Here is a 56,832-nt window from a genome sequence, read left to right as displayed (position 1 = left end):
CAGGGCCTTTTGTTCCTCGGTGAGTGCGAAGTCCATCTTTCCCCCTCCCTCTCGGTGCCATTCTCCTTCCCGTGATGTGCCCCGCCTGCCGGCGGGGGCAAGCCCATTATCTTTCATCCCCGGGAGCCGCTTCAACTTTCGCCGCACGGGAAGGCCGCTCCGCGAGGCCCCTATCGGCCGGGGAGGCCGCCGCGGAGTTGGTGGACGGTGAATCCCGCGTCGCTCCCGGCGTTTTGGTAGTGGTGGCGGCATTCTCGCCCCAGCGGAACGAGGGGGTGCGGGTCCCCGGCGTGCCGGAACGTGGTGGGTGTTTCCGGGGTCTTGGGGATGTGCGTGGCCGGGACGCTTGTGCGGATGCGCGATGACGTGACTACGAGGGTGGTAACGCATGGGTAGGAGATGGTGCAGCGCGCGAGAGTGGACGGGAGTCCCCCGGGGGAGGCTGGCTTTCCTCGGGGAACGGTGGCGGCGCGGTCGCCCGTTCGGGCCTGGGGGGCGAGCTTCGAAGGCGAGATAGGGAGAGGGGGTCTCGGGGTTCGAGGATATGTTAATCCCGGTCAGGGGATCCGGATACGGTACGAACGGCGGGAAAGCATCCCGGGAAGGGCTTTAATGGTAATATTTCCCAGCAGATGCAGGGCGCGACGGGAAGCGGGATGGTGGACGGGCGCTCCCGTGGCCTCCTGGAGATATTCCAGCAGGTGGCGGACGGGCTGCCGGGTGGGGTAGAGCCAACGCATGAGGGAGAAGGTTAGCTGGCAACCCCCGCAGTAGACGGCCAGCTCGTCGGCCCCGGTGCGCGCGGCCTCGCGCAGCTCCATGACCGCCGCCCGGTACATGTCCTCGGGACGGTAACGGTTGCACCCGGCGGCCATGCCGCAGCACAGTCCCTCCCCGGGGTCCGCGGAAAGCTCCACCAGGTCCAGCCCCATGGCCGTGTAAAGGCGGCGGGCCGAGCCCTGGACCTCCTCCCCCAGTATCCTCCCGTGGCAGGAATCGTGCACCGCCACCCGGCGGCCGAGCTTCTTCTTTATGGACAGCTCGCCGCTTTCCACTTTCTGCCATAGGTACTCGCCCAGGTACATGGTCCGGAAGTCAAACCTCGCCCCGAAGAGGCCGGGGAGGACGTTGCGGAACATGTTCAGGCCCGCGGGGCACACGAAGAGCATGGTGCCGATGGATCGGCCACGGTAATAGGCGGTAAGTTTTTCGGCCGTCTCTTGGACCACGTCGAAGAGGCCCATGCGGAAGTACATCTCCCCGCAGCAGAGGTCGAAGTCGCCGGAGACGACCACCTCCCGGAGGAAGGGAGCGTCGAGCAGGTGGGGAAGGGCCAGGGCGTTGCAGCCGGGGTAGAGGACCAGCTCGCCCTCGGGGGACGTTTCCCGCCACCGCCGCAGAAGCTCCCTTTCGCGGGGACTCATGGTCTGCACCAGGTCCGTGCGGAAGTTGGGACGGGAAGCGGGCATGAGGTAGGCGGCCCTAACGGGCAGGCCCCGCTCGCGGTAGCGGCGGTGCCAGGCGGAGATGATGAGCTCGTAGGGGCGGCATCCCCGGGGGCAAAAGGCGTCGCAGGCGTAACAGCTTATGCACCGGCGGTGCACCACCCGCGTGGGAAGGCCCTCCACCAGGCGCCGCATCTCCTCGCGCGCCTCCGGGAGGGAAAGGCCCAGGTATCGGCAGCGGGCCAGGCATTCCCCGCACAGGTCACAGCTCTCCCGGTCGAAGAAAGGGTAGCCCCGGTTCATTTCTCCTCCCTTCCGGCGCGTGAGGCACGTTACCATCCGCCCCCGTGGACCCGTCCTCCGGCTCCCGGTTTATCCTCCCGCGGGGCCGGAAGCATCAACCTTAAGTATAATGCAGCCTCCTCCCGGTAGGGGCCTTGAAACCGGCCTGGTTTCAGCATTCGGAGCCGTATGCCGGCTTTGCGGGTGGAGGCGGTGGGTTGCCCCGGATCGAGGCGGGGAAGAGAATAGAAACCGCTACCGGTGAGATGTCCCTGGCCCGTTGACCAGGACAGGGATCGGAACGCGGGATGGTGGCCGGGGAGATAAGAGGTCTGTTCCTTTCGGGAATCACTTGCCGACCGTAGGGGATGGACGAGGGAAGGGCGGGGAGGCCCGGTCTTTCTCCCGTCCGGGAGTGGGGCCGGGCGGGATATAGAGAGAAGGAGGTGGCGAGGATGGGTGGCCTGATGGAAAAAGTTACCATGAGGTTGATAAGGAACCGCTGGGGTTACACCCCGGAGGAGCTGGAGAAGGCCAGGCGCACCGGCCTGCTGGATGCCATCAGCGTCAGGGACATGTTCTACTGGATAAAGGCGGAGCCGGTGTACTCGCGCCACTGCATGGGCCAGAACTACGAGGGACGTCCCCTGTATTTCGATGCCATGGGGGGACTGATCAGGAGGAAAAGTCCGGCCACCATATGCGTCCACGGCCTTTCCCAGCTCTCGCCGGTCATCTATTCCTATTATGACCACATGCTGCGGGGCAGGGACCCCAACGACATGGTCTTCCACACCGTGGCCTGTACGGACCCGGGCCTGGAGCAGGGCGGCCTGGGGAGGTGCGTTTTCCGGGTGAGCAGGGAGAGGATGCCCTTCCTGGAGGCGGTGCGCGGCATGCTGCGCCTCCTTCCCTACCTTTTTATCACCGACCGGCGGCAGCGGGGGCGGGACCGGGCGTTCAAGGACTCCGCGGGGGAGCGCGATGCCGCCACCTGCGCCCCCGCACCTTCGTCCGACCTGCCCCTCTCCCCGGAGGAGATGGAGGTCTTCCTTTCCCGCCCCGAGAGGGTCATGCGCCTGCGGGCCATGGAGAGGTTCCGGGACCTCCGGGTGGTGCTCAGGGTGGTGGAGGCGGTGGGCTGCCCCGCCGGCCACGTGTCGGGCGACGAGGTGGTCCTGGATTCCGTGGGACGTGTGCTGCGGCGGGAAACGGGAAAGGACCCCTGCATCATGGCCCTGCACAAGGCCTGGTTCCGGGTCATGCTCCTCCTGGAGAGGATGGCCCAGGGAGTGGAGGAGGAACCAGAGTTCTCGGGAACCCTTTTCGACATCCCCATCTCCTGCTACGGTGACGCCTGGCCGCGGGGAGCCTGTGGTAGGATACTCATGCGGGCGGAGGTGAGAAGTAAGGCGTCGGGCTGAGATGCACCCGGAGGCGCAGTGCTTGCACGGGGGCCGCGGGTCCGGCGGCCCGCGGAGGAGGATCTCGGGTCCGGCGTGATGAGAGAGGGCGGAAAGGAGTCGGCGGATGGCCGACACGGTCATACTCACCGAGGGACTGACCAAGTATTACGGCCGCGCCCGCGGGGTCAGGGACCTGAACCTCGAGGTGAGGCGCGGCGAGGTCTTCGGCTACCTGGGACCCAACGGGGCGGGAAAGACCACCACCATCCGCCTGCTCCTGGACCTCATCCGGCCCAGCGCCGGGAGGGCGGAGGTCCTGGGCATGGACGTACGTTCGCGCTCCGTGGAAATACGGCGGCGGGTGGGTTACCTGCCCGGGGAACCCGTGCTCTACGAGAACCTCACCGGCGAGGAGTTCCTGCGCTTCCTGGGGAACCTGAGGGGCGGGGTGGACCGAGGCTACGTCTCCCTCCTGGCCGAGCGCCTGGAGTGCGACCTGGACCGTCCCATCAGGACCCTCTCCCGGGGTAACCGCCAGAAGCTGGCCATCCTCCAGGCCTTCATCCACCGCCCCGAACTCTTGATCATGGACGAGCCCACCAGCGGCCTGGACCCCCTGATGCAGAACGAGTTCCACCGCCTAGTGCGGGAGACGGCAGGGGAGGGCACCACATATTTCATCTCCTCCCACAACCTCCCGGAGGTGGAGAGGATGTGTGACCGGGTGGGGATGATCCGCGAGGGCACCCTGGTGGCCGTGGACGAGGTGGAGGCGCTGAAGCGGAAGGCGCTGCGCAGGCTGGAGATCCACTTCGCGAACCCGGTATCCCCGCGGGATTTCCGGGATATCCCGGGGGTGCGGGACCTGCGCCTGGAGGACCGCGTACTTACCTGCACGGTGACCGGGAGCGTGGATGCCCTGGTGAAGGCGGTGGCCCGCTTCGAGGTCCTCAACGTGGTAAGTCCCGAGGTGGGCCTGGAGGAGATATTCCTGGAGATGTACCGCGAGGGGGGCGGGGAATCCGGAGGCGCGAGCCATGCTTAGGAACATATACCTGAAGACCCTGCGGGACCAGCGGGTCTCCTTCGCCTGGTGGACGGTGGGGATAGTAGCCCTCTGCGTCTTCCTGGTGGCCTATTATCCCACCATCTCCAGGACTCCGGCGGTGACCGAGTTCCTGGAGGAAGCGCCGGAGTGGATGAAGGCCTTCATCGGGGAGAACGCGGAGGATTACACCTCCCCGGCCGGGTACCTCCAGGGAGAGCTGTTCTTCATGATGGCCCCCATCCTTTTCATCATCTTCGCCGTCTCCCGGGGAAGCGCGGCCGTGGCCGGAGAGGAGGGGAAGGGAACCCTGGACATCCTCCTGGCCAATCCCGTGTCCCGGCGCCGGGTGGTGCTGGAGAAGGCGGCGGCCATGTTCACCGCGGTTCTCTGCCTGGGGCTGGTCCTCTGGGCCTCCCTGGCCCTGGGCGCCGCCGGGGTGGGAATGGATATCAGTGCCGCGCGGCTGGCGGCGGCATGTCTCTCCTGCGTCCTCCTGGCCCTTTTCTTCGGCTCGCTGGCCCTGGCCGTGGGTTGCCTGACCGGCAGGCGCGGGCGGGCGGTGGGCGTCGCCGCCGCCGTGGCGGTGGCCTCCTTCTTCCTCTACTCCCTCTCCAGCCTGGTGGAGGGGCTCAAGCCCTGGAGCAGGGTATCTCCCTTCTATTACTACATCGCGGCCGACCCCCTAAAGAACGGGCTGAACGCCATGCACGTCCTGGTGCTCCTGGCCGCGTCGCTGGCGCTGGAAGCGCTTTCGGTCTACCTGTTCGAGCGGCGCGATATCCTGGTCTGAGGAAGCGGGAGGAACGCTGCCGATTCAAGGGAAGATCATGGCTTGGCCCTGCGGGCTACGAGACCCGGAGGGAGGGTCGGGAACGGTTCACGGCGGCGAGAGATAGGAGTAATATCCGGGTCCGCGGTGAGATTGTGCCCGGCAGGCATGCGGTGCGGGCCCGGGCAAGACCTTGCGGGCAGCAGGCGGAATCGAGGTCGGCGACGGATGGGAGGCAGGGAGCCGGGTCCCACGGGAAAATCGAAGGCTCCCACCTTGGGTCATATATATAGAAAGGCCGCGAGAAGGCCGGGGTGGGGCCGGCCCGGAAAAGGGAACAGGCGACGATGGCGGGATGCGCGGTGGCGGGGGAAGGGGAGAGAGGAGAGGGGAGAGTATCCCTCGTCCTTCCGGGGACGGCGAAGGCGGGGAGAGAAAAGGGGCGACCAACGGTGGCGGATGAATACGACGCGATCATCGTAGGCGCGGGGACGTCGGGCACCTATCTGTCCTGGAAGCTGGCAGAGGCGGGTTTCCGCTGCCTGGTGCTGGAGAGGTAGAGACTGGATTCGCTGGGCAGGTCCATAGGGCCCTTCCACATGGAAAAACCTTCCTTCGAGAGGTTCGCCATCCCCCTCCCGCGGGGAAAGAAGCTGCTGCACCGCCTGGAAACCATTACCATGTGGTCCACGGGGGGCGGACATCGGGTCACCGCCCGCCTGGTAACCCTGGACATGGACAAACCGGCTTTCATGAGGCGCCTGCGGGGTTACGCGGCGGAGGAGGGGGTGGAATTCCGGGAGGAGACGGAATTCCTGGACCTGCTTTGGAAGAGGGGATTCCCGAAGGGAATGAGGGTCCGCAGGGGGGATTCGGAGTACGAACTGCGCGGTCGCCTGGTGGTGGACGCCTCCGGGCTCCGGGGGGCGGTGAGGACGAGGGTTCCCGTAAGTCCCTGATGGGAGGACGACCCCCCGGAAGACCTGGACACCCTGGTGGTGTACATGGAGTCATGGAAAGGGGGACAGACTTCCTCTATTCCGTGCCCGGCATCTTCAGCGAGGAGGGGACCGTGGCTTCAACCTGGAATACGAGCTGAGGTCCGACCTCGCGGAGGTGGCCAGGGGGGCTTCCCACCATGGCCCGGGGGATCGCCTCCGGGAAATTGCGCCCCTCCTCCCTGGCGCGCATGGCCGCCCTGGCCGGCACCGCCGCGGCCCTGCGTAGGTCGTACGGGGACTACCCGGAACACCCCGCCTTCTTCGGCCCCTGGGCGGATAAGGTCCGCCGCCTGTGGGGAAGGGCCGACGGGACCCGGCACGAATACTTCCGGAGCCTGCTCCGGGGAATGGTCTCCCTGGCCCTCCGCCGCACCTCCGGGTGCGGCTTGACTTTTGCAGTAATTTTCTGAAATATAAGAATATTCAGAAAATTCAAACACAGATCGCAGTGGAGAGCGAGGAGGCGTCCATGGCGGCGAGGAAGGCGGAGGAGGCCTGCTGTGCCCCGTCCGGGTCCACCGGTTGCCGGGTGGAGACGCTGGTGAGCGTGGATGAGAGGGGGCAGATGGTCCTTCCCAAGGATTTCCGCGAGCGGGCCGGCATCAAGGCGGGGGACCGCCTGGCCCTGGTGAGCTGGGAGAGGGACGGCCGGATCTGCTGCGTGGTCCTCATGAGGGCCGATGAGCTCGGGGAACTGGTGAGGGAGAAGTTGGGCCCGGTCCTTCGGGGGCTGGCCTGAACGGACGTTTTTCCACCCGGTTCCCGTGGAGGTGGGGGAGTCGATACCACCGTGGACGTTATTGCCTGCAGGTGCGGTAAGAACGCGTTTTACAACTCGATTGGTCGAGGATAACCCGATTGGATAAGGAGGAAGAGATGGAGGAGAGGGACGTGAAGAAGGTGGTCAGGGAGGGATACGGAGCTATCGCCGGAAATGGATCTTCCTGCTGTGGCTCTGCCCAGCTGTGCTGTTGCGGACCCGCACGGGCGGATGAGATCGGCATACGCATTGGATATACCAGGGAAGAGTTAGAATCCGTCCCCGAGGGGGCCAACCTCGGCTTGGGATGCGGAAACCCGGTGGCCCTGGCCTCCCTCCGGGAGGGAGAGACGGTCCTGGACCTCGGTTCCGGCCCCGGCTTGGACTGCTTCCTGGCCGCCCGGCGGGTGGGAGAAAAGGGCAGGGTTATCGGCGTGGACATGACCCCCGAGATGCTGGAGAGGGCACGGGAAAACGCGCGGCGCGGCGGCTACTCCAACGTGGAGTTCCGGCTGGGGGAGATAGAAAACCTCCCGGTGGCTAATAATTCGGTGGACGTGATCATCTCCAACTGCGTGATCAACCTCTCCCCGGACAAGCCCCGGGTCTTCCGGGAGGCATACCGGGTGCTCAAGCCGGGCGGCAGGCTCATGGTCTCGGACATCGTCCTGGAGGAGGAACTCCCGGAGGCAGTGCGGAAGTCGACGGCCGCCTACTTGGGCTGCATCTCCGGCGCCGCCCTCAAGAAGGATTACCTGGAGATGATCGAGCAGGCCGGCTTTCGGAACCTGGAGGTGGTGGCGGAATCGCCCTTCCCCATCGAGCTCATGAGCAACGACCCTACTGCCAAGGCGCTGCTCGCCGAACTCGGGCTGCCCCTGGAGGAGGCAAACCGCCTGTTGCGCGGGGTCAGGAGCCTGGGGCTCCGGGCCAGGAAGCCGAGGTGATCCCCTCCCGGCCCCGGTTCTGACCGGGAAGATGACGCTCGACCACCTTGCGGCGCCATATCCCGCGCGCGGCGGCAAGAGGCCCGGTGCCGCTCTCTTCCCATGTGATCACCCTTTCCCCGGTTTTTCCAGGAGGAACGACTTAGGGAGCCGGCAGGGGCTCACCTTGCCTGGCCGCCAGGGCCCCGCGGCGCCTCGGGGGGCAAGTGAGTGCTTCCGGGGAGGGATGGCCCCGGTCCCGGAACATGGCGAACATCCCTGTGCCCGGCCTGTGTCGAGGGAAATGAAGGGGCGTCCGGGTGAGGGGCCGGGTTGGAACCACCAGTGTCATCCACACCAGGCTTCCGCATCAAGGCGAGCTTCGGGGGATTGGAAGATGCCTTGAACTCACGGGGAGCCCGGGATAAGCATAAAACAGAACAAGGGATCTTGTCTATAATGGATGGTACCAGGAGACGAGGCGTCCCTGCCCTGTCGTTCCAGGGCTCTCCTGGCGGATCGTGGGTAGAGGCAAGCGGGAAATCGGGTGGATCCGTGGGCCGAAGGTTTTCATTTACGGTTTCCGTCCATAAAGGGCGGAGTGACGGCACGAGGCGTCTCGGAGAGGGAGGTAGAGATGAGGATAGAGCCGGTTGTCGACGAGTGGTTAGGTCCCGGGGAGAAGGACGGGGAAATAATTCCTCTGACTCCCGAAGAGAACGCCCTGCATCCCGAAGCAAGGAGCAGCCGCTACTACGGGGAATGGTGGTATTTCGACGCCCGCCTGGATGACGGACACGTGGTGGTTGGTTTCCTCCAGGCCTCGGAACTTATGTCCCGTAAGCCGGGCATAGAACTGCATGTCTATAAGCCGGACGGAGAGAAGCTCTCCGTGGTCAAGAAGTTCCCGCACTCCCAGCTGAAGGCCTCCACCGAGAAGTGTGACGTGCGGGTGGGGGACAACCACTGCTACGCCGAGTTTCCCGAGGGCGGCAACTTGCCCGTGCACTACCTGCACATCGCCGAGGAGGGCATGGAAGCGGACCTCACTTTCCGCAGCCAGGTCCCGGGATGGAAACCCGGAAAGGGTCTCACCAGGTACGGGGACCGCGGTTACTTCGCCTGGGTGGTCCCCGCGCCGCGGGCGGAAGTGGAGGGAACAGTGCGTTACGGGGGCACCACCCTGCGGGCCCGGGGGATAGGCTACCATGACCACAATGTGGTCACCGCGGACATGCGGCGCATCCTCTCCTTCTGGTACTGGGGAAGGCTGTACACCCCGGAACACACCCTGCTCTACGCCTACGTGAAGACGCGGAAACGCTTCGGGGGGAAGGCCTCCAGGCCGCTCATGCTGGCCCGGGGAGGCGAGGTGATTCTCAGCTCCGGGGAGATGCGGCTGAGGGAGGGGCCGCCGGACTTCCATCCTGCAGCCAACCGCACCTATCCCACTTTCCTGGAAATGGAAATCCCCGACCGGGTCTTCCTGCGACTGGACGTGAGGCGCATCATAGACGCCAACGATTTCCTCTCCGAGCTCAACCCGGTGATCATGAACCCGGCCGTCAAGTGGTTGGTGAACCGTTTCATGCGCCCGGGATGGTTCCGCTTCGAGTCGGATTTTACCCTCCGCGTGAACCATGATGGGCGTTCCGTCGAGGAGACGGGTACCACCCTGCACGAGATGGTGGCCCTGCAGTAGGACCGGCTTCCCGGCACCCGGACCTCAGGCGCAGAACCGCAAGGCCAGGTTACGGAGGAAGAACACGCCATCTCGCACGTCCCGGACGGAGATACGCTCGTCCGCGCCGTGGATGCGGGGGAGGTCGGAGAGGCCGATACGCGCGGGGATAATGCCGTAGCAGGGGACCCCGCGGGCGCGGAAGAAGCGCGAATCGGAGAGGCCGGAGAGCATGAAAGGGGAGACCACGGCGTCCGGATAGCACTCGAGGATACTCTCCTCCACCACGCGGTAGATTTCGCCGTCCCAGGGGGAGGGAGGAGATTTTTCCATTTCCAGGTAGTGATGGATTTCCGGGTCCTCTCCATCCAGGGTCTTACGCACGAAATCTTCGAATTCCGAGGCCTCCGTCTCCGGCAGGAGCCGGCAGTCCAGGAAGGCCTCGGCGCGGTCCGGGATGACGTTGATCTTGTTGCCGGCATGGAGCACGTTCAGGCTGGCGGTATCGCGAAGCACGGCGTTGAGGGCCGGTACGGCGTCTAGTTTATTCTCCTCGATGATGTGCAGCAGGGTTTCCGCCTTCCCGTCCTCACGGTAAGGCCTGAGGACCTCCCAGTATTCGGCCAGCCTGGCGAAGAAGGCCTGCATCACCGGGTTGATCCGGAGGGGCCTCTTGTGTTCCAGGAAACGGGCCAGGGAAACGACCAGGAGCTCTAGGGCGCCCTTTCCTGTGGGCATGGAACCGTGGCCGCCCTGGCCATGCTGGAGCAGGCGGAGCCAGAGCCCGTATTTCTCGGCGCAGGCGACCATGAAGAAGGGCTTTCCCGGAACCAGGTCCAGGAGGGCGTAGCCTCCCTCGTTGATCACCAGGTCCGCTTCCAGCTCCCTGGGATACTTTTCCAGGAGGAGCTTCACTCCCGCGTATCCACCCGCTTCCTCGTCGGCGACGGCCAAAAAAACCAGGTCCCTGCGCAACGGAATGTTTTCGCCGGCCACGGCGATGAAGGCCATGAGCTGCATGACTCCCATGCCCTTCATGTCCAGGGCCCCTCTTCCCCACACGAAGCCGTCGCTTATCTCCCCGGAGAAGGGCGCCACCTGCCAACCTTCCGGGTCCGCCGGCACCACGTCGATGTGGTTGAGGAAGACGAGGGGTTTACCCTCCCCGCTTCCCGGCAGGCGGGCGAGAAGCGAGGAACGCCCAGGCGCCGTCTCGTAGACCTGGTATTCCAGTCCGTAGTCGCGCAGGACGCCCGCCAGGAAGGAAGCGCCGGCCGCCTCGTTGCCGGGTGGGTTGGTGGTGTCAACGCGTAGGTAGGCGCTTAGCACCTCTACAGCCTCATCGGCCAGTTTTCCTGCCTCCATGACGGCCCCCTCACGCCTTTCCGAATACTGATCATGGATATATTTTATGCGAAAGAACGTCGTTGGCGCCGGAATCCGGTTTCCCACAGGTAAGGAGATCATTACCCCGCAGGGTGTATCGTTCCGCCGGGGAAGACCGGTCGCATTTATCCAAGCACGGCTTTTACCCGTACGGTTCGGTCGGATAAAGTTCCGGTGGAAAAATCCGATGAAAATATGGCCAGGTTTAGTTTTTCCATGGAATGGAAGAAATACATCACAGGCGACTCTTTAACCGGCGTGGCGGAAGAAGGGTCGCCTTTCCGGCCTCCCGGGAAAGGTATGGAAGTCGGCTGGGATGGAGAAGCGAGAAAGCTGGGAGGACTTACCGGAGAGGCATCTCCTCGAGGAAGGGACAAGGAGGCTCGAAGCGGCTTGAGGAGCGGATAAAGAGGGCCAAGCGGCAAGGTGGACATTCAAGACCTACAAGGAGCGAAGGTAATGGTGAATGGAAGGAGGAAGGACGACGATCGCCCGGGCAAGGGAGCCGATCAGGAAAAGCATGGGAGGACGCAAGGAATATCTCCCGATGGAGGCGGGCCGCATGAGCCTGCGGTAGAGGAAGCGTCGGGCCCGATTCCAGAGGTCGGTTCTGAAGGCATTTCCGCCTTTTCCGGTCCCCCTTCCGGGGGGATGGGCGGAAGAACCTGGAGCTTGCTGGCCCGGATTATGATGGCCGCCGCCTTCGCCGTGCTGGCCCTGGCCGCCTTCTCCTTTCTGGCCGTCCAAGCAGCGCATGCGCCGGTCGAGACGGTTGAACATTACCTACTGACCCTGAACGAAGGCCGACTGGGCGAGGCATGGGAGATGCTTCACGTCACCTCTAGGTTTAAGGAGGAAGGGGATTTCGAGGGATACCTGAGCCTCATGAAGGAGCGGATGGATTCGGTCACGGGCTGGAAGACGCATCTTTCGCACCTGACCGGCTCCAGGGCCTACGTGGACGTGGAACTATTGCGTGACGGCGGGGGCAGTCGGTTCCGCCTGGGGTTGCGCAACGATGGAAAGAGATGGATGATACACGAAACCGGATCGGAAGAGCCTTACGGCGGCCCTTAGGCGGCGGGGAACGCTACCAGGGCCGTGGAGGAGAAGGGGAAGATCGCCTGCCGAGACCTCGTGGTGATCTCATCGGAATATGATCATTACCGCCCTCCTCAGGTCATGCGCCCAACGAAAATCTCCATCACCTTCAGCAGGTTCATGGTAAACCGCACGGGAATCCGTAAAGATGATGGCTGCCTCTGCGTGGTTGACAACAAGTTTACTTGGTATAAACTTAAACCCGGCGTAAAAAGGACCGGGCGCCTCTTAGGAGGAGAGGCGCAGGGAATGAATGGCGCATATTTATAACCCCACCGGGGAAAGAGCCGGGGGAGGAACCGGAAATGCCGGGAGGATCTTCACTCAGGAAAAAATGCCCTTCCTGCGGTGTGCCGCTCTTCATTGGCAGGGAACTGCGGTGGGGAAGCGACGGGGTCATTCACCTGGCCAGGGCACCCCACAACCGCATGGTTCTTTACGAGTCCAACATCATCGACAATCTCTTCCGGGGCATCGAGGAGCTCATCGGCGTTTCCATCGAGCACATCGTCATCGAGAGCCGGCGCCGGGAGGTGAGGAAGTACATCGAGGGGGTATTCCCCGCCTGGATACGGCGGCCCTTGGTGACACTCAACGAGCGCCTCAGCGGGATGCCGGGATTGAAAGGGTTGGCGCGGGCGGTTCGCGGGCCGCTGGGAAAGGCTCTGGCCGGCAGGGTCTTCGAGGTAGGCAGGGTATACGGTTACGGGGACTCCAGGCCGGGTCCCCTGTGGGAGGAGGGTGACGTGCATCCCTGGCGCTCCACCGTAGTCCACAATCCCTATTCGGTGCTCTTTTTCGCCGCGGAGTGCCTGGCTTCCGTGGAGGCCTTCGAGGGCAAGGACCACTGCGTCACCTACCGTGAACTTGAGGAGGGAGTCTATCTTTTCGAGGTCCAGCCCGGAGAACACCCCGTGGCTCTCCGGGAACGCCTGGCGAGAAAGCGCTACCCTTTCAAGCCTGGTGAACTCCACTATGACCTTTGTCCGGGATGCGGCGTGCCTCGTGAAGTTGAGCGCTTGAACTGGGACCTGGACAGGGGAATCATAACCGATACCGATAGCGGGAGGAGGATGGCCCTCTTCGGTCCCCATGCCGTGGATGCCGTCCTGCAGGACCTGGAAGCGGAGCTGGGCGATGAGGTGCCCGCAGCCGCCGTGGAAGCCCAGAGGAGGTACGTGAAATCGCGCGTCGCGGGTGAGAACTGGAGGAAGAGGGGCACCGATTTCATGCACATGGCTGCCCTCAGGGGGCTGGGCTACGTGGCCAGATTCGAAGCGGACACAGAGCACCTCTCGGTGACCCTCCATAACGCCTGTATGCCCTATCTGAACGTGGGCATGGCGCAGGCCCTTTACGAGATCGCCATGGGCAGGGAGAATTCCGAGGTCAGATGGAGCCTGCGCGACGACGGTGACCTAGAGATAGAGGTCACTCTTTAGGGGTATCCTTCAGATATCGGGTTGAGGGATGTCTCCCCGGGCGCGGCCCGCGAGGAGCTGCCGGTCGATCCGCCGGAAGACTTTCCGACATTTACTCAAGGTCGGGCTGCGAGAAGGCGAATAAATCCCTAGAGATGCAAACCCTCTTTCACCCGGAAAGCAAGCTTGAGGGAGTAAAGAAAGGGAAGAGCGTTAAGCAAGGTAAAGCTGGCAAACCGGTCATTAATCAAAACAGGAAGATAAGTAGGTTCGAGATCGCGCTCGGCGTGGAGGATTTTTCCCACGAAAGGGAGTATTCGGAGGATGGAGACCCGAACATGCTTATCAAAGTTATTAAAGCCTGGTGAAGGGGGGCACGGGCGGAATGGCACAACCTATTGAAAGGTGTGAGCAGTGCGGGGTTCCCGCCCTGATGGGAAACGAGCTGCGGTGGGAAAGCGGCGGGGTGATCAGCCTGGCCCAGTCTCCTCACAACCGCATGGTGATCTACGAGTCCAACATCATAGACAACGTCTTCCGGGGAATCGAGGGGATTCTGGGACGGAGCATAGAGCCGATGGTTGTGGAGAGCCGGCGCAGGGAGACCAGGAGGTTCATCGAGAGGAGCTTTCCCTTCGAGATCCGGAACACCCTTCTTCTGGGCGATGCGGGACCCACGGCGAAGGACTCTCCGCTCAGCCGGGCCATGGCCGATTTCGTGGTCCGGATAAGGGAGGACCTGGTGGAAAGGGTCTCCGGCGTGGCCCGCGTTTTCGGGTACGGGGAGGTATCCGTGGACTGGGCGGAGGATGAGCCTTATCCATGGCGCCGGCTGGTGATGAGGTATCCTTATTCCGTTCCCCTCTGGAAGGCGGACATCCTGGGGACCGTCGAAGCCTTCGAGGGCTTGGACATGTGGATAGAGGGGGAGGAGATGGAAGAAGACGTCTTCAGGCTGCACCTCTTTCCCTCCGAACACCCCGTAGAGCTCGGGGGCAAGCTGAGGCGCAGAAAAAGGTACGAGTTCGTAGCCGGGGACGTGGAACACGAAAAGTGCCCTTCCTGCGGTGTTCCCTCCCTCATCTCCGGGTACCATTGGGACCTGGAGAGGGGGATCATCACCGCCTCGGATACCGGAAGGAGGGTGGCCGTCTTCGGCCCCCTGGCCCTGGAGGCGGTGTTCGATGACTTGGCCGAGGAACACGGACCGGCCCTTCGAAGGGCGGTGGTGGAGGCGCACAGGCGCTACATACACGAAAGGGTGGACCGGGAGCTGGTCTCCACCATAACCGGCATGCTCAAGATGCACATGGCCCGCAGGGGCCTGGGTTACCTGGTTTCCCTGGAAGGGGATAGGAAGAAGCTGGAAATGACGCTCCACAACGCCTGCCTGGAGCTTTTCATGGTGGGCATGACCCAGGCTTTCTACGAGATCACCTCCGGAAACGAGAGCACCATCGCCGAGTGGGAACTCAACGAAGAAGGACGGTTATCCATCTCCATAAGGGCAGCCTGATCCCCCTCCCGGTGATGGAACGCGGGGTGGGTTCCTCTCCCCAGCCCTCCGTCATCAGGGTTACCACCAACCAGGTGGGGTGAAAGCGGAGAATTTCTCGCGGATTTGTTGCCGACGCAGTATTTTCAGAACACGTTGAACCGACGGGAAAGGAGAGTGGAAGATTGGAAGCGAGGGAGGGAAGGGGAGCGGCGGGTCTCGAATATCTCCTTATCGCCGGTGCTGCGGCTCTCTGGGGGTCGGTGGGTGTCTTCCTGCGGTGGATAGACCTTCCGGGCAGCGAACATTTCGTGGTCTTCATCCGCTCCATGATCAGCGCGGCCTTCCTGGCGGCGGTGATGGCCTTGAGCGGGAGGACGGGGGATTTTCGGCTCGGCGGGCACCCGGTGCTCCTCCTGACGAGCGGAGCGCTGCTCACCCTGCACTGGGTGCTCTTCCTCAAGGCCTTGAACAACCTGCCCATCGGGGATGCGGAGTTTATAACCTACCTCGCCCCGGTGCTGGTGGCGCTGCTGGCCCCCCTGGTGCTCAGGGAGAGGTTGGAGGGAACGACCCTGCTAGCCCTGGCCCTGGCCCTGGCGGGCATGGGGCTGATCTCGCTCACCAGGTCCAAGGCCGGGACCGGTTCTCCGGCGGCGGGAATAACCTATGCCCTGTGCTCGGCGGTATCTTATGCCCTGCTCCTCTTCATCCTCAAGTACCTTCGCGAGGACACCCCGACCCTCACCGTGACCTTTTACCAGACGGCGGTCAACGCATCCTTGCTCCTGCCTTTCTGCGCTTTCCGCGATTTCACGGTCTCCCCGCGGGGTTGGGCGTCCCTGATCGTGCTGGGCCTAGTGCACACCGGGCTGGCGGGCCTGCTGTACGTGTTCGCGGTGAAGAAGGTGAAGGCTCAACACGTGGGGATCATCGCCTACCTTGAGCCGGCCAGCGCTATGCTCTATGGCCTGCTGTTCCTGGGGGAGAGCATGGGATGGCAGGATTTGGCAGGAGGTCTGCTCATCATCCTGGCCGGGGCCATGGTCATCCGCCGGGCGTGGGTCCCGGAGCGGGGCTAGGCCGGACCTTTGGAAGAAAATATATAAAGCTGTAGGTGCGTTCTTTCCCGGAGCACCGGGTTCCAGGGGGCGAGGTTCGTGCCGTCCCGAAGAGCTGTGTCCCTCCGTCTCAGAACATCTCCTGTTCCACCCAGCGGGTATGGTAGTTCCCGGCCAGGAAGTCCGGGTTGGAGAGCAGGCGCAGGTGGAAGGGGATGAGGGTGGAGACCCCCTCTATCTCGAACTCCCGCAGGGCCTGCTCCAGGATGCGCAGGGCCTCCTCCCGGTCCCGGCCGTGTACGATGAGCTTGGCCAGCAGGGAATCGTAGTTGGGGGACACGTGATAACCCTGGTAGCAGTGGGTGTCCACGCGCACGTGGGGTCCGCCCGGTGGCGTCCACTTCTCGATTATCCCGGGGGTGGGAAGGAAGTCGCGGTGATAATCTTCGGCGTTGATGCGGCACTCGATGGCGTGGCCGTTCACCCGGATGTCCTCCTGGTTCAGGGACATGGGCTCTCCCATGGCGTTGCGTATCTGTTCCACCACCAGGTCCACGCCGGTTATCAGTTCGGTGACCGGGTGCTCTACCTGGATGCGCGCGTTGAACTCCATGAAGTAGAAGTTCCCCTCCTCGTCCAAGAGGAACTCCATAGTCCCCGCGGAGTCGTAGCCGATGGCCGCGGCGCCCCGCACCGCCGCCTCGCCCATCCTCTTTCGCAGCTCGGAATTCACGGCGGGGGAAGGCGCTTCCTCCACCAGCTTCTGGTTCCTCCTCTGGATAGAGCATTCCCTCTCGTTCAGGTGGATGACCTTGCCGTGCCTGTCGCCCAGGACCTGTATCTCCACGTGGCGGGCCCGGCGCAGGAACTTTTCCAAGTAAATCTCCTCGGATCCGAAAGCATGCCTGGCCTCCGCCTTGACCAGGGGTAAGGCCTTTACCAGTTCCTGACGGTCGTGGACCACGCGCATACCCTTACCCCCTCCCCCCAGGGAGGCCTTGATCAGGATGGGGTAACCCAGTTCGTCGGCCACCTTGAGGGCTGTGGACTCGTCCAGGTCGGACGAGGTGAGGCCGGGCAGCACCGGAACTCCCGCTTCGGCCATGGTCTCCCGGGCCTTGGCCTTGTGGCCCATCAGGGCCAGGGCCTGCGGGGAGGGCCCGATGAAGACCAGGTCGTTTTCCTGGCAGGCTCGGGCGAATTCCTCGTTTTCCGCCAGGAAGCCATATCCCGGGTGGACGGCGTCAGCGCCGCTGATCTCCGCAGCACCGATGATGTTCCGGATGTTCAGGTAGGATTCTCCGCTGGCGGCCGGACCGACGCACACCTTCCGGTCCACGTATTTCAGGTGTACGGCGTCGGAATCGGCTTTGGAGTAGATCCCTACCGTCTCCAGGCCCAGGAGCCTGCAGGCCCGGAGAATACGCAGAGCTATCTCGCCGCGGTTGGCGATGAGCACTCGCTTGAACAAGTTTCTACCCTCCCGAGGGCTCGATTTCCATGAGCACTTCGTCGTATTCCACGCCCTTGCCGTGCTCGGCCAGGATGCGCTTCACCCGGCCGTCCACTGGGGAGGGTATCTCGTTGAAGAGCTTCATGACCTCTATGAGGCAGAGGGTCTGGCCCTCCTTGACCTCGTCGCCCTCCTCCACGAAGGGCGGCGCGCCGGGAGAGGGGGTGCGGTAGAAGGTACCCACCATGGGGGACCTCACCTGTACCAACCCCAGCTCCTCCCTTTCCAGTTGCGCCACCTGCGCCCGCCGGGAAGGGGCCGGGGCCGCCTCCGCCGCCGCGACCTGCCCCCCCAAGCTTATGGTCACTGTCAGGTTTTGCAGGGCCCTGCTCACCCCCTCGCTGACCACGTCCGCCAGCTTCGCCGAAAGCTCCTCCAGGTAGGTCCCGTCCAGCATGGCCCTTTCCCGCCTCTCCATGGCCTTCTGCGGGGGCTCCTCCTCCTCCTCGTCGATGACCGGGTTCTTCCTCCACTGGAAGAACTTGAGGGCCACGTCCGGGAATATGGCGTAGGAGATATAGTCCTCCTCCTTCTCCACCAGGGAGGGGTCGAGCTCCCTCTTGGCCTTCGGTAGCTCAGGCTCCAGGAGGTCCGCCGGCCGGCAGGTGATGGGCTTCTCGCCCTTCAGCGCCTTCTCCATGAGCTCCTCGCTTATGGGCCCGGCAGGTTTTCCGTAATAGCCCTTCACGTAGTTGACGATCTCGCGCGGGATTATCTTGTATCTTTCCCCTAGGAGCACGTTGAAGACGGCCTGGGTTCCCACCAGCTGGCTGGTAGGGGTTACCAGGGGAGGGTAGCCCATGTCCTTTCTTACCCTGGGAATCTCTTCCAGGACCTCCTCCATGCGGTCCAGGGCGTTCTGCTGCTCCAGCTGGGCGATGAGGTTGGTGGCCATGCCGCCGGGTATCTGGTGGGAGATAACTGTGATGTCGATGAGGGGCTGCTCGGCACCCATCAGCTTGCGCTTCTTGGACACCACCTCGAAGTATTCCGACACGTCGCGGATGGCCTCGAAGTCCAAATCCAGCTCGTACTCCGTGTCCTTGAGGGAAGCCACCAGGGTCTCTATGGCCGGCTGGCTGGTATAGAGGGCAAGCGGCGCCGCGGCGCAGTCCACGATGTCCGCGCCCGCTTCGATGGCCTTCAGGTAAGAAGTGGAGGCCATTCCCGTGGAGGCGTGGGAATGGAGCTGGACGGGCACTTCCACCGCTTCCTTGAGGCGCCTGACCAGTTCGTAGGCCACGTAAGGGGCGAGGATGCCGGACATGTCCTTGATGCATATGGAGTCGGCCCCCATCTCCACCAGGGTCTTGGCCGTCTCCACGTAACCCTCGATGGTGTGGACCGGGCTTATGGTGTAGCAGATGGTGCCTTGGGCGTGGGCGCCCTCGCGCTTGGTGACCTCTATGGATTTCTGCATGTTCCGCACGTCGTTGAGGGCGTCGAAGATGCGGATGATGTCGATCCCCCCGGCTACCGCCCGCTTGATGAATTCCTCCACCAGGTCGTCGGCAAAGTTACGGTAGGCCACCAGGTTCTGGCCGCGCAGGAGCATCTGGAGCTTGGTTCGCTTGAATTTCTCCCGGATGCGGTACAGGCGGTCCCAGGGGTCCTCGTTGAGGTAACGCATGCAGACGTCGAAGGTGGCCCCGCCCCAGACCTCCACGGAATGGTAACCTACCTCGTCGATGCGCTCGGCGATGGGTAGTATGTCGGTGAGGCGCATACGGGTGGCCCACAGGGACTGATGGGCGTCCCGGAGGGTGGTGTCGGTTACCATCACCAGCCTTTTCTTTTTATCCATTTTCACCCCTTCACCGGATTCGGGCCTTCGAAACCATTGTAATCTTTCCCGCGCCTTATTTTCATGAAGCACGGCTTTCCCGGCGGTAAAGCCCTTCGCTTTCCCGGAAGACCCACGCTACACCGTGTAAATTCACCGGGTAAATCCGGATGCCTTCCGCGGCCCTCAGGTGCCGGACCTTTTTCCCGGGATGAGGTGGGCGACCGCCGCCGCCGCCGCGGCCTTGGCCACGTCGACGAGAATGAAGGGTTTTACCCCCAGCGCAAAGGCCAGTGAAGCTTTCTTGCCGTGCATGGCAAGCCAGGTCGCGAGCCAGGAGGCCCCGCAGGCGTAGATGATGGCTATACCGGCCAGAGACGCGGCGATGACCGGGATGCGGGCGGGTGTTCCACGGAGCCGGATACGGCTCGGGAGGTTTCGCGAGACCCACCCCGCGCAGCCAGCCGCCAGCACGAAGCCCCACAGGTATCCTCCGGTGGGCCCGAAGAGCACCAGGGGACCGGCATGGGGAGGAGCGGCGAAGAAGGGAGCCCCGCAGGCTCCCATCACCAGGTAGGTCATCTGGCTGGCCATCCCCCAGAACGGCCCCAGCACCAACCCGGAAAGGAGGACGAAGAAAACCTGCATGGTTACCGGGACAGGACTTAAGGGAATCCTGATGATGGCGCCCATGCCGGTGAGGGCGGCGAAGAGCACGGCATTGGCCACCCACTCCCATTCAAGAGCGGCCGTTTTTGGTGTAAACTTTCCCGCTTGAGCTGTTTTCATGGGTTTCTCTCCTTTGGAAGTTTGTTATATTTGTATAGGAAAACATGCGCATTGTCAATAGGTTACGCGGAATTTAAGTTTAGTAAAGGTGAACTTTATGAAAAATCGGTTTCGAGGGTCGCCCCGGCTCTCGAAACGAAGCGGGAAGCGCACCCCGGCAGCGTGAAGCGTGGCGGAGCAGCCGCCCTTCCAGCCCGCAACCGTGCTGATTGCGGGAAGGTCGGGCCACTACCCAGCGGAGGTCTCGTCGCCTTGGGCAGTGATATCCATTGGGACGTGCGTCGTTACGAGAGCCTGGACTCCACCAACCTGGAGGCCAGGAGGCTCCTGGCCCGGGGGGCATCGGAAGGGCTGGTGGTGACCGCGGTCCACCAGACGGCGGGACGCGGGAGGATGGACCGGAGTTGGCTGGACCGACCCGGAAAGAGCCTTCTGGTGAGCCTGGCACTCCGGGACGTGGAGCCCTTCCGTGCCGCGGCGCTGGCGGCGCTCTCGGCCCGGGCGGCGGTGAGGAGGCTGGGAGGTGCGGGGCCCCTCTGCAAGTGGCCCAACGACCTGGTCTACGGGGACAGAAAGGTGGGGGGCGTGCTCACCGAGTCCTTCCGCCGGGACGGGGACCATTTCCTCATCGTGGGCCTGGGTTTAAACGTCGGGTACCTGCCGGAGGAGTTGAATTTTCCGGCTCGGCTTCCGCCCACCTCCCTGCTGTTGGAGGAAGGCAGGCTCTGGGGCGTCGAGGAACTTCTGCACGCCCTTCTCGGCGAAATGGAAAATCGGCTGCGGGAGGAGGGGAGAAACCTGGTGGAGGAATACCGCGCCAACCTGGCTTACCGCGGGCGGCAGGTAGTGGTGGAAGATTTTGTCATATGCGGCCTGAGGCGCGGAGGTCGGGAGGAAGGGGAGGTGGCGCCGGAAAGGAGGGGCGCGCTACTCGAGGGCCTTCTGGTGGGGGTCGACGAGCTGGGCAACCTGTTGCTCGAGGTGGGGGGGAAGGTCCTCCCGGTGTCCGCGGGCGATCTCGCCCCGCTGCCGGACTGAGAGCACGGTCCGCAACGCCGGATGCGCGGAAACAGGAAAATCACTACCTGCGAACTTGCCAAGCCCGGCAACGAGATTTCTCCCTTGCCCAGGACCCATGTGTCGGTAAGAGGGATTCCGGCCAACGAGCTTCGCGACGGCGGGAGTGGTTTGAACCCGGGTCGGTTTCTCCCTCCGCTATGGCCTGCCACGACTTCGGCATCATGGCGGAGTGGAAGTACTTTCCAGGAAGCGAATCTCCCTCTTTTTCAGGCGGATGTACTCGTCGATGGCTTCCAGGTTGAGGCACTGATTGAGGAAGGACAGGTCCTTAAGCAGCGCCCTGGCTCGAGCGGCGTCTCCGGAAGCGATGGCCGACTCCACCCGACATGATAGCTCCCGCGCCGTGTCCTCGATCTCCTCGCGCATCTCCTGCCGGTCGCAAATCACCGGGTTGCCGCAGCTCGGGCACTCCCGGAAGATGAGCGGGCCGCAGCACATCACGTTGCCGATATGCCGGAATTCCGCGCCCTCGCCTTCATAGCCGCAGCGATCACAGGTAATGAGCATGGCTTTTCTCCTTGTCATTTGCCGTTACACGACCCGGTATGTTCCATTTTTCCTTTCGCGTGGATCAAGCTGGGTCAACCCGTCTCCCCCCTTGCGTTCGCGGACCGATTCTTGCTTACCGCCGCCGGAGCTGAACTTGTGCATTACATCCAGGCCGGGAGGCTCTTGCGGCGGCGGACGTTACTACGCAAGAACATACCGGTCAATACCTTGCGGGATGGCGCAAGGCAGCGTTGTTACCCTCTTCCACCCGCCAACTATCGTGTCACCAACGCATGCGTCGAGGTTCCCGGGAGCGGGCCACGGGTTGCAAGACCCCCGCCGTTCGTTGCGCGCCCTCAGCGGGCCTCGAAGTTCTCGCACTCGGCGTCGTCGGCGTTATGGGGCTTGGCCGTGTAGTACTCGCTCTTTCCGTCCGATTCGCGCCGCACGCAGTCTCCCCTGCTGGGGTCTTCTTCCAGGGGGAAGAACCACTTGCAATCTCCACAGCTCATGGTCGCACCTCCTGCTCCATTGCAGCGTTCAACCAAGTGTCGATCTCCATCGCGAATTCCCGAACGCTCTCATCGTTCCACGCTCGCCCGTTCCGCCTTGCCGGTGCCCGGCCTCCGCCTTGGCCAACGACCCTCCATGATTTCAACCTCCCACGGTGACCGTGAGACGCCGGGAGGTGAAGATCTTCACAATTCCGCACAGCTTTTCCTCGGGGTATCCCTCTCCCCGCGGGAAGGGATATTCCAGTCCGAAGATGCGGTACTTGGCTCCGGCGTAAGGGTGATAAGGCAGGATGTCCACCTCGCATTCCTTCCCATTGCGGCACAACCCGCGAATGAAATCCGCCGTGCGGGCGAGGTTTTCCTCCCCGTCGTTGAAGCCCGGGATGAGGGGGATCCGGAAGCGCAGCTCGCGGGCCTCTTCCGCCAGGCGCCGGGCGTTGGCAAGGATGAGATCGTTGGGAGCCCCACAGTAGGCGCGGTGCGCCGCGGAATCCATGTGCTTGAGGTCCAGGAGCACGTGGTCGGCGACGCGCAGCACCTTTTCCAGCACTTCCCAGGGGGCGAACCCGCACGTATCCAGCGCGGTGTTCATTCCCCTTGCCCTGGCCTCCGCCAGGAGATCATGAGTGAATTCCGGCTGGGCCAGGGGTTCTCCGCCGGAAACCGTGAGCCCTCCGCCGGAATGCTTGTAGAAGGGCTTGTCCTTCTCCACCTCCGCCAATACCTGGTCCACGGTCATCAGCTTTCCCCACACCACAAGGGCCTGTTCCGGGCAGGCCTCGGCGCAGCGAAAGCAGTCGATGCAGCGTTCACGGCGGATACGGGGCAGGCAGGGGCCTTCCATCTCGATGGCCCCGGAGGGGCACACCTCCAGGCATTTACCGCACCCGGTGCAGTTGTTGCGATAGGGGAGGACCTCTGGGAATCGGCGGTGGCCTTCAGGGTTGTGGCACCAGCGGCAGTTGAGTAGGCATCCCTTGAGGAAGACGGTGGTACGTATCCCCGGCCCGTCGCTCAGGGAATAGAACTGGATGTCGTTGACGTAGCCCGAGGTTTCGCCGCTTCCCATCTTACCGCCTCATCCTCCGATGGTGGTCGCCAGCCCGCGTTCCTTGAGGATGTCCTGCAGGTCGCTTATCTCGCTCGCGGCCAGGCTTTCCACGTCCCGGTATTCCCATTCCCTTCCCAGCCAGCGATACTTGTCCTGGCACCAGTTGTGAAAGGGGAGTAGGTCCACGCGAACTATGGAGGACCCCAGGTCGGCGAGGAAATCGGCCACCCTCTCCATGTGCTCCGGTGAATCGTTGAAGCCGGGAATCACCGGGACGCGCACGATGACCTCGGCTCCCACCTCCACCAGTCGGCGCAGGTTGGCCAGGATGGGCGAGTTGTTCACCCCGGTGCGCATGACGTGCAGCTTGGCGCTCATGCACTTGATGTCGTAGAGGAAGATGTCCACGTAGGGGCGCAGGGAATCCAGGATTTCCCAGGCGCAGAACCCGCTGGTGTCCAGACAGTTGTGAATCCCTCGTTCCTTGGCTCTGCGCAGGAGCTCGAGGGTGAACTCGGGGAAGGCAGTGGGCTCGCCTCCCGTTACCGTCATGCCTCCTCCCGAGTTCAGGTAGAAGGGCATGTCCCTCTCCACCTCGTCGAGTATCTCCTCCACCGTCTTCGGCTCTCCCACCCTCACCAGGGCGCCGTAGAAGCAGGCCTCCACGCACTCCATGCAGTGGTCGCATAGAGATAGGTCGATCTTGTAATAGTGCTCGTTGTCTTCTTCCCCCGTTACCGGAATAGGCGGCTGTATGGCACCCCTCGGGCAGGCGTCGAAGCATATCCCGCACTGCCGGCAGAGCGAGGGCTTCCAGTAGATCTCCGGGTAAAAATGGATACACTCCGGGTTATGGCACCACGCGCAGTTGAGCTTGCAGCCCTTGAGGAAGACGGTGGTGCGGATTCCCGGCCCGTCGTTTATGGAATAGCGCTGGATGTTGGTGATTAATACCTGCTCGGGCATGAAAGGACTCCTTTTCCGTTTCTCTCGACACGCCGGGGAAGCCGGAAAGCGTCACAGGAAAAAGCGTGAACTCCCACGGGGGAATCAGGCTTTTCCCTTCTGGAGCTCCTTTTCGGCCTTTTCCTCCTGCAGCTCGTTGACCACCACCCAGGCGTAGCATTGCGGACATTCGCGGTATGCTGTCTCCGCGTCCAGGGTGGTGTTGTAGAGGTAACGGAACTCCGACTTCACCCCTTGGTATCCGCAGTTGTCGCACTTGACCACAGTTCACACCTCCCCGTTCTTACAGGTAAATTTTCTACCCCAGATGTCGCTCAGTCCCCAGGGACCGGGAGATGATGATCCATCCCGTTCCAGCTCCAGTTCGTCCACGACCAGGAGTTCACCGCAGGCAGGGCACCGCCTCAGGGAAACGGGTCCCACCTCCACGGCCTGCCCCACGTAGGCGAACTCGGCTAAAGAGCCGGACCTTCCGCACCTGGAACAGGTGACCATCTTCTCCGGTTGCTGCTCCTACTTCTCCTGGATCTGCCTCTGCGGCCGGAACTGGGGATCCCACATGAACTCACTGGTGTCCGTCCGCACGCGGTCGATCTCCCGGAAGTGCGGGCAGTCGGCGGCATCGGTATTGTCGAAGACCGGCTTGTTCTTCTCCCCCATCTTGATGGCCGTGCAGAAACCATCACCGGCCGCGGAGGCCGAATTCTGCCGGAAGTTACTGCAAATGCCGCAGGCCTTCTCCGGCATATCACGGCGCCCCTTGGAGATGGCCCCCTGCAGCCACTGCTGGCGGAGCTGTTCCCAGTCGCTCATCGCTCTACCCCCTTTTCAAGCGACCCCGCTGGTGGTAGCACCGGCGGTTTCAACGCGATCTCCCTCATACGCCCAGTTCCTGCACGTTGCGGGCGATGATGGTGTCCTGGGTCTTCTTGTTCAGGTCCACGAAATGGGCGCTGTAACCGGCGATGCGCACGATGAGCTCGGGATACTTCTCCGGTTCCCTCTGGGCCGCCTTCAGGGTTTCGTTGTCCACCATGTTGAACTGCACGTGGTCGATACCCAGTTCGGCCCAGGTCTTGATGTAGGAGTGCCAGATGTGGAAGCCCTTCTCGCCGGCCAGCTGCTGGGGGGACAGGCGCTGGTTGAGCAGGGTGGCTCGCACGTCCCCGATGTGGTCGATCTTGGCCACCGAGCGCAGGACGGCGGTGGGACCTTTCTTGTCCAGCCCCGCCCCGGGGGAGCACCCGCCGTCGTAGAGGGTGTCGCCAAGCCTCCTCCCGTTGGGCAGCGCCCAAACCTTGGTGGCGTTGGTCACGTAGGCGGCGATGTTCTCCGGCAGCGGAGGCCAGGGATTCCCGGTGGGATCCATTATTTCCCAGGAGTGCCTGGCCACGTCGCGGTGGCAGCGGATGTGGATCTGGTCCACGTAGTCGTCGTCGTTGCCCCACTTGGGAGCGCGCACGAAGTCCATGCGCATCTCCTCGTAGCCCTCCCAGTTGGCCTTGAGAGCCTCGATGAGCTGGGCCATGGTGTACTTCTTCTCGTCGAAAACCAGCTTCTTCACCGCGGCCAGGCTGTCCCCGGTCTCCATCCAGGCGAAGAAGGTAATCCAGGAATTGCCGCGCTCCGAGGGATGGGAGGAGTCCACGCCCAGCTCCACGCAGCGCTCGTAGAGTCCGGAGAGCAGGGGGCGGGGGTCCAGGAACTGGGCCATGAAGCGGCCGCCGTTAGTCAGTTTTACCAGGGTGTCCATCATCCATTTGATCTGCGTGTACCAAGCCTGGTAGAGCTCCTCGAAGGTCTCGAACTTTGTGGCATCCCCGGTATGGGGTCCGAACTGCATCTGGAGCACGTTGTCGTACCCGTCGAATAGGGCATACTCGATGGCCTTGGCGGCGATGATGGTGGCGTTGGCCATGCGGAAGGGCTGGCATCCCAGTTTGGTATCCGGGCAGGGGGACATGCAGGCCTGGTGCACCCAGCGCCGCGCCTCCCGCAACGGATGCCTGTGCCAATGCATGGCGTTGGTGATGAGGATGGGATCGTTGCGCATGGAAGGATATCCCAATCCCTGCCGGATGCACTCGAAGACCTGGCGCAGGGTCTGCATCCTCACGTTGGGATGGTAACGGAAGGCGAAGGTGGGATTGGCCACCCGTACCAGGCGGGCCGCTTCCAGCAGGCAGTCGGTCATGTCGTTACAGGCGTCGGTCCCGTCCTCGTTAACCCCGCCGATTGTCCATACCCAGGTCCCGGTGATGCCCTGCAGGGTGTCGCGGGCCAGCATCAACCAGAACCATCCCACCTCGTAGCAGCGGATGAGGAACTCTCCGGTGAGATCCAGGGCCTCCTCCCGGGTAAGGATCTTGTCCCGGTTGACGTCCTTGTCGTAGAAGGGACCGTGCCAGTAATCGGGGCGGGCCGGCCAGGCGCCCTCGCAGGCCTCGTAGCGGCAGGCAATCTGGATGAAATGGTCGAACTGCAGGGACTCGTGCAGGTGCTCCGGGGGCTTGGCTGGCACTTTCCAGCAGACCTCGGCGATGCGCAGGAGCTCCTCTTTGCGCTGGGGGTCGGTCTCGAAGTGCTCGGCGATGATCCTGGCCAGGCGGCTGTAGCGGCGTGCCCAGCGGATGACCGCCTCCAGCACCACCTTCATGGACTTCCAGACGTCAAGCTTCTCGTAGTAGGGGAGGTCCTCGGGATCGGGCACCTTGTTGTAAATGCGTTCCTCGGCCTCCTTAATACGCTCGTCTATTTCAGCTATGATGCCTTCCAGACCCAAGCGGAACATGTAGTCCCACTGCTTGGTGGCGTAGCCGATGCGGGAGATGGGAAGCCCCCAACCGATAACCCCGGTTAGGAGCTTGACGATCTCCTCCGGTGGGACCAGGTTGAAGACCTTGGCCCCCGCCGTCTGGGGGTTCCAGTAGTCGCAGAGCTCCCGGATGAGCTTCAGGTTCTCATCCACAGGCTCAGGTATGACCGTGCGGTCGTTATACAGGTCCTCGTTGAGCAGAAAGAGGATCTCCGGGTGCCACACGATGGTGTGGGGCCGGGAACCCAGGTAGCCCATGATCTGGGCGTGGTCCTGGATAAAGATGGTGATGTTGTCGAACACGTTGGCCAGAGCCTTGGCATAGCGCATGCGCAGGGAGTCGTGCTCGTTGGCCTTGAAGGCCTCGGTGAAGAGGACGGCCCTCTCCAGGTCCACCTTCACTCCCGGCTGGTAACCGGAGCCCTTGGCCCCCTTTTTCCATACCGCCTTGCGCAGGTAATCCAGGCGTTTCGACCTCTTGTGTTCCGCCCACCACCACCACTGACCGCTCTTTTCGATCTCCTCGATGGTTCGCATCTCAACCGCCGACATCATCTACCCCCTTCTTCTTCCGGTTGCCCCCCGCTTGTGAAAGCAACGTTCTTTCCTTCAAACCGAGAAAATCCCACTGCTTTCCTTTCGGGTTTTCATCCCTCCCTTCCCGACAGCCTCTCCGGCCGGATGTCCGTGCCCGTTGCCCTCGCGAATGGCACGCCTTTCCATTCACGAGCCCCCTATTTGAGACGAAAACCGCGCACCTTCTCTTTCACGCTCCTGCGGAGCTCATCGGCCGATTCGCCTTTCACGGTTCCTCAAACGGGGAAAGCTCACCCCCTCGATGGCTGCTTATCACGTGGGGCGAATCCTGCTGCGGAATAATCGGGCGGTGGTACAGACGTTTTTCCGAATCCTAGTTAGTCAAAATTCAAAAGCGTTTAAGTAAGCAATTTACACTATTACTATAGTAATAAATTATTAATATTTCTTATTATGCCTTAATAACAGCAATCATCTTGAGGCTTATTTTAGTAAAAGTGAACATATTTTTCAAGGGGTTTTTTGAAATCCTTCAACTGCCTTTCCCGGCTCGGCATTCCGCTGCCATGCGCCGTCTCGGGTCATCTCCGTAAGCGACGAGCGGTTAGGGGAACGAGCCTTCCGGGTCTCGTTCAGGTTGCTCCACTGGAGGTCAAGTCCGCGGGAGAAAGGCCCTTATTTACCCCTGAACACCGGGTCCCTCTTCTCGCGGAAGGCGGCGATGCCCTCCCGGGCGTCCTCGCTGGCCAGGGCCCGCGCCATGATGGCATCGGCCTCCCGGCGCTCCTCCTCAGCCAGGGGAAGGGGGTGGGTGAGCATGCGCAGCATGCGCTTGTGCCCGGAGATGGAGAGGGGGGCGTTGGAGGCTATGCGCCGGGCCAGATCCTCGGTGAAGGCCTCCAGCTCCGGGACGGGGACCAGGTAGTCCAGCATGCCCATCTGGTAGGCCTCGTGGGCACCGAAGAGCTCTGCGGTGAGGAAGAGTTTCCGGGTGGCGGCCAGGCCGATGGTGCGCAGGAAGCGGTGCAGGCCCTCGGGGGGATAGACGATGCCCAGGCGCGCGGGGGGCATCCCCATGCGGCAGTCCTCCGCCCCCACCCGGAGGTCGCAGGCCATGCTGGTCTCGCACCCCGCCCCCACGCAGTAGCCGCGGATCATGGCGATGACCGGGAAGGGGCACTCCTCGATGGCCTCCAGGCCGTACTGCAGGGGGCCCTGGGATTGGATGCGCTCCTGGACCTCCGCGGGGAGACCCTCGGGGATGGCGGTGAGGTCCATGCCCGCGGAGAAGGCCCGGTCCCCCGCCCCCCGCAGCACGGCGCAGCGCACCGTTCCCTTCTCGGCCAGGTCCTGGAGGGCCTGGGCCAGGGAGACGAGGAGGGAGACGGAGAGGGCGTTCCGGCGCTCCGGCCGGTTGATGGTGAGGAAGGCCAGGGGCTCCCTCACCTCCACCAGGAGCTCCTCTTCTTGGTTCATGGGGACCTCCCTTCACGTCCCAAGGCCTTTGGCCTTCTCCTTCCAGGACAAGCCGTTGACTTTTTCTCCTTAAACGGGTCATCTCCCTTCCCCGTTGGAGGACGTTCCGCCCGGGGCGGCCGCCTCCACCGGCGCGGTCGCACAGGGCCCGGGCCGAAGGGCGGGGGCCTCCTTACCCTTGGCCAAGGGGAGCGGGATCCCCCCGGAAAACACGGTCCAGGGCCTCCCTCCGGGGCGGGGAGGCTTCCCTCCCGCGGTCTCAATCCCGGCCCCCGCCGTAGAGCCTGCGCAGTTCCTTCTTCAATATCTTGCCGGTGAGGGTGCGGGGGATGGCATCCACGAAGGTGATCTTTTTAGGTATCTTGTAACGGGCCAGCTTCCCCGCACAGAAGGCCTCCATCTCCTCCAGGCTCAGGGGGTCCTCGGGGTCCTCCAGGAGCACCAGGGCGTGGCCCACCTCCCCCCACTTCTCGTCCGGCATGCCGATGACCGCCACGTCCCTCACCTTGGGGTGCTCGGCGAGCACCTTCTCCACCTCCGCGGGGTAGATGTTCTCCCCCCCGGAGATGATCATGTCCTTCTTGCGGTCCACGATATATACGTACCCGTCCTCGTCCACGGTGGCCAGATCCCCGTAGTGGAACCACCCGTCCTTCATGGCCTCGGCGGTCTCCTCGGGGAGGTTCCAGTAGCCGAGCATGACGTAGGGGCCCCGGGTGCATATCTCCCCCACCTCGCCGGATCCCGGTACCACCTCCGTGCCGTCCTCCTTGAGCACCCGGACCTCGGCGTGGAACATGGGGATGCCGGCGCTGCCGATCTTTTCCATGTTGGAGCAGGAGAGGACGATGGAGGTCTCCGTGCACCCGAAGACCTGGATGAGGTGGGGCACCTTCATCCGCTCCAGGATGCGGTCCAAAAGCTCCCGGGAGGCGGGGGCTCCTCCCACCCCCACCCCCTTGAGGGAGCTCAGGTCGTAGCGGGAAAAGTCGGGAACGTCCAGCATCATCTGGAGCATGGTGGGCACGGCCCCGAAGTGGGTGACCCGGTGGCGCTCGATGAGGCGCAGGGCCTCCTCGGGGTTCCAGAACCTCTGGAAGATCGTGGTGCCCCCTATGTAGAAGGTGGGCATGGTGATGATGTTCAGGCCCCCGGAGTGGAACAGGGGTATGGAGACCAGAGATACGGCCTCCATGTCGAAGAGCAGCTCCAGGGTGTCGTTGAAGGTGTTCCAGAAGGTCTTGCGGTGGGGGAGCACGGCCCCCTTGGCCCGCCCGGTGGTTCCCGAGGTGTACATGATCATCTGGGGGTCCTCCATGCCCGGGGGCTCGTGGACCGCGGGCTCCTCCTCCCCGAATTCCGAGAGCCACTCCTCGTAAGGGGAGGCGAACTCCGGCACTGGCTCCCCGGCGGTGGCCAAAACCTCTATCGGTTCGCGGTAGAGTTCCCGCAGCTGTCCCACCGTGCCCGCGAACTCGGGGTGGAAGAAGAAGGCCCGGGGATTGGTGTCGGTGAATATATCGTTCAGCTCCTGGGGCGTGAGGCGGAAGTTGAGGGGGATGAAGATGAACCCCGCCTTGGCGCAGGCGAAGTACACCTCCATGAACTCTATGCTGTTGAAGAAGAGGGCGGCCACCCGCTCGCCCTTCTTGAGGCCCGCCTCCAGTAAGCCGTTGGCCACTTGATTAACACGGTGGTTGAACTCCGTGTAGGTAAGGGAGCGGTCACCGCTGATGAAGGCCGTCTTGTCCCTGGTGAGCGGGAAGAGCGCCCGCTTGGTGGCCCAGTTGCCCACGTTCATCGTTGTCACCCCCGTTCATACCCGTGCTTCACCCTGAGCCCCGGGCCGCGGAACCTTTCTTTCGAGAATGCGAATAAGTGGGCGACGATGGCTGCGGAAAATGGTTCGGCGAAGTCCTCAAGGAAGTTCCTCACACGGTCGCCAAGACGAATTTAGCAGCCGCCCGTTGTCGTCCGTCAGCCCGCGCGAATAATTATGGAGGAAAGTTCACTATATGTAAAGTAGGAAAGTACAACAATCCTAAAATAATTAATGCGCAGATGCGCCGACAGAATTTTTATATCTGGCTTAAATAAAGAAAAAATTTGAAACATGAACCCCTTCTTTACGCCCGTTGGTATCTTTGATATCATCAGGAAAATTGAAGGTTAAGTTCATGGTGCATAATTGTCGTGTCGGCTGGGCTTCGGTTTCATATCGATAACCGTGGTGGCCTCACTCCGGCTGCTGGTCTTTTCCGGAGGGGAGTGGAAAGGATACCATTGGTTGAGCCACGGTTCGAAAGGGCGGGAGTCGGCTTCCTCTACCGTTACGGTGATCCGGGGTTTGACGGGGGCTTCTTCGGGCGAGAGGCGATCTGAAAAGGGGCATGGATGCGTGAGCGGTACCCGGTATACCCTCCCGTGGGCCAGCCCCGGAACCCCGGGGCGTCAACGGGGGTGGAGCCGGGAAGTGGACGGGTTGATACCGGTTAAGGGTATGAAAAACGAACAAGGGGGGTCGAAAATGAACGAGCTCTTGGAAGTGGGGAAGTTCGTCTGTGGCCTGAAGTACGAGGACTTGCCGGGAGAGGTGGTGGAGGCGGCCAAGCTCCCGTTCATCGATTGCCTGGGGGTCACCATAGCCGGCCTGGAGGATGAGAGTTCACGCATCGCCGCCGAGTGGGTGGATTCCATGTGTGCAAAGGGTGAAGCCACCCTCTTCTACGGTTTCAAGAAAAGCGCGGCACCCTGGGCTGCCCTGGCCAACGGGACAGCCGCCCACGCCCTGGATTACGACGACGTCAGTTTCCGCATGATGGGCCATCCTTCCGTGGCCCTGGTCCCGGCCGTGTTGGCCCTGGGGGAGGTTCTGGAGTCCCCGGGAAGGGACTGCCTACTGGCCTACGTGGCCGGCCTGGAGGTAGCAGCCAAGGTCGGAGCGGCCCTGGGCGGGAACTCCTACATGCTGGGCTGGCACCATACCAGTACCCTGGGGGTCCTGGGCGCCGCCGCCTCCTGCGGCAAGCTCCTGCGGCTCGCCGAGGAAAGGATGGTCCATGCCCTAGGCATCTCCTGCTCCCTGGCCACGGGCATCCGGGCTAACTTCGGAACCATGACCAAGCCCCTCCACGCCGGAGTCGCGGCCATGAACGGGATTATGGCCGCCCAGCTGGCCTCCCGGGGGTTCACCGCCAACCCGGATGCTCTCTACGGGGAGAACGGATTCGCCCGGGTCTTCACTTCCGACCTGGAGAAAGCGGGGGAGCTACCCGGGACCCTCGGAGAGCCCTATGAGCTCATCGACCCCGGTCTCTCCTACAAGCCCTATCCCTGCTGCCGCGGCCCCCAGGGCGCTATCGACGCCGCCCTGGCGGCCAGGGAGGAATGGAAGAAGATGGGAAATATCGACGCTTCCGAGGTGGAGAGGGTGGAGTGCCGGGTGCCCTCCTGGTTGCGATCGGTGCTCGTCTACCACGAGCCGAAGACGGGCACGGAGGGAAAGTTTAGCCTGGAGTTCTGCGTGGCCGCCGCCCTGCTTTGGGGCAAGGTGGGAGTGGGGCAGTTCAGGGACCAGGTGGTCACCTCGGAGCCGATAGTGCATGTGATACGCCGCTTCGACTGGCAGGACCTGGAAGGGGAGATCACTAGCCCTTTCGCCTCCGAGGTGGTAGTGCACCTGAAGTCCGGCGGGAAAGCGGTGGGGAAGGCCGAAAGGCCCCTCGGCGAACCCGGCAATCCCATGAGCGAGGAGCAGATCTACGATAAATACCGCGAATGCGTGGGGAGCGTTTTGAGCTACCGGGTCGCCGATTCCACCTTGGAGATGTTGCGGGATCTGGAGAATCTGGAGCACGTGAATAGGCTGGTGCGTGCCTACCAGGGTTGAGGCACTGTCCGACTCACGCCGCCTCTGGTGCAGATAACCGGGGTTGCCTCAGGAAGAGACACCCAACCGGGAGCGGATGAATTCCGCCACCTGGGAGATATAGGTCCCGGAGACGAAGACCTCGGCCACGCCCATCTCCTTGAGCTTGGGGATGTCCTCGGGAGGGATGATGCCTCCCACCAGGACCATCTTGTCCTCCACGCCCTTTTCCCGGAGAAGGGACATGACACGCCGCGCAATGCTCAGGTGAGCCCCGGAGAGGATGGAGAGGCCGATGACGTCCACGTCCTCGTCCACGGCCGCGTTGACGATCTCCTCCGGGGTGCGCCTCAGGCCGGTGTAGATGACCTCGAACCCCTCGTCCTTGAGGCCGTAGGCGATGACCTTGGCTCCCTGGTCGTGCCCGTCAAGACCGGGCTTGGCGATAAGTACCCGGATGACCTTGCCCTCCGTCTTCGATGCCATTTCCTGCCTCCCTTGTCCTTCACCTTTTCGCGCTCCTGACGCTCTGTCCATCACCTAGTCCCATCCCTTTCGGTCTTCCGGATGGCCACCTTCCCCTCAGTCCATGACCGCCTCGCATTCCAGGAGTTCCACCCGCATCCCGGTCTCCCGGGCGATGTCCAGATACACCCGACCGGTCAGGTCCCTCCCCCAGCCGCTGAGGCGGAAGGGCGAGGAGGGTATGACCACCAGGTGGGGCGCAAACCCCTTCCTCTCCCTCCACTCCCGGAGGTGATCGATGAAGTCCTGCACCACCAAAAGATCGCCGAGCATGATGTTTCCCCCGAAGAAGCGGTTCTCCGGCACGCTCAAGTGCAGCTCCACGCCCTCCGGGAGGCTCAGCGGGCGTTCGCGCAGCATCTGTTCGAGGGTGGGGCGGACCAGCCGGGAGGTGAGAAAGAGCACCCGGCGCGCCCCAGAGGAGCGGATGAGGTCCTCCAGGTCCCGCAGGTAGGAGAGGCGCAGACCGCTCCCCATGAACACCACCCCCAGGTGGGTCCCGGTATGAAAATCGAAGGGGTAGCGGCACCGGCTTCTTTCCCCCTCCAGCTCCACCCTCTTACCCCCCCGGTCGACCAGGATGGACATCCTCCCCTTCCCGCTCTCCTGCAAAAGGGTGAGCAGGTCGCGGGCCTGGGGGCGGTTAAACACGTTGATCCCGTTCAGGCGGAGGATGACGTCTCCCGGCTCAAGCCCCCAGGAGGCGGCCGGGGAGTTGGGCACCACCCCTATCACCTCCGCAAGGTTCTTCCGTTCCCGGACGAGGTTTTCCTCGTAGAGGGCGGGGCTCACCACCACCGGGCAGGGGATGTCCTGGCGCAGTTCCCGCACCCGCCGCACCACGGCTCCCCACACCTCGTCGGTATCGAAGAGGGGTCGCGGGGAGAAGAACCGGGAGTAACCCGGCAGGTTGACCTGTACCATGCGGGCCCCGCAACCCGCGGCGTACAGGCAGGTTCTTCCCAGGTCCTCCAGCATCTCCTCCAGGGAGGGCTCCGGCCAGGCCACCACGGTCACGGCGAAGGGGATGCCCGCCTCCGCCAGGCGGGGCAGGGAGGAGATGGCCCTCCCCGGCTCGGGGTCACCCATGAGGAAGGAGCGCCGGGCGGGGTCGGAGCTGTTGAGGGAGAGGTCCAGAAAGAGGGGGGCCAGCTTCGCCAGTTCGCTTATGAGATCGGGACTTAGAGCGCATCCGTTGGTGGAGAGGCGCAAGGGTTCATCGGTGGTCTCGCGGAGGGATCGGAGCAAGGGGAGAATTTGTGGATGAGCGAACGGCTCCCGCGGGCCACCGAAGGTGGGGAAGAGCCCCCGCCGCGCCCGGGGGCGGTAGTGACGAATCCTGGCCTCCAGCCTCCTCCAGTCGTCCCCCGGGTCGAAGGGGGGATGGTAATGCAGGGTGGGCGGGGAACCCCGCAGGTAGCAGAACCGGCAACGGCAAGAGCAGCGGTCGGCGGCGTGAAGGATTACGTCCTGGGCGCTCGGCACCGGGGCGTCCGCCCAGTCGGAGAGGCGGCGCAGGCGGAATCCGTCCACCTCCACCGGCCGACCTCCGGCCTCCAGCTGCACCAGGGAGAGCAGGTTCTCCAGCAGCCGGGCCAAAAACTCCAACCGGGGCTCGTAGAGGGCGGCGTTCTCCCGGTTGAGGAAGGGCGGGAGGCCCTGGATCCCTTCCCGGACCGGTGCCTCTGAGATCTCTTTCCTTGCCAAAAGTCCTTTTACCGCGCCGGGAGGGAATCGCCCCTTCCCCGGGCTGGGGACTGCATCGGAGCCGGCCCCCAGGTCTCCCTTTCCTTCCGGGTGTTCCCCCCGGCATCCGGGGAGGGGAGGACGGGGCGCGGATGGGCCGGCCATCCCGGAATCTTCGAGTTCCTCCGCTCCCTCGCGGGGCGGGACATGGATGGAATGCACCGCCTTATCCGGGCCCAGGAAGCGGAACCCCTCCACCTCCACCTCCCTTCCTTCGCTCCGGAGGCGGAGGATGGAGAGGAGGTCGCGCAGCAGGCCTCGGGTGAACTCCACCAGGGGGGGATCGCCGGTCCGCGGTTCCGCCGGGGGGTGCAGGGGGTAGCGGAAGAGCGCGCCCTCCTCCGCTGGCTTCGCCGTTTCAGGTCCGGGACTTGCCCTCTCGGTTACCGGCAAGGGTTGCCCTTCGTCCATCTCCGCCCCCACCTCCGGATGCCGGTCCGGGGTCCGCACGGCGCCCGGGTCGCGAACTCCGCGCACCCGTCCGCGGGACGCCCGCCCCGCCCGGGCCCTCCGGGCGGAAGGCCGCCCCCCCTTCCGCCGCAATCAGAAGGGGGAGACCGCCTGGTACTCCCCGAAGACTCCCCGCAGCACCTCGCATATCTCCCCCTCGGTCACGTAGGCCTTGACGCACTGGATGAGGTGAGGGATGAGGTTCTCCTCCTCCCTCTTGGCCAGGGCCTCCAGTTCCCGGAGGAGCCGGGCCACCTCCCGGTTGTCCCGGGACCTTTTGATCTCCGAAAGGCGGGCCTTCTGCCTCTCCTCCGCCCGTTCCCTCCTCTCGGGGTCGTAGGGGTTGGGGACCAGCCGGTTGGTGGTCACCTCCAGCTCGTGCTCCCCGGTGAAGCAGTTCACCCCCACCACCAGCCTCTCCCCCCGCTCCATGGCCCGCTGGCGCTCGTAGGCGCTGCGGGATATCTCCCTCTGCATGTAGCCGTTCTCGATGGCCGCCACCGCCCCGCCCATCTTCTCTATCTTCTCCAGCTCCTCCCAGGCGGCGCTCTCGATCTCGTCGGTGAGGGACTCCATGCAGTAGGAGCCGGCGAAGGGATCGGCATACTCGAGGAGCCGCGCCTCGCAGGCGATGATCCTTCCCGCGTCCTGGGCCAGCTGGAGGGCCTCCAGGCTCCACCCCAGGCCTAGGGGCTCGTCGTAGGGAGGGAAGGGGAGGGGCCGGCCGCCGGAGAGGGCGCTGGCCACCGCCCCGATGACCGCCCGGGTGAGGTTGTTCAGAGGGCGCTGTAGGGTGGTGGAGGAGGGCCCGATGTGAGCCCCCAGGGCCTGGCGGATGCGCATGCTCCGCTCGTCCCGGGCCCCGAAACGCTCCTTCAGTATCCTGGCGTACATGCGCCTCGCCGCCCGCTGGAAGGCGATCTCCTTGAGCATCTCCATGGAGCCTCCGAAGGCATTGAAGGTGAAGCGGGGGGCGAATTCGTCCACCTGGAGGCCTGCATCCACCCCCACCCTGAGGTACTCGATGGCGATGGCCATGGAGAAGGCCAGGTCCTGTTCCCGGGTGGCCCCGGCCTCCCGGATGTGGTAGCCGCCGATGCTGGTGATGTTCACGTTGGGCATGTGGCGGGTGATGAACACCAGGCTGTCCCGGAACATGCGCAGGGCGTGCCGCGGGGGAAAGATATAGGTCCCCCGGGCGATGTACTCCTTAAGGATGTCGTTCTGGGGGGTGGCCCGCAACTTTTCCAGGGGTATGCCCCGCTTCTCGGCCAGGGCGGCGTACATGGCGATGATCACGTTGGCCGGGGCGTTGATGGTGAAGTTGGAGGCGATGCGGTCCAGGTCGAGGTCCCCTCGGTAGGGTTCGTAGATGATTTCGAAGTCGGCCAGGGTGTCCACGCACACCCCCACCTTGCCCACCTCCCCCTCGGCCAGGGGATGGTCGGAGTCGTAGCCGCACTGGGTGGGGAGGTCGAAGGCCAGGTTGGGACCTCCCCGTCCCCCCTGCTCGATAAGGCCCCTGTAGTAGTCCCGGGTGTCCTCCGGGGTGCCGTACCCGGAGTAGATGGCGGCGCGGGTCTGGCCACCGGCCCCGGGTATCTCCCCCTTTCCCCCGGCCAGGGAGGCCAGGCGGGCCAGGCCGGCCATGGGCTCGATGGGGAAGGTGCCGGCGGTGAAGGGGTAGGTGCCCGGGAAGCCGACCTTCTCCAAAAAGTCGAAGGGCTCGATGTCCAGGGGAGTGTAGAAGCGGCAGCTGTCCTTGTTCAGGTAGGGGAACCTCTGGAGGGCCTTGGCCAGGGGCCCCTCCTCCCAGGCACGGCGCGCCTCGCTTATCCGGTCCAGGTCCTCGGTCATCTCATCCCCCTTTCCCTGCTCGTGGTGCACGTGGGTCGTAGAACTTTAAAAGCTCGATATGTCTCCTTGGGATTGCCCAGGGAGCAAGGAGCATGGCATCCGGCCGACATAAAGATTATAAATTCCCGCATCCTTGTATCCTGCTCTTACGGTTCATTTCCCAGGGAGCGGCAAATTCCCGTTCCCAACCCGCCCCCCTGACCCTTCTCGCCGTGCGCAGCCGCACCACCGACCAGCTCAGTTCACTTTTACTAAAGTTATTATATATTCGGTGTCCTGGCAAGATGGATGAGGAGAGATAAAATCAACCATGCATCTCTGCCCGAGTTTCCGCGAGAAAAATCTTCTTTAAAGAGCCGAAGCCGCGTATAGAACCGGAAAAGGTATGCGTCCTCTCCGGCCGGTCATATCCGGGCTCATCCGGGCAAACTCACCCCGGCTTCGTGCGTCCCGCCTTTGGATGAAGCGTCCCAAGGCGTTGAAATGCTTAATCCGCGCATAAAGGATTCTTAACATTTATGGACGAAAATCGGGCCATAAGACAGGTAGAGGATCGGACCCGGAAATCGTGCGGCGCCGGCATAGTGATAGCGGGAGGTGCTGGGATGAAGATGATGGTAAGGGTAAGCCGGTTTCCATTCGCGGAATCATGCATAGGTGCAAGTGTGCGGTATTGTAAAGCGGGACAATTCATGTGTCGAAACGCTCTTCGCCCAAATGGCTTGTAATCGCGGTGATTAAGTAATCCGCGCCGCCGGTGCGGAAACGGGCAGGGGGCTCAGGATGCGTAAAGGACTGAGAAAGAGGAGAGATGTCGCTCGGGACGGGTTTCGGAACCCTGGCCTGGAAGCCAAGAGCGCAGGTCTCAAACCTCAGGTCCGCGATTTTTCCCCGGGGGGCGTGCCCCGGGGCCGGATTGCGTTCCGGCCGGCGCTCCTGGCCACTTTGATCCTGGTCGCCCTCCACCTGGGATGCGGAGGGAAAGCGGCCCAGCCGGAAAAGCCCGGGGCAGTGACCGTGGAGCGCATCCGCACCGGATCCTTCCCCCGCTGGTCCTGGAGCCGCGACCTGATCACCTTCACCGACCTCGTGGATGGCCGGTACGAAGTTTTCGTCTGCCGTCCGGACGGAAGCGACGCGGTATGCCTCACGGCGGGAAAGGAAGCCCTGGAGGGATGCGGGCACCGCGGCCAGTCGGCATGGCACCCGAGCGGGGATTACATCATCTTCACCGCGGAGAACGCCGCCTATCCTCGCTTAAAACACGGTGCATCGGCGCGGCCCGGCTGGGGGCGGAACCACAACGTGTGGATCATGACCGCGGACGGTTCCCGCTTCTGGAGGCTGACCGACTACCCCGAGAACTGGGCGGTCATAGAGCCCTCCTTTTCAGGTGATGGGAGCAAGGTCTTCTGGTGCGAGGAATATTCCATGGAAAAATATCCCAACGGGAAGGAGGGGGACCTCCTTCTTCCGGGAGACCGGCCCTCCGGCCCGCCCTATGGTCACCCCGGTGCCTACCATTCCTCCGAGCAGTTCACCTACCGGGTGGGGGAGGAGATGCTGGCCTGGAGGATAGTCTACGCCGATATTGCCTTCGGGCCGGAGGGGCCGGAGCTTTCCAACTTAAGGAAGCTGGAGCCGCCCCCGGGTTACACCCTCAACGAGGCCAACGGGTTCGTGCCCGGAGACCAGGGTTTCATAGGCTGCTACTCCGTGCTCGCCGAGACCAACGGGCGGGCGGTGGCCGGGGAGTTGTTCACCTGCGACCTGGAGGGGAGGCTGGTGGAAAGGCTGACGGACAGCGTCTGGCTGCACGACGAGGACCCCTCTTATTCGCCCGACGGCACCCTCATCGCCTTCAAGGAGACCAAGGGTATCGTGGGCCACGAGGACGAGATATACATCGTGCGGGTCGACGGATCGGGTAAGACCCGGCTTACTCACTTCACCGAGCCCGGTTACCCGGAATATGACCCTGTCTACGTCATGGAGGAAACGGGTCCGTACGAGTATCGTCCCTCCGGCACCCAGATAACCGAGATGTGCTTCGGTCCGGACGGGAAGAGGATCGTCTTCGGGCGTTGCCGCCCGACCGGCGATCCCCTGGATTCCGCCCTGGGCATCCCCTCCTACCTCTATATCCTGACCCTGCACGATGAGTACGCGGGAGGTGGATGATGGCACGTCGAGCGGGCTACCGACTGCGCGCCCTATTATGGGTGGAGTCCCTGCTGATAATGGGCAGCGTGGTGGCCGCCTACCTCCTGCACTGGCGCATCCCGCTTCCCGCCTGGCTGGCGGTGCCCGCCGGGGTGTTGCTGTGGGGCGGCGGCCTCCTGTACACCCTGAGGCGGCGCGGCGAATGGAAGGCGCGGCGGGGGAGGGGGAGGCGGCGGATGTTCCCCGGGGGGTATCCCCTGGTATGGGCCAGGGGGGCGATGCACCTGGGGGTGGCCCTGGGTTTCCGTTCCTGGCCCACCCTGGGCGCCGCGGTCGTCTTCCTGGCGGTCAACCTATTTTTGGCCGCGCGAGCCAGGCGCGTGGTCCTGGAAAGGGTGTGGGAGCTCGCGGAAGGCGGGAAGTTCCCTCGCCGGGTGTGAGGTTCGGTAAAGCCTGTTTTTTCGCCTGTCCCGTGCCCCGCCGGCGGGCTCACCCCGAACGTGCGCCGGGCGCATGGTCCCCTCAAGTAACGAGGATGTACACCCCCGGGATGCCAACCCGGCGCTCCGGGGCATTGTATACTCTACCCTGTCCACCCCGGCTTACAGGGCCGGCGTAGAGGCGGGAGGAAGATTCGGGCCCGGTGGGAGGGCACGATCGGGGAGGATTCAAGTGACGCCGGTGCCCGGGGAATGGGCATGGGCGAAAGACGGCGGACGAAAGAGGACCGAGGGAGGGAGCACGGATGGCGGACCCCGAGCACCTGGAGATACTCAAGCGGGGAGTGGAGGCCTGGAACGAGTGGAGGAGGAACAACGTCTACGTCGTCCCCGACCTTTACGGCGCCGACCTGCGGGGCATGGACCTGCAGTACGTGCACTTCATGCGCACCAACCTGGGAGAGGCCAACCTGGCCGGGTGCAACCTGCGCAAGTCCTACCTGGTGGGTGCCTACCTGCACGGCGCCGACCTCTCGGGGTGTGACCTGGAGGGGGCGGACATGCGCGGCTGTCACCTGAGCGAGGCCAGCCTGCGCGGGGCCCGGCTGGTGGGTGCGGTGCTCAATAAGTCCCTGGCGACGGGGGTGGATTTTTCCGGGGCGGACCTGCGTTCGGCCATGATGCTGGGAACCAACCTGGAGAACTCCGATTTCACCGGCGCGAACATGGAGGACGTGGACCTAACGGACGCCAGGCTCAGGGGCGCCAGGGTGGAGGGAGTAAAGGGTTACCGTTTCCCGGGGCGGTGAATCAGTATACCCAGCCGGGGAAGGTGCACACGTTGGCCGGTTCCCGGGTGCGGTACATCTCGATGCCCCGCCAGGGTTCCCCCAGGATGCCGTCGTGGATGGCCCAGGCCCGGCCGCGCACCGTCTTCTCCATTCCCGGCCTGCGGAAGGGGGTGCTCCCGTCCAGCTTCTGGAATAATTCGCCGCCCGGCTGGAACCCGGCGTGGATCTCCTCCATCCTGCGGCGGCCGCGGATGTAGTTGAAACCGTAGTACTCGAAGAGGATGGCCGTGTTGTAGGTCAGGGGCTCGGCGATGACCATGTCCTGGCCCATGGCGGTGATGAACTTCTCCGCCAGGGAGACGAAGTCCCGCAGCAGGCGCAGGCCGCGCCGTACCTGTCCGGGGGCCAGCCCGGCCTCCATGGCCCGGATCTCCTCCGGGATGTTGCGGCGCACGGTGGCGAACTTGGTGCGCCGCCCCTGTTCGTCCACGTCGGTGTCGAAGCGCGGGCTGCGCGGGTCGTTGATGATGAGGAAGTTTATCTCGATCTTGTAGAGGGGGGTGTCCTCTATCTCCAAGTAGAAGATGTAGTCCCGGTCCCCCGGGTTCTCCCGCACCTCGATGATGGCGAAGGTGGACCGGGTGGGGGCCTTTATCTCCACCACCTTCTCGCCCCGGGGGTTGGTGAGGGTCTCGCGGTCGATGCCGAAGAGGTCGAATATCTTCCCGGGGATGAGCAGCGCGTAGACCCTTTCCCTGGTCGCCTCGTCCAGGAGGTTGAGGTCCTGGATGTTGTGGTGCTGGGCCTTGCCCACCAGGGAATGGAAGGTTTCCAGGAATTCCCTTTCCTCCATGTCGACCATGCTCCCGCCCCCTTCCCTCAGGCGGAAAGCCTTTCATCGATGAACCCGGCGATGCGCATGGCCATGGCCATGATGGTCAGCTGGGGGTTGACCCCCGGCGAGGAGGGAAGGATGCTCCCGTCGCAGATGAAGAGGTTCTCCACGTCCCAGGTCTCCCCGGTGTGGCGCACCACCGACCATGCCGGGTCGTCCCCCATGCGGCAGGTCCCCAGGGGGTGGTAGGCGCTCATGCCGTAGAAGTCCGAGGCTCTCACCCTGGCACGCTCCAGGCGGCGGAGGTCCCCGGGCCCGCTCAGCTCGTAATGCCCGGCGATGGGCGTGAAGACCCGGCGGGCCCCCGCGGCGAACCATATCTCGGCCATGAGCGCCACCGCCGCCTTGGCCTTCTCCACGTCGCGGCCGCGGAGGTTGTAGAGCATGGCGGGTCGATTCCCCGGCCTGCGCAGGTCCACCACCCTTCCCCGCGAGTCGCTTTCCGAGACCATGCCCCCGAAAATGCCCATATTGGGATATTTTTCCATGAGTTCCATGTGGCGTCGGCCGGCGAAGGGCAGGGCCAGGGCATGCACCTCGGGGGGTACCGTGCCGCCCTCCAGCATGATGCCTTCCCCCTGGAACTCGTCCACGTAGCAGGCCTGGGGGATGCCCCGGGGCGGCCCCAGTACCTCGTCAAAGAGGGCCACCGTCTGCACGGCGGGATGGATCTGTAGGTTCCTCCCCACCTGGCCGCTGGAGTTGGCCAGGCCCTGCCGCAGGAGGAGGAAGGGAGTGTAAACGGCGCCGGCGGAGAGCACCACTACCCGGGACTCCACCTCCAGGCGGCGGCCGTTCGGCTTCCCGCTCCCCGGGTCCAGGAAAGAGGCGGCGACGCCGGCGGCGCGCCCGTCGCGGACCAGGATGCGCTCCGCCCGGCAGCGCGTATATATGTCGACCCCGAAGGCCAGGGCATCGGGAATGAAGGAGACGTCCACGCTCTGCTTGGAGCCGGAGGGACACCCGAAGGCGCAGGACCCGAAACCCTCGCATTCCTTGGCGTTGCGGGGAAGCCATCCGCAGGACAGGCCCAGCCTCTCCGCCCCGGCCAGGAAAGTTTGCGCCACCTTTCCCGCCACCTCCGGGTCGGCCCTTTTCACGAAGAGGTACTCTTCCAGGTGGGAGTAAATGAGGTTGAGTTCCTCCTCGGTTATCTCGCGGAGCCCGTGGGTCATCTGCCACCTCTTGAGCACGGGACGGTGCATGCGCAGTGCGGTTCCGGAGTTGACGGTGGTGGTGCCGCCCACCGTCTTCCCCAGGGGGAGGAGGATGAAGGGCATGCCCAGGGTCACGGTCTGTCCGGCGTCCCGGTACATGCGCATGTAGGCCTCGGAAGGCCGGAGGTTGAAGTCCTCGCGGGTGAAATACCCTCCCTCCTCGAGGACCACCACCCGGTGTCCCTCCGAAGCCAGCTCCCGGGCCAGGGGTCCACCTCCGGCACCGCTGCCGACGATGACCACGTCGGCTTCAAGCCGCAGGTCCGTGGAGACCATGTCCGGGGTGATGATCATGGCTCTCCCTCCTTGCGGGGTGGAAGGGTGCCGTCCCTGGTAACCACGCGAAGGTCGGCCTCCTCCCGGAGGGCCTGGGGGTCGAACCCCAGGGGGACGGAGACCTCCGGGCGCCGGTAATAGGACATGTAGAGAGGCATCCCCGCCAGCAGGGCCACCCCCCGTAGGAGGGGATTGCGCGAGGCGAGCAGGCGGTTGAGAAAGTCCTCCCTGGCCTGCGGGTTCAGGCGGGAAAAGGGTTTACCCGTCATGAACGGGCAGAGCAGGTGCAAGGAGTACAGGCAGTACCGGTAAAGATAGGGCAGCTCCGGGGCGCCGGCCCGGAAATATTCCTCCATGAAGGCCGCCTGTCCCTCGGGATCGGGCGGGGGGAGGGAGGACGAATTCCCAAGATAGGCGGAAAGCAGCTCATCCAGGCGCGACTGCGGAAAAAGCTTCATCCTCTTCCTCCTGCCAGAATATGCCATCCAGGTCACTACCCCGATGCGTGCGATCCAGCCGGATATTATCACAAGAAGCGGTTGGCCGTCATTCCTGCTCCGGCTTTCCAAGGCAGGACATGCCGGGGACGTGTAAAGGGAGTTGATTCGCGGTAAGAACTTGGAATAAAAAGAAATCCGGGAACGGCGACGGTCGAAAGGGGGTAAAAATGGCGGGAGCAGGGCCTGACAAGACGAATTTCACCAGGTCCGACCACTATTTCCGGGTGGGGAGGCTGCGCTGCGCGGCCTGGCTTTACCTTCCGGAGGGGGTGGACAGGCCACCGGTGGTGGTCATGGCCCACGGCTTCGGGGCCCAGAGGGATTTCGGGCTTCCCGCCTATGCGGAGAGGTTCGCCTCGGTAGGATTGGCGGTCTTCCTCTTCGATTACCGGAACTTCGGGGCCAGCGAGGGAAGGCCCCGCAACCTGGTGAATCCCTGGCGTCATCTCCGGGACTGGAGACATGCCCTTTCCTACGTGCGTTCCCTGAAGGAGGTGGACGGGTCGAGGGTCGGCCTGTGGGGATCCTCCTACAGCGGAGGCCACGCCTTGGTCACCGCCTCCCGCGATCCGGAGGTGGCGGCGGTAGTCGTGCAGGTTCCCTTCGTTGACGGGGTATCTTCCGCCGCCTATACCGGCTTTAAGCATGCCTGGCAGGCCACGGCGGCCGGACTGAAGGATCTGGGACGAGCGATCACCTTCCGCGAACCCTACTGCGTGCCCATCGTCTCCGACCCGGATACCTTCGGGATCATGAACACCCCGGAGAGCAAGCCCGGCTACTTGGCCCTGGTTCCCGAGGGGAGCGACTGGAAAAACGAGTGCCCGGCGCGGGCGGTGCTCGAGCTGCTTCTGTACAGGCCCACTCGGAGGGCGGGGAGGGTTAGATGCCCCGCCCTGGTCATCCTGGGGGAAAATGATTCCCTCATCAAGCCGAGGGCAGTGGAGAAGGCCGCCTCCCGCATGAAGGAAGTGACCATCGTCCATCTACCGGTGGGGCATTTCGATGTTTACCGTGGAGAATGGTTCGAGAAGGTGGTCTCCAGGCAGGAGGAGTTCTTCCGCCGGCACCTGGGTGCCTGAGATGCACCGTCTTAGACCTTTTAGAATCGAACATCCGGCGGGGCGCTTTGCCGTCTACCTTACCCACAAAACACAAGAACCCGGATGCAGTGGAGCTTTAAACGTTAGGTTTGATCCACAGGCCTAGGTCTTCGCGGGAAGGGCTTAGATCCGGGGAGGCGGTAAACTGACCGAAGGTTTGATGTCCAGAAGGCATGGCGATAATGTTCGTGATGCCGGAACATTATTCTTGGTAAAGCTTTCCTAACTCCTGGGAGGTGATGGAATTGTACAAGCGCGTCCTGGACGAGTTCTATAGGCTCCCGGTGGAAAAAGTGATGAAGAAAACCGGTTATGCCGTTCTACCCAAGGACGTGACCGTGCTCGAGGTTCTCGAGACCCTAATTGATTTCGGGCATATCTGGATCACCGAATACCCCGGTTCGAACCGGGTGGTAGGAGTCATCGCCCGCAAGGACTTCGTGGAGATGGTTCTACCCCCTCAGTTCAATCGCATGGGCACACCCGGGCGGGCAGAGAGCAAAACCCTTTACTACGACGGGGCCGTGATCACCGCCGAGGACATGATGACCCGGAATGTGGTCAAGGTGGAGGTGGGCACGGAGATGAAAGAGGTACTGAAGCAGATGAGCGTCAATTTCGTGCGCCAGGTACCGGTGGTGCGTCGGGATGAGCTGGTGGGAGAAGTTTCCATGCACGACCTCATCCGCAATTTCGTGGAGCTTTACAAGTTCCAAGGGAGGAAGGAAGGGACAGGCGGGGAACCTTGCCCGGAAGAGGCCTGAACGCAGCCCTGCGGTAAACGGCGCAGGGGAGGGTTCGGCAAGGATGATTATCGATCTCCGGGAGAAAAAGGAATCAGGCATCAAGGAACACGACGAGGAAAGATCAAGGGACGCATATGGAGACGGACGTATATCACATCCTGATCAGCATCGCCCTCCTGCTCTTCGCGGCAAAGCTTTTCGGTGAGCTGACTTCCCGCCTACAGTTACCCAGTGTTCTGGGGGAAATAGTTGCGGGAATCCTACTGGGTCCCTCCCTCCTGGGCTGGGTGCAGCCGGACGTCACCATCCAGACCGTATCCACTTTGGGCATCATGCTCCTCCTTTTCATGGCTGGCCTGGAGATCGATCTGACCACCATGCGCAGGATGGGGATGGCTTCCCTGGTGGTTGCCATATTCGGCGTCGCCGTGCCCATGGCGGCAGGGACACTGATTTTCAGAGCGGCGGGGGAAAGCCTCAGGAGCGCCGTTTTCATCGGGGGCATCATGACCGCCACTAGCATAGGGCTAACCTTGAGAAGTCTGATGGACATGGGAAAATTCCGCACCAGGGAGGGGACTACGGTGGTAACGGCGGCGGTGATAGACGACGTGATAGGTATTTTCATACTCACTGTCCTGGTATCGGTGGTCACCGTGGGAGAATTTCCCAGTACCTTACATGTGTTGAGGCTGTTGGGACTGATGACTCTTTTCTTCGCCGCGGTGATCTCGCTTGGTTTCTGGGGATCGAAGTGGCTTACCCGCCTGGTGTCGCGTATGTGGGTGGACGAGGCGATGGTGGCTATAAGTATCTGTTTCGCCATCGCTTTGGGATGGATGGCCTCCAGCGTGAAGGTGGCGGAGATCACGGGAGCCTTTCTGGCCGGCTTGGTGCTCAACCCTACGCGGGAGAAGAAGGCCATCGCGGAAAGGTTGAACACCATCGGATATGGTTTCTTCATCCCCCTTTTTTTCACCTATATAGGCGTGAACATGAAGCTGGGGGCTCTCCGGGAAGCGGGTATCATGTCCATCCTCTTCCTCCTGATTGCCATCCTGGGGAAGATCGTCGGGTGCGGGCTTGGAGCGCGTCCCTGGTTCAGCAACCGCAGCTCTTTGGCCATCGGGGTGGGCATGATACCCAGGGCGGAAGTGGCCCTGATCATGGCCACCATCGGACTGCAGGCCGGTGCAATAGGGAACAAGGTCTTTGCCATGACCGTGCTCATGGTTTTCGTGACCAACCTGCTCACGCCCCTGCTGCTCAAGTTGGCCTTTCGAAGGGTCGGTGAGAGGGAATCCGCGGAGGCGGGGAGAGGACACTGAGAGAAGTCGCGGTCCAGAAGAGCCCGAAGATTCCACATTTATAGGCGCCTTGCCGTGGATGTGTTATGCGGAGATGGAGCCGGGTGGGACAGGCCGGTCACAACTGCTACTCCCGCGGCTTTTGGGACCCCGTTACAGTGAAAAGCGAATCCAGCGATAGCCGGAACCCCGTATCACTCCTCGCGGGGCGGCTTCCGGTCCCCGCCCGGGTGAATGCGGATAGGATCTTTCCCAGGCCGCCCTCGATATTCGCCGGTTTTTTGCCTGCGATTAGGTGAAAACTTAGATCGTGGAAAACCGTAAAACGCTTCCTCCCCGCGCGTGGAATCTGGAAAAGGGGAAAGGACATATGGTTTGTTTCCGAAACCTGGAGTCAAAAGCAGGGCTTCAAAGTAAGAGCGCTCGGGATCGGGATGGCATGGCGTGGGAAAGCGGTGTCGAAAGCGGGAAGAAACGAGTTCCATCGATATTCAGAGGAAAGAGATATTGACGGGAGAAAAAGACCGGGTTAAATTCAATGCGGAATGACATGTCATTCAGAAAGGGGGATGAATGGACCTCACCCTGGTTGAGCGCCGGCGCAGCGAGATAATCGAAGCCGCGCTGGAGGTCTTTTCCGAGAAGGGTTACCACGCGGCAAAAATAGAGGATATCGCGGCCCGTCTGAACATAGGGCATGGCACCTTTTACCGCTACTTCAAGAACAAGCTGGACATCTTCAACCACGTGGTGGAGGATATCATCTCCAGGGCCACGGAGTTCGTGTCCGACATCGACCCGCGGGAACCGAATACCCTGGAAGAGTACCGCGAACAACTGGAAACCATAGGGGATCGACTGTTCGAACTCTTCAAAAGCTACCCGCAGATATCACGCGTCCTTTTCTACGAGGCATTCGGAATAAACGACGAATCCATGCAGAAGAGGATCAGGGACATCTTCGACCTCTTCGGTAAGTTCACCGCCATGTACCTGGAGAACGGGGTACGCAAGGGATACCTGCGCCGTGACCTTCACATAAAGGAGACCGCCCTGGCAGTGAACGCCGCTCTCTTCGAGGCCTGCCGGAGGGTGGTTTCTTCCGAGGATCCAGACCGGGCGGTGAAGGTGTGGAAGGAGACCATCATCACCCTCATGCTGGAGGGGATGAAAGCGCGGCCATGAGGAGGCTTTTACGTGGCCCGGTGACACCGCCGCACGGGGTCCGTTCGGTCCCGGTGGCGGAACATCCCGCCGAGGGCTGACGGGTCGGGGGGGTGAGAGCGAGCAGGCTCGGCGATTTGCGCTGGAAGGGGGGATGACAACCGGGGGATGATTTGGGATGGGAACTCGGTGAGCTCGGGACGGAATGACCGGTCATTCCGAAACCGCTCAGGGTAGTGCGTGGCAGGCTCTTGGGACAGGAGGTGGAGGATGGTACAGGTCGACGTGTTCTGGAGCTACGGGATAGGTTCCAGCTTCGCGCTGGCCGCCTTCCGGCAGCTGAGGAAACTCAAGGTGGAGAACGAGGTCCGCCGCTGGAAGCTGGGATGGAAGGGCGCGCCGGAAGCCGTCGGCGCCGGGGCCCCGGCGGCGGAGACCGTGCCGGCGGGGTTGAGCGAGGAGAACCACCGCGCCTTCCAGGAACTGGTAAGGGAACTCAAGGCCAACGGGCTGCGTCCCGGCCAGGTGACCTTCCGCGACCTGGGGAAGGTGGTGAAGGTAGTGAAGGCCTGGGCGGAGAGGTACAGCGACGCCTTCCACAACGAGTATTTCCTGAAGAACCTGCTGTTCCTCTCCCTGCTCTTCGTCCCCTCGGGCTCCGTGCTCCTGTGGTCCAACCCCAACTGGGAGACCATGCAGGTGGGGAGCTACGAGACCATTCCCCAGTGGCTGGTGGGCATATTCACCACCACCAACGTCACCCAGGGCATCCTGGGCTTCCTGGTCACCTACAACCTGCTCATGAAAGGCAAGTATTACCAGGCCGCCCTGCAGACCGTCCTGGCCTACCTGGGATTCTTCTTCATCCTGGCCAACGGCTGGGACAACCGGGGTTACCAGCGCTTCTTCTCCAAGAACCGCGAGGCCTTCGAGAACTGGAAGTGGAGCAACGTCATCGGGTGGCTGGGCTCGGACGTGGTGGCCATCCTGCTGGTCTACGGCGCCGCCTTCCTGCCCCTCATGTACTACTGGATCACCAAGTGGCTCATGGAGGGCCAGGACATGGAGAAGGGAATGGCGGGGGAGGCGGACATCTTCGAGCGCCTGCCGGAGGCCGCCCGCCTCTTCGCCCTGGAGAACGCGGCCATCTTCGGGGGGACCCTGGGACCCGCGGTGCTGGCCACCATCCTCATCCGCAGGCTGGGATGGACCAGGGGTCTCGCCGCCACGACGGCCGTCATCGCGCTCATGCTCAGCAGGGTGGGAATAGGACCGATCCTGTGCAAGCGCCTCCTGGGAGTGGAGACGCTTCGAGACGTCCCGGTGGAGGAGCTGGTGCGCAAGGCCCTGGAGGAGGAGAAGGCCGCCGCCCCGGCCGGAGTCTGAGCCACCCCCAAGTGAGGGAGGCGAAAGGAGGGCGCCGGGCGCCCTCCTTTCCTTGTGCCGGGCTGGACGGGTTAGAATTTGGCTGGTACCCGGGATGAGCGTCGGGCTCTCGCGGGGGGGAAGATTCTGAGGAAAGGGCGGCGTACAGTGTACGCGTATCCGGATAGCCTGGGGAAATCCAGGCCCTGGTGGTCATGGCTGGTGCTGGTGGCCCTGGCCGTGCCGGTGGCCTGCCTGCTCTTCATCCCCTCGCCCCCCGGCGTGGACAGGAGCCCGGCCTGCCTCGGGAGCGCGGAGGGAGATCGTGCCCTGGCCGCGTTGCCGGAGAAGCGGGTCGGCGGTCCGGTTCCGGGAGAGGAAAGTGAGGGGACCCCCCGCATGAGGGACTACCTGCTCCCTGGAGACATCCTCCTTGGGAGGTGCCGGCTCAGCCTGGTTCCCTCCACGAATCCCCCGCGGGGATGGACCCATGCCGCACTATACGTGGGTGATGGCGACATCGTGGTGGCCGCCAATCCTTACCAGGGGACGGTGCGGGCCCCGGTGGAATCGTGGGAGTTTCCCAGGATGACCTGGGTGGTCTGCCTTCGCGTGACCTCGGCCACGGAGGAGGAGAGGAGAATGGCGGCGGAGCTGGCGGAGGGGGAGGTGGGTACCTCGTACGACCTGAACTGGTTCTCGGAGCAGGAGGACGGGGAGACGTGGTACTGCAGCGAGCTCCCCTGGGCGGTGTACCGTAGGGCCACGGGAGGGCGGTTGAACCTGGAGGTAGGGATGGGTTCCTTCGGGGTTTCCCCGGACGACCTCTACCTGCACCCCGACACCGCGGTCATCGGCGGCCACTTCGAGCGCCGGCCGGACACCATCCTTTCCCTGCTCATGAAGGCCCTGACCCTGTGTGCCCTCTTCGGGACGGCGGCCGTGATGCGCTGAGCCCCCGCCTGCCCGGTAATCGCATCACTACGGGGGATTCGGGGAAGGAGCGAGGAGAGAGGAGGCAGGAAACGCCCGGGCGGGGGGACTCCAGGATAGGGGATGGTGTCCGCCCTGGACCTGGCCCCTGGAGGGCGTGAGCGGGCTGGGAAGAGAAAGGAGGACGGCTTGGAAGTCGAAGTGGTGAGGAACGGAAAGGTGTGGACGGTGATCATCAACCGCCCGGAGGTCCGGAACGCTATCGACTACCACACCTCGCGGCAACTGGCGGAAGCCTTCCGCGAGTTCGACGCCGACGAGGAGTCCTGCGTCGCGGTGCTCTGGGGGGCGGGAGGGACCTTCTGCGCGGGAGCCGACCTCAAGGCCCTGGCCGCCGATCCTCTGCGGGAGGCCCAACGCCTTAACCAGGACATGACCGCGGACGCTCCCCTGGGACCCACGCGGATGCTCCTCGGCAAGCCGGTGATCGCTGCCATATCCGGGTATGCTGTGGCGGGCGGCCTGGAGCTGGCCATCTGGTGTGACCTGCGGGTGGCGGAGGAGGACGCCGTTCTGGGCATATTCGAGAGGCGTTTCGGCGTGCCCCTGATCGACGGCGGGACCCAGCGACTCCCGCGTCTGATAGGGATGAGCCGGGCCCTGGACCTCATCCTCACCGGTCGACCGGTGGGGGCGGAGGAGGCGCTGGCCATGGGTCTGGTGAACCGCGTGGTGCCCAAGGGAAAGGCCAGGGAGGAGGCGGAGAAGCTGGCCGCACAGCTGGCCGAATTTCCCCAGGTGTGTATGCGCAACGACCGGCTGGCCGTCTACCGCGGAATGGGAAGGCCCTTCGAGGAGGGCCTGGAGCTGGAGTTCCGCCTGGGCATGGAGACCCTGGCCAGCGGCGAGGCGGTGCGGGGCGCCACCCGCTTCAGCGAGGGAGAGGGAAAGCACGGGGTTTTTTAGACCGCCCACCGTGAAAATCCAGGGCCTTAACCACGGATCGAGAGCCGAGTCCCTGACAGGGCTTTGGCAGGCGGACCGAAAATCGAAACCTTGCGGGATGAAACCCGGTGTTTTTCCCACGCGATCGTGGCAAATAAAAGAAACGTCTATGGATCATGCCGTTTTCCGGTCGCCTTGTCGCGAGCCCGTGAAGCAGGGGACGAGGCCACGTCGCCGCGCGCCCTCCGCCGGATTTCCGCTGGGTCGGGGAGGTAGGAAAGTCAAGTGGAATCCGGGCCCTCACCCGGAGCAACCGCCTTGCCCTCAGGGAACGGTGGCCATGTCTCCGTGTATGGTCACCGGTGTACCCAGGGAAGTGGAAAGGGAGGATACCTGCCGCAGCCAGGAGGCGCCACCTGGGGAATGCCCTGGAAAACATAGTCGCGTTCATGATTCCAACCGCCTTACCCGACCCTTCGGCTTTCATTGATGGCTACAATGTGGGCCGTCATCGCTACCACGGGAGCGTTCTCCTTCCGGACCTGCCTGACAGGATACCTGGAAACTCCTGGCAATATATTATTACCAGCGCGTGGAAAGTTCAACGGCCGCATGAAACCGGCATCCTTTCACTTTTCGTACCGGTCCGGCATGGGAGAAAAGCGGTGCAGGGAAGCGTTTGGCCGATGATAACAATCCGGTAAGTAACGGAGAAAGTATATCCATGATCCATGTGTCGAAAATCCCCCCGGGGATTTTCTGCCTTTCAAGGCATGGTCGACGAGGGAGTGCATTCCTTTGCAGCGTTGCGGGGCCAAGTACCGGGCCGGTGTCCGCCCGGGTGATGATCCAGTTGTACAGGTTGCAGGCGTGAGCACGGTCCCGCCCCGGGTCGCAGAGGTGTATCAAGTCGTTCAAGGTTCCTATTGGATTTGCGGTTAAAACGCCGGTGAAGAGAAACGTTCGGCCATGCGCTTAACCTCGGAGGCCAAGCCGGGGGGTGGATCGCCGTGGTAGACGGCCGCTATCCAGCCGGCGATGCGGCGCATCTCCCCGGTTCCCATGCCCTGGCGGGTCACCTCCGCGGTGCCCAGCCTCCCCCAGGCGTCGATGAAGATTCCGTGACGTTCCAGGTCCCGGCACATCCGTTCCGCCTCTTTTTCTCCCAGGTCCAGGAGTACCTGGTGGGAGGCGGTGAAGCCCCTTCCTGCGAAACGCACCGGTACACCATCGGCGTGCAGGGCCTCCGCCAGGGCCCTGGCGTTTTCCACCACCCGGCGGCCGTAGGTCGGGTCAACCTGCAGTTCTTCCAGGGCGATCCCGAGGGCGGCGATGCGGTTGAGGTGGGGGTTGTCCACCAGGCCGATGCCCGCTTCCAGGTCCAGTTCCAGGAATTTCCTGAGGCGTTTGGCGAGCTCGCCCCGGTTGGTGATGATGATCCCGCCCTGGGGACCGAAGAGGGACTTGTGTGTGCTTCCCATGAGGATATCCGCTCCCTCCCGCAAGGGATCCTGGAACTCCCCGCAGGCTACGAGGCCCAGGACGTGGGACCCGTCATAGGCCAGGAGGCACTCGTGCCCCGCCTCCAGAAGACCGCGGCGTATCTCCGCCACCGGGTGGGGAAAGGGGATGAAGGAAGCCCCCAGGAAAGCCACCCTCGCTTTCTCGCGGACCAGGATTTCCACGGCCTCGGCAGGATTTATTTCCAGGGTGTCAGGGTGCACGGGGATCCAGGCGGGTCGGCGATGAAATTTCTCCACCCCGAAGGGGTATCCGCCTGACTGGAAGGGGATGAGGCCGACGGATTCTCCCGGAGAGGTGAAGGCGAAAAGGACGGCTAAAACGCACATGTTCCCGGAAAGGGGCGTCACCAGGGCGTGGTCGGCCCCGAAGGTCTCGCGGGCCAGTCGTTCCACCTCCTTGGTGATACGACGCGCGTGGATCGAACCCCCGTAACCTTCCGCGTGGTAGCGGCCGGCGAGGTCGCTTCCCAGGGCTCGCAGCGCGGCGGGAGGAAGACGGTTCTCGGAGGCCACCAGGTTGATACCCACGCGGCGCAGGTTTTCATGATCCGCGATGAGTTCAGCCAGGTGTGATTCCGGTTCCCCGGGAGCCCCCGGCCTTTTCGCCGTTTCGGTTACTCCGCCGCCCGTGGCGGAAAGACCGCCCTCGTCGCCCGGCGGGTGGTTCTCGCCGGGCACCGCTCCCTGGAGCGCCTCCAGGGATTCCTCCAGGTCCAGCAGGCGCTGGCCGCAGGAGACCAGTTCTTCATCCCGGCGGACCCTCTCCAGCATTCGGTCGTAGCTCCAGGCGCGAAGGCAGCGGATGCGCGAGTAAGCAGTGGCCACTGACCTCCCCACTTCCGCAAAGAGGTCCTCAAGCTCCTGCCTTTTTACCTCCTCCGCGGAAGCGTCCTCTCCCCGGCGCAGCCGATCCCGGATGGCCAGCCGGCAGTCGGCGTACGCCTTCAACAACCTCCGGTAGAGAAGGGGGAGGCGATCGAAACCCTCCGGGAGGCTGGAGAGCCTCTCCAGGCCTGGGATCTCCTGAAGGCGGCGATCAAATTCCTCCGACACGAAGGAATGCAGGTCCAGCCTCGGCAGGCGATCTTTCTGCGCCTCGCGGAACGCCGACCCGCCCGCATGGGCCAGTTTCTCCAGCGGCTCGGCATAGAGGCGCACCGCATCCTCCCGCGCCCCGCGGCGCTCGGCTAGCTCGTGGTTCAGGATGACCGCGGTCACGCCGCCGCCCGCCAGTATGCCCACGGCGCTCAACACCAGGTTTTCCCAGCCCATCGCCTCGCTCCCTCACCCCCCTAAGTATTTCGGCCGTAGGGGGCCGTGAAGATTCCGAACCCCAGAATTCAGACATGCTTTGTATCCGCTGCCAAGCTTAATATAAATCATGCCCATGACGGCGACACCGGCCAACCGGCCCTAGCGAGTGACCGCGTTCCCCATCTCCCTTGCTGGCGATGCCTCCTGGCCCTTGAGCATCTCGTCCCCTGGGGTATAAGGGATGTAGGAAGGTTCTTGCTTGGCGGCGGGCAGAATGCGGATTTGCCGGAACGCTGGCCGGCCTGGTCAGTCCCGTGCTCCTCTTCGGGGTGCACGGAGCCCTGTTTTCCGGCGGAATCGCCGCCTTGGCCGTGGAGGACTCCGATGAGGCACGGAAGGAGTTTCGGCGGCTGGCGCCCCTCTTCTGGCCGCAGTTCCTCTTTCGAAAGATGCGGGAATACCTTCCTCATTTTCTGTTAAGGCCGCTCAGCAGGATCATCCTCTCCACCTATGACCGGATTCTTTTCCCTATGCCATGCTCTTCGTGCTCTGGCCGCCCGGTTACCGTAAGGGCTCCATCAAACCCCGCACGCGCCTTTCGTAGAAGTCGTAACCTGGTGGCGGCACATCCGGAAGTCCGGCGGAAAGGACGTGCTCCCTTTCGGAAGGGGGGGTCGAGACCCCCTATCCCAACTCCGCTTACCCAAGGTGTTCCCGCATCCTGGTCGGGTTTCCAAGTTGCATGAAAGAGGAAGGCCCTTGTAGAGGGCCTTTACGACTCCTTCAAGCCGACGGGGCTTAGTCTATCTTCTTGAACATCTTCCTGGGGGCGCCGCAGATGGGGCACTTCTCCGGTGCCTCCCTTTCCACCGTGTTCCCGCACACCTGGCAGACGTAATAATCAACCTCCTCGTTGTTCCCCAGGTTGTCCAGCGCCTTCTGGTAGAGCCCGGCGTGGATCTCCTCCACCGCGTTGGCGTTGGCGAAGGAGATGTAGGCGGCGTCGTTGCCCTCCGCCTTGGCTTCCTCCATCATCTTCGGGTACATGGAGCGGAACTCCGCCGTCTCCCCCTCGATGGCCTGGCGCAGGTTATCCTCTGTGGTGCCGATGCCCCCCATGACCCGCAGGTGGGCGTGGGCGTGCACCGTCTCCGCCTCGGCGGCGGCCCGGAAGAGCCTGGCCACCTGGGCGTACCCTTCTTCCTCCGCCTTCTTGGCGAAGGCCAGGTACTTGCGGTTGGCCTGGGATTCACCGGCGAAGGCCTCCCTGAGGTTGTCCATGGTGCTCATCCGAATACCTCCTCGTCTTCCGTCCCTTCCCTGCCCGCCGTCTGCCGGGCGGGCCGGGCCTCGTGGCATCAGCCCCGCTGGTCCTGCCGCGGAGCACGGACCTCCACCCATACTCCGTTAATATTCCCTTCCACCCACGATCTTATACAAGCGGAGGGCAAGCATTCCAACCATGATCCCGCTCATATCGCCACCCCGCCGGCGGGATGGCAAGACCATCAAGGATAAACCAGGCTGAATTCCCCGGACAGCGGCGAGACGCCGGGTTCGAACTACGGTTGAGTCTCGATGTCGCCCGGGAGGTCCTTGTGTCACCACATGGGGCAAGAAACCCGGGTTTCATGAATGCAAAGGGTCACCACAACGGCTTTGCGGCGATGGATCTGGGCTCCGGTGGAGAAACTTGGCAATCTTGCAAGATGGCCGATGGACTCTATCCGGCCTGGTTATTCCCGTGCAGGACCCGGGAGACCTCCTCCAGCCCGTACCTCTCCAGGACCGCGGTTTCCGGGAAGCCGCGCGCGTCCAGCCTTCTCAGGCGGTAGAACTCCTCGAGCATGAAATCGAAGTCCACGCGGCCGCCTTCCGGTCCCGCGGGCCCGTCGGCGCGGCTTCCGCGGGTGGAAGGCCGGGCTGAGGGCAGCACCTTCGCGGCCAAGGTGACTATCCGGAAGGTGTGGCGCAAGATCACGCGGCGGTTGAACTCCTTGACCCAGTGCAGCAGCCTCTCGCTCCTTATCCTGCCCACCAGCCGGTTGGTGGATCGTAGGAGGGGGTTGAGGGCTCCAAGAAGGAAGGAGGCCTCCCCGTCGAGGTGCGGCTCGATTATCCGCCGCGGCACCCGGTCATCCTCCCGGGTGGTGCCGCAGAGGTTGCACAGGGCCCTCTTGAGGTACCAGATGCGGTTCCCGGTCTCCATGAGGTCCTCCAGGGAGAACCCGTACCCGGTGACCGCGTTGACCATGTCCCTGAGGAGGGCCAGGCTGGACCCCGCTCCCTTCCAGGCGAAGAGGCAGATGACCGCCGCGTCGCAGATCGCTCCTATGGCCTGGGAATGGACGGTCATCTGGGCTTTGCCCACCCGGCGCTGCGGGAGGGTCCCCGGGAAACCTATCTCCTCCAGGCTGTCCATGCCCATCTCCAGGCCCAGGTTGGTGTCCCGGTTGTGGCATCCGCCCCGGATGCTGGTGGCGTAGCCCAGGGCCATGGACCAGAGGGCGCGCGGATCGTGCATGGGGCATTCCAGCCCCTTGACCTGGATGGCGAATTCCTCGCCGCCGTACCTGGCGGAAAGGAAGCGGCTGCCCTCCGCGAGTTGGTCGCCGAAGCCCTCGCGGCGGGCTATGCGGGGGATGAGCTCCACGAGGAGGTCCGGCCGCCCCCAGTCCAAGGCCAGGCCTCCCGTGACCTCCTCGTCGATGAGTCCCTCGCGGAAGGCCTCCACGGCATAGGCCAGCGTCCCGCCGGTGGAGATGGCGTCCATCCCGTAGTCGTTGCACAGCGCGTTGGCCCGGGCCACCGCCCGGAGGTCGCCGATCTTGAGCATGAACCCCAGGGACCCCACCCCCTCGTATTCCGGGCCCGGCCCCTCCGGCATGGCGTATTTTCCTCCCTTAATCTCCACCACCCGCTTGCAGGCGATGGGGCAGGCGTAGCAGGAGCGCCTGCCGACCAGGAT

General features: G+C 63.4%; 51 protein-coding genes (2 of these 51 running past the window's edge). 26 read left to right on the top strand and 25 right to left on the bottom strand.

What is annotated here, in order from left to right; translation table 11 throughout:
• Positions 1-36: the 5' end (the start) of an acyl-CoA dehydrogenase family protein gene (locus QME84_07415; GenBank protein ID MDI6874095.1), read on the bottom strand. Its footprint begins 1,107 nt before the window's first position; the window shows 36 of its 1,143 coding nt (coding positions 1-36); the start codon lies at positions 34-36; its stop codon lies beyond the left edge, outside the window.
• 521 nt (positions 37-557) lie between these two features.
• Positions 558-1,748, bottom strand: coding sequence for a (Fe-S)-binding protein (locus QME84_07410; GenBank protein ID MDI6874094.1), 1,191 nt, complete (start codon positions 1,746-1,748; stop codon positions 558-560).
• A 434-nt stretch (positions 1,749-2,182) separates the two neighbouring features.
• Between QME84_07410 and QME84_07405 the strand changes: the two genes are divergently transcribed.
• The 9 genes from QME84_07405 (at position 2,183) to QME84_07365 (ending at position 9,339) form a co-directional block, all read left to right on the top strand.
• Positions 2,183-3,151 carry a hypothetical protein gene (locus QME84_07405; GenBank protein MDI6874093.1) on the top strand — a complete coding sequence of 323 codons (969 nt, stop codon included), beginning with the start codon at positions 2,183-2,185 and terminating at the stop codon, positions 3,149-3,151.
• Between the two features lie 106 nt (positions 3,152-3,257).
• The gene (locus tag QME84_07400; protein MDI6874092.1) at positions 3,258-4,178 is read left to right on the top strand and encodes an ABC transporter ATP-binding protein; all 921 of its coding nucleotides are present in this window, start codon (positions 3,258-3,260) and stop codon (positions 4,176-4,178) included.
• Positions 4,171-4,971 (top strand): ABC transporter permease subunit, encoded by an 801-nt coding sequence (locus QME84_07395; protein ID MDI6874091.1) that lies wholly within the window; start codon positions 4,171-4,173, stop codon positions 4,969-4,971. The genes QME84_07400 and QME84_07395 overlap by 8 nt, the downstream gene beginning before the upstream one ends.
• A gap of 326 nt (positions 4,972-5,297) precedes the next feature.
• Complete coding sequence (locus QME84_07390) at positions 5,298-5,510, top strand: NAD(P)-binding protein (protein ID MDI6874090.1); 213 nt, start codon at positions 5,298-5,300, stop codon at positions 5,508-5,510.
• Positions 5,511-5,549: 39 nt separating this feature from the next.
• On the top strand, positions 5,550-5,909 hold the full coding sequence (locus QME84_07385; protein MDI6874089.1) for a tryptophan 7-halogenase: 360 nt from the start codon (positions 5,550-5,552) through the stop codon (positions 5,907-5,909).
• Positions 5,910-6,088: 179 nt separating this feature from the next.
• The gene (locus tag QME84_07380) at positions 6,089-6,361 is read left to right on the top strand and encodes a hypothetical protein (GenBank protein ID MDI6874088.1); all 273 of its coding nucleotides are present in this window, start codon (positions 6,089-6,091) and stop codon (positions 6,359-6,361) included.
• A gap of 59 nt (positions 6,362-6,420) precedes the next feature.
• A complete protein-coding gene (locus tag QME84_07375; protein ID MDI6874087.1) occupies positions 6,421-6,690 on the top strand; it encodes an HgcAB-associated protein in 270 nt (89 codons plus the stop codon).
• Positions 6,691-6,827: 137 nt separating this feature from the next.
• Positions 6,828-7,658: an arsenite methyltransferase gene (locus QME84_07370; GenBank protein ID MDI6874086.1), complete on the top strand. Its 831-nt coding sequence runs from the start codon at positions 6,828-6,830 to the stop codon at positions 7,656-7,658.
• A 616-nt stretch (positions 7,659-8,274) separates the two neighbouring features.
• Positions 8,275-9,339: a hypothetical protein gene (locus QME84_07365; protein MDI6874085.1), complete on the top strand. Its 1,065-nt coding sequence runs from the start codon at positions 8,275-8,277 to the stop codon at positions 9,337-9,339.
• A 24-nt stretch (positions 9,340-9,363) separates the two neighbouring features.
• Here the strand turns inward: QME84_07365 and QME84_07360 are convergent, their stop codons facing one another.
• Positions 9,364-10,683 (bottom strand): M20/M25/M40 family metallo-hydrolase, encoded by a 1,320-nt coding sequence (locus tag QME84_07360; GenBank protein ID MDI6874084.1) that lies wholly within the window; start codon positions 10,681-10,683, stop codon positions 9,364-9,366.
• A gap of 693 nt (positions 10,684-11,376) precedes the next feature.
• Between QME84_07360 and QME84_07355 the strand changes: the two genes are divergently transcribed.
• The 5 genes from QME84_07355 (at position 11,377) to QME84_07335 (ending at position 15,803) form a co-directional block, all read left to right on the top strand.
• Positions 11,377-11,781, top strand: coding sequence for a hypothetical protein (locus tag QME84_07355; GenBank protein MDI6874083.1), 405 nt, complete (start codon positions 11,377-11,379; stop codon positions 11,779-11,781).
• Positions 11,782-12,110: 329 nt separating this feature from the next.
• Complete coding sequence (locus QME84_07350; protein MDI6874082.1) at positions 12,111-13,247, top strand: hypothetical protein; 1,137 nt, start codon at positions 12,111-12,113, stop codon at positions 13,245-13,247.
• 134 nt (positions 13,248-13,381) lie between these two features.
• On the top strand, positions 13,382-13,594 hold the full coding sequence (locus tag QME84_07345) for a hypothetical protein (GenBank protein ID MDI6874081.1): 213 nt from the start codon (positions 13,382-13,384) through the stop codon (positions 13,592-13,594).
• A 17-nt stretch (positions 13,595-13,611) separates the two neighbouring features.
• Positions 13,612-14,742, top strand: a complete 1,131-nt coding sequence (locus QME84_07340; GenBank protein MDI6874080.1) for a hypothetical protein — start codon at positions 13,612-13,614, stop codon at positions 14,740-14,742.
• Between the two features lie 164 nt (positions 14,743-14,906).
• A complete protein-coding gene (locus tag QME84_07335) occupies positions 14,907-15,803 on the top strand; it encodes a DMT family transporter (GenBank protein ID MDI6874079.1) in 897 nt (298 codons plus the stop codon).
• A 109-nt stretch (positions 15,804-15,912) separates the two neighbouring features.
• Here QME84_07335 and accC read toward each other — a convergent pair whose 3' ends face one another.
• The 3 genes from accC to QME84_07320 form a co-directional block, all read right to left on the bottom strand.
• Positions 15,913-17,253, bottom strand: coding sequence for an acetyl-CoA carboxylase biotin carboxylase subunit (gene accC, locus QME84_07330; protein ID MDI6874078.1), 1,341 nt, complete (start codon positions 17,251-17,253; stop codon positions 15,913-15,915).
• A 4-nt stretch (positions 17,254-17,257) separates the two neighbouring features.
• Positions 17,258-19,099, bottom strand: a complete 1,842-nt coding sequence (locus QME84_07325; protein ID MDI6874077.1) for a pyruvate/oxaloacetate carboxyltransferase — start codon at positions 19,097-19,099, stop codon at positions 17,258-17,260.
• A gap of 165 nt (positions 19,100-19,264) precedes the next feature.
• Positions 19,265-19,867 carry a biotin transporter BioY gene (locus QME84_07320; GenBank protein ID MDI6874076.1) on the bottom strand — a complete coding sequence of 201 codons (603 nt, stop codon included), beginning with the start codon at positions 19,865-19,867 and terminating at the stop codon, positions 19,265-19,267.
• A 252-nt stretch (positions 19,868-20,119) separates the two neighbouring features.
• Between QME84_07320 and QME84_07315 the strand changes: the two genes are divergently transcribed.
• Positions 20,120-20,905 (top strand): biotin--[acetyl-CoA-carboxylase] ligase, encoded by a 786-nt coding sequence (locus QME84_07315; protein ID MDI6874075.1) that lies wholly within the window; start codon positions 20,120-20,122, stop codon positions 20,903-20,905.
• Positions 20,906-21,106: 201 nt separating this feature from the next.
• Here the strand turns inward: QME84_07315 and QME84_07310 are convergent, their stop codons facing one another.
• From QME84_07310 to QME84_07265, 10 genes are all read right to left on the bottom strand, one after another.
• The gene (locus QME84_07310) at positions 21,107-21,454 is read right to left on the bottom strand and encodes a hypothetical protein (GenBank protein MDI6874074.1); all 348 of its coding nucleotides are present in this window, start codon (positions 21,452-21,454) and stop codon (positions 21,107-21,109) included.
• 338 nt (positions 21,455-21,792) lie between these two features.
• Positions 21,793-21,948, bottom strand: coding sequence for a benzylsuccinate synthase gamma subunit family protein (locus QME84_07305; GenBank protein ID MDI6874073.1), 156 nt, complete (start codon positions 21,946-21,948; stop codon positions 21,793-21,795).
• A gap of 142 nt (positions 21,949-22,090) precedes the next feature.
• A complete protein-coding gene (locus QME84_07300) occupies positions 22,091-23,020 on the bottom strand; it encodes a glycyl-radical enzyme activating protein (protein MDI6874072.1) in 930 nt (309 codons plus the stop codon).
• Between the two features lie 9 nt (positions 23,021-23,029).
• On the bottom strand, positions 23,030-23,968 hold the full coding sequence (locus QME84_07295; protein MDI6874071.1) for a glycyl-radical enzyme activating protein: 939 nt from the start codon (positions 23,966-23,968) through the stop codon (positions 23,030-23,032).
• Positions 23,969-24,052: 84 nt separating this feature from the next.
• Positions 24,053-24,232, bottom strand: coding sequence for a hypothetical protein (locus QME84_07290; protein MDI6874070.1), 180 nt, complete (start codon positions 24,230-24,232; stop codon positions 24,053-24,055).
• Positions 24,233-24,235: 3 nt separating this feature from the next.
• Positions 24,236-24,463 carry a hypothetical protein gene (locus tag QME84_07285; protein ID MDI6874069.1) on the bottom strand — a complete coding sequence of 76 codons (228 nt, stop codon included), beginning with the start codon at positions 24,461-24,463 and terminating at the stop codon, positions 24,236-24,238.
• Between the two features lie 18 nt (positions 24,464-24,481).
• Entirely contained in the window at positions 24,482-24,781 is a 300-nt protein-coding gene (locus tag QME84_07280; GenBank protein MDI6874068.1) for a hypothetical protein, read from the bottom strand.
• 64 nt (positions 24,782-24,845) lie between these two features.
• The gene (locus tag QME84_07275) at positions 24,846-27,335 is read right to left on the bottom strand and encodes a pyruvate formate lyase family protein (protein ID MDI6874067.1); all 2,490 of its coding nucleotides are present in this window, start codon (positions 27,333-27,335) and stop codon (positions 24,846-24,848) included.
• Between the two features lie 660 nt (positions 27,336-27,995).
• Entirely contained in the window at positions 27,996-28,796 is an 801-nt protein-coding gene (locus QME84_07270; protein ID MDI6874066.1) for an enoyl-CoA hydratase-related protein, read from the bottom strand.
• Between the two features lie 259 nt (positions 28,797-29,055).
• The gene (locus QME84_07265) at positions 29,056-30,597 is read right to left on the bottom strand and encodes a long-chain fatty acid--CoA ligase (GenBank protein MDI6874065.1); all 1,542 of its coding nucleotides are present in this window, start codon (positions 30,595-30,597) and stop codon (positions 29,056-29,058) included.
• Between the two features lie 726 nt (positions 30,598-31,323).
• Between QME84_07265 and QME84_07260 the strand changes: the two genes are divergently transcribed.
• Positions 31,324-32,685, top strand: coding sequence for an MmgE/PrpD family protein (locus QME84_07260; protein MDI6874064.1), 1,362 nt, complete (start codon positions 31,324-31,326; stop codon positions 32,683-32,685).
• A 48-nt stretch (positions 32,686-32,733) separates the two neighbouring features.
• Here the strand turns inward: QME84_07260 and QME84_07255 are convergent, their stop codons facing one another.
• The 3 genes from QME84_07255 to QME84_07245 form a co-directional block, all read right to left on the bottom strand.
• Positions 32,734-33,150, bottom strand: a complete 417-nt coding sequence (locus QME84_07255) for a cobalamin B12-binding domain-containing protein (protein ID MDI6874063.1) — start codon at positions 33,148-33,150, stop codon at positions 32,734-32,736.
• Between the two features lie 96 nt (positions 33,151-33,246).
• Positions 33,247-35,346 (bottom strand): radical SAM protein, encoded by a 2,100-nt coding sequence (locus tag QME84_07250; GenBank protein ID MDI6874062.1) that lies wholly within the window; start codon positions 35,344-35,346, stop codon positions 33,247-33,249.
• Between the two features lie 132 nt (positions 35,347-35,478).
• A complete protein-coding gene (locus QME84_07245; protein MDI6874061.1) occupies positions 35,479-37,242 on the bottom strand; it encodes a methylmalonyl-CoA mutase family protein in 1,764 nt (587 codons plus the stop codon).
• A gap of 945 nt (positions 37,243-38,187) precedes the next feature.
• On the opposite strand from QME84_07245, the gene QME84_07240 reads away from it, so the two are divergent.
• The 3 genes from QME84_07240 to QME84_07230 all read left to right on the top strand — a co-directional run bounded on the left by QME84_07240 (position 38,188) and on the right by QME84_07230 (position 40,654).
• Positions 38,188-39,423 (top strand): hypothetical protein, encoded by a 1,236-nt coding sequence (locus tag QME84_07240; GenBank protein ID MDI6874060.1) that lies wholly within the window; start codon positions 38,188-38,190, stop codon positions 39,421-39,423.
• Positions 39,423-39,845, top strand: coding sequence for a hypothetical protein (locus QME84_07235; GenBank protein MDI6874059.1), 423 nt, complete (start codon positions 39,423-39,425; stop codon positions 39,843-39,845). The genes QME84_07240 and QME84_07235 overlap by 1 nt, the downstream gene beginning before the upstream one ends.
• Positions 39,846-40,150: 305 nt before the next feature.
• Positions 40,151-40,654, top strand: coding sequence for a pentapeptide repeat-containing protein (locus tag QME84_07230; protein ID MDI6874058.1), 504 nt, complete (start codon positions 40,151-40,153; stop codon positions 40,652-40,654).
• A gap of 1 nt (position 40,655) precedes the next feature.
• Here the strand turns inward: QME84_07230 and QME84_07225 are convergent, their stop codons facing one another.
• Genes QME84_07225 through QME84_07215 form a run of 3 tightly spaced genes read right to left on the bottom strand, consistent with a single transcriptional unit; the run spans position 40,656 to position 43,482 of the window.
• Complete coding sequence (locus QME84_07225; GenBank protein MDI6874057.1) at positions 40,656-41,498, bottom strand: hypothetical protein; 843 nt, start codon at positions 41,496-41,498, stop codon at positions 40,656-40,658.
• 17 nt (positions 41,499-41,515) lie between these two features.
• A complete protein-coding gene (locus QME84_07220) occupies positions 41,516-43,042 on the bottom strand; it encodes a GMC family oxidoreductase (GenBank protein ID MDI6874056.1) in 1,527 nt (508 codons plus the stop codon).
• The gene (locus QME84_07215; GenBank protein MDI6874055.1) at positions 43,039-43,482 is read right to left on the bottom strand and encodes a hypothetical protein; all 444 of its coding nucleotides are present in this window, start codon (positions 43,480-43,482) and stop codon (positions 43,039-43,041) included. Before QME84_07215 ends, QME84_07220 begins: the two co-directional genes overlap by 4 nt.
• A gap of 209 nt (positions 43,483-43,691) precedes the next feature.
• Between QME84_07215 and QME84_07210 the strand changes: the two genes are divergently transcribed.
• From QME84_07210 to QME84_07180, 7 genes are all read left to right on the top strand, one after another.
• The gene (locus QME84_07210; GenBank protein MDI6874054.1) at positions 43,692-44,606 is read left to right on the top strand and encodes an alpha/beta fold hydrolase; all 915 of its coding nucleotides are present in this window, start codon (positions 43,692-43,694) and stop codon (positions 44,604-44,606) included.
• Positions 44,607-44,866: 260 nt separating this feature from the next.
• On the top strand, positions 44,867-45,391 hold the full coding sequence (locus tag QME84_07205) for a CBS domain-containing protein (GenBank protein MDI6874053.1): 525 nt from the start codon (positions 44,867-44,869) through the stop codon (positions 45,389-45,391).
• A 116-nt stretch (positions 45,392-45,507) separates the two neighbouring features.
• Positions 45,508-46,701: a cation:proton antiporter gene (locus tag QME84_07200; GenBank protein MDI6874052.1), complete on the top strand. Its 1,194-nt coding sequence runs from the start codon at positions 45,508-45,510 to the stop codon at positions 46,699-46,701.
• A gap of 552 nt (positions 46,702-47,253) precedes the next feature.
• Positions 47,254-47,865: a TetR/AcrR family transcriptional regulator gene (locus QME84_07195; protein ID MDI6874051.1), complete on the top strand. Its 612-nt coding sequence runs from the start codon at positions 47,254-47,256 to the stop codon at positions 47,863-47,865.
• A gap of 249 nt (positions 47,866-48,114) precedes the next feature.
• Complete coding sequence (locus tag QME84_07190; protein ID MDI6874050.1) at positions 48,115-49,230, top strand: hypothetical protein; 1,116 nt, start codon at positions 48,115-48,117, stop codon at positions 49,228-49,230.
• 147 nt (positions 49,231-49,377) lie between these two features.
• Entirely contained in the window at positions 49,378-50,163 is a 786-nt protein-coding gene (locus tag QME84_07185; GenBank protein MDI6874049.1) for a YiiX/YebB-like N1pC/P60 family cysteine hydrolase, read from the top strand.
• A 168-nt stretch (positions 50,164-50,331) separates the two neighbouring features.
• Entirely contained in the window at positions 50,332-51,108 is a 777-nt protein-coding gene (locus QME84_07180) for a crotonase/enoyl-CoA hydratase family protein (protein MDI6874048.1), read from the top strand.
• 917 nt (positions 51,109-52,025) lie between these two features.
• On the opposite strand, the gene QME84_07175 is transcribed toward QME84_07180, so the two are convergent.
• The 3 genes from QME84_07175 to QME84_07165 form a co-directional block, all read right to left on the bottom strand.
• The gene (locus tag QME84_07175; GenBank protein ID MDI6874047.1) at positions 52,026-53,882 is read right to left on the bottom strand and encodes a hypothetical protein; all 1,857 of its coding nucleotides are present in this window, start codon (positions 53,880-53,882) and stop codon (positions 52,026-52,028) included.
• 780 nt (positions 53,883-54,662) lie between these two features.
• Positions 54,663-55,154: a rubrerythrin family protein gene (locus tag QME84_07170; GenBank protein MDI6874046.1), complete on the bottom strand. Its 492-nt coding sequence runs from the start codon at positions 55,152-55,154 to the stop codon at positions 54,663-54,665.
• Between the two features lie 433 nt (positions 55,155-55,587).
• Positions 55,588-56,832: the 3' portion of an aldehyde ferredoxin oxidoreductase family protein gene (locus QME84_07165; protein ID MDI6874045.1), read on the bottom strand. The gene runs 840 nt beyond the window's last position; the window shows 1,245 of its 2,085 coding nt (coding positions 841-2,085); its start codon lies off the right edge, out of view; the stop codon is at positions 55,588-55,590.

The sequence above is a fragment of the Actinomycetota bacterium genome, from assembly GCA_030019255.1.
GTDB lineage: Bacteria > Actinomycetota > Geothermincolia > Geothermincolales > RBG-13-55-18 > Solincola_A.
This window is presented reverse-complemented; position numbering and strand designations above follow the sequence as displayed.

Excerpts from the sequence above, each read along its gene's own strand:
- QME84_07410 (MDI6874094.1), bottom strand. The coding sequence starts at position 1,748 with ATGAACCGGGGCTACCCTTTCTTCGACCGGGAGAGCTGTGACCTGTGC.
- QME84_07405 (MDI6874093.1), top strand. The coding sequence starts at position 2,183 with ATGGGTGGCCTGATGGAAAAAGTTACCATGAGGTTGATAAGGAACCGC.
- QME84_07400 (MDI6874092.1), top strand. The coding sequence starts at position 3,258 with ATGGCCGACACGGTCATACTCACCGAGGGACTGACCAAGTATTACGGC.
- QME84_07395 (MDI6874091.1), top strand. The coding sequence starts at position 4,171 with ATGCTTAGGAACATATACCTGAAGACCCTGCGGGACCAGCGGGTCTCC.
- QME84_07390 (MDI6874090.1), top strand. The coding sequence starts at position 5,298 with ATGGCGGGATGCGCGGTGGCGGGGGAAGGGGAGAGAGGAGAGGGGAGA.
- QME84_07385 (MDI6874089.1), top strand. The coding sequence starts at position 5,550 with ATGGAAAAACCTTCCTTCGAGAGGTTCGCCATCCCCCTCCCGCGGGGA.
- QME84_07380 (MDI6874088.1), top strand. The coding sequence starts at position 6,089 with ATGGCCCGGGGGATCGCCTCCGGGAAATTGCGCCCCTCCTCCCTGGCG.
- QME84_07375 (MDI6874087.1), top strand. The coding sequence starts at position 6,421 with ATGGCGGCGAGGAAGGCGGAGGAGGCCTGCTGTGCCCCGTCCGGGTCC.
- QME84_07370 (MDI6874086.1), top strand. The coding sequence starts at position 6,828 with ATGGAGGAGAGGGACGTGAAGAAGGTGGTCAGGGAGGGATACGGAGCT.
- QME84_07365 (MDI6874085.1), top strand. The coding sequence starts at position 8,275 with ATGAGGATAGAGCCGGTTGTCGACGAGTGGTTAGGTCCCGGGGAGAAG.
- QME84_07360 (MDI6874084.1), bottom strand. The coding sequence starts at position 10,683 with ATGGAGGCAGGAAAACTGGCCGATGAGGCTGTAGAGGTGCTAAGCGCC.
- QME84_07350 (MDI6874082.1), top strand. The coding sequence starts at position 12,111 with ATGCCGGGAGGATCTTCACTCAGGAAAAAATGCCCTTCCTGCGGTGTG.
- QME84_07345 (MDI6874081.1), top strand. The coding sequence starts at position 13,382 with ATGCAAACCCTCTTTCACCCGGAAAGCAAGCTTGAGGGAGTAAAGAAA.
- QME84_07340 (MDI6874080.1), top strand. The coding sequence starts at position 13,612 with ATGGCACAACCTATTGAAAGGTGTGAGCAGTGCGGGGTTCCCGCCCTG.
- QME84_07325 (MDI6874077.1), bottom strand. The coding sequence starts at position 19,099 with ATGGATAAAAAGAAAAGGCTGGTGATGGTAACCGACACCACCCTCCGG.
- QME84_07320 (MDI6874076.1), bottom strand. The coding sequence starts at position 19,867 with ATGAAAACAGCTCAAGCGGGAAAGTTTACACCAAAAACGGCCGCTCTT.
- QME84_07310 (MDI6874074.1), bottom strand. The coding sequence starts at position 21,454 with ATGCTCATTACCTGTGATCGCTGCGGCTATGAAGGCGAGGGCGCGGAA.
- QME84_07305 (MDI6874073.1), bottom strand. The coding sequence starts at position 21,948 with ATGAGCTGTGGAGATTGCAAGTGGTTCTTCCCCCTGGAAGAAGACCCC.
- QME84_07300 (MDI6874072.1), bottom strand. The coding sequence starts at position 23,020 with ATGGGAAGCGGCGAAACCTCGGGCTACGTCAACGACATCCAGTTCTAT.
- QME84_07295 (MDI6874071.1), bottom strand. The coding sequence starts at position 23,968 with ATGCCCGAGCAGGTATTAATCACCAACATCCAGCGCTATTCCATAAAC.
- QME84_07285 (MDI6874069.1), bottom strand. The coding sequence starts at position 24,463 with ATGGTCACCTGTTCCAGGTGCGGAAGGTCCGGCTCTTTAGCCGAGTTC.
- QME84_07280 (MDI6874068.1), bottom strand. The coding sequence starts at position 24,781 with ATGAGCGACTGGGAACAGCTCCGCCAGCAGTGGCTGCAGGGGGCCATC.
- QME84_07275 (MDI6874067.1), bottom strand. The coding sequence starts at position 27,335 with ATGTCGGCGGTTGAGATGCGAACCATCGAGGAGATCGAAAAGAGCGGT.
- QME84_07270 (MDI6874066.1), bottom strand. The coding sequence starts at position 28,796 with ATGAACCAAGAAGAGGAGCTCCTGGTGGAGGTGAGGGAGCCCCTGGCC.
- QME84_07265 (MDI6874065.1), bottom strand. The coding sequence starts at position 30,597 with ATGAACGTGGGCAACTGGGCCACCAAGCGGGCGCTCTTCCCGCTCACC.
- QME84_07260 (MDI6874064.1), top strand. The coding sequence starts at position 31,324 with ATGAACGAGCTCTTGGAAGTGGGGAAGTTCGTCTGTGGCCTGAAGTAC.
- QME84_07255 (MDI6874063.1), bottom strand. The coding sequence starts at position 33,150 with ATGGCATCGAAGACGGAGGGCAAGGTCATCCGGGTACTTATCGCCAAG.
- QME84_07250 (MDI6874062.1), bottom strand. The coding sequence starts at position 35,346 with ATGGACGAAGGGCAACCCTTGCCGGTAACCGAGAGGGCAAGTCCCGGA.
- QME84_07245 (MDI6874061.1), bottom strand. The coding sequence starts at position 37,242 with ATGACCGAGGACCTGGACCGGATAAGCGAGGCGCGCCGTGCCTGGGAG.
- QME84_07235 (MDI6874059.1), top strand. The coding sequence starts at position 39,423 with ATGGCACGTCGAGCGGGCTACCGACTGCGCGCCCTATTATGGGTGGAG.
- QME84_07230 (MDI6874058.1), top strand. The coding sequence starts at position 40,151 with ATGGCGGACCCCGAGCACCTGGAGATACTCAAGCGGGGAGTGGAGGCC.
- QME84_07225 (MDI6874057.1), bottom strand. The coding sequence starts at position 41,498 with ATGGTCGACATGGAGGAAAGGGAATTCCTGGAAACCTTCCATTCCCTG.
- QME84_07220 (MDI6874056.1), bottom strand. The coding sequence starts at position 43,042 with ATGATCATCACCCCGGACATGGTCTCCACGGACCTGCGGCTTGAAGCC.
- QME84_07215 (MDI6874055.1), bottom strand. The coding sequence starts at position 43,482 with ATGAAGCTTTTTCCGCAGTCGCGCCTGGATGAGCTGCTTTCCGCCTAT.
- QME84_07210 (MDI6874054.1), top strand. The coding sequence starts at position 43,692 with ATGGCGGGAGCAGGGCCTGACAAGACGAATTTCACCAGGTCCGACCAC.
- QME84_07205 (MDI6874053.1), top strand. The coding sequence starts at position 44,867 with ATGGAATTGTACAAGCGCGTCCTGGACGAGTTCTATAGGCTCCCGGTG.
- QME84_07200 (MDI6874052.1), top strand. The coding sequence starts at position 45,508 with ATGGAGACGGACGTATATCACATCCTGATCAGCATCGCCCTCCTGCTC.
- QME84_07195 (MDI6874051.1), top strand. The coding sequence starts at position 47,254 with ATGGACCTCACCCTGGTTGAGCGCCGGCGCAGCGAGATAATCGAAGCC.
- QME84_07190 (MDI6874050.1), top strand. The coding sequence starts at position 48,115 with ATGGTACAGGTCGACGTGTTCTGGAGCTACGGGATAGGTTCCAGCTTC.
- QME84_07175 (MDI6874047.1), bottom strand. The coding sequence starts at position 53,882 with ATGGGCTGGGAAAACCTGGTGTTGAGCGCCGTGGGCATACTGGCGGGC.
- QME84_07170 (MDI6874046.1), bottom strand. The coding sequence starts at position 55,154 with ATGAGCACCATGGACAACCTCAGGGAGGCCTTCGCCGGTGAATCCCAG.